The organism is Magnetospirillum molischianum DSM 120 (assembly GCF_000294655.1).
GTDB classification, from domain to species: domain Bacteria; phylum Pseudomonadota; class Alphaproteobacteria; order Rhodospirillales; family Magnetospirillaceae; genus Phaeospirillum; species Phaeospirillum molischianum.
In genome coordinates, this window is record NZ_CAHP01000012.1 from 1 (window position 1) to 55,236 (window position 55,236).

A 55,236-nucleotide genomic window follows, 5' to 3' on the forward strand; every position below is an offset into this window, starting at 1 on the left:
TTCGAGCTGTAAACGGGAGAGTTCGATGACGCCCGAAGTGTTCGCCGATGGTGTCGGTCGGGTTGATTTCTCGGGAGGAATCGTCCGCATCGAACTGGTGTCGCTCGAACCGACCGAAGAAGGGCAGGGCCGTCTGGAGGTCCGTCAGCGGGTGGTAATGCCAGTCGATGGGTTCCTGAAATCGCTGATGACGATGGGAGATCTGGTCAATAAACTGGTCGAGGCTGGCGTGTTGCATCGCAACGACTCGGTTCAGGACTGATCCGCCTCTTCAATCTTTCGCTCTCCGTGATTGACTTCGGTCGTTGAGGCCGCCACCCTGGCCGGATGCTTCTTGTTCATGGCACCACGGTGGAGATTTCTGGCCACGGCGTGCTGATCCGGGGCGTTCCCGGCAGCGGCAAGTCCGATCTGGCGCTTCGTCTGATCGATAGCGGCGCTTTTCTGATCGCCGACGATCAGACGTGGTTGGCGGTCGGTGACGATGGTCGGGTGATCGCCCGCTCTCCTGAAACGATCGCCGGGCTGATCGAAGCGCGGGGCGTGGGGATTCTGCGCCTGCCACATCATCCGTCGGTGCCCCTGTCCCTGGTGGTCGATCTGGTCACCGACGCAGGTGCGATCGAGCGCCTGCCCGAGCCGTCTTCTGCGGTTTTGATGGGGGTTGCGATTCCTCGAATCGATCTGGTGCCGTTCCAGGCTTCGGCGGCAGCGAAGGTTCGCCTTGCGGTGCTTTCGCCAACGCGGGATATAATGGCGATATCATGAGCCATCCTCCTTCGTCCGATCAGCCGGCGGCGGCTCTCGCCCCGGCCCCGACCGTGCCGCCCAGTTGCGGCAATGGGCGCGTGGCGATCGTCACCGGCCTGTCCGGCGCGGGCAAGACCCTGGCGCTGAAGGGGCTGGAGGATCTGGGGTGGGAAGCGGTCGATAATCTGCCGCTGTCGCTGGTCGCCAATCTGGTCCGCTCGGGTAGCGGGTCGTCGCGTCCGCTGGCGGTGGGAATCGATATCCGTACCCGCGACTTCGGAGTCGAGCCGGTACTGAATGCGGTAGACCGGCTGATGTCCGAGAACGGGCGCAAGGTCGAGCTGCTGTTCCTCGATTGCGACGACGATGTTCTGTGTCGTCGCTATACCGAGTCGCGGCGTCGCCATCCTCTTGCCATCGATCGGCCGCTGCTGGATGGAATTCGCCACGAGCGCGCTCTGCTGCTGCCGTTGCGCGCCCGCGCCGATCTGGTGGTCGATACGACCGGACTTGCTCCGGCGGCGCTGAAGCGGGTGTTGGCGGGTCATTTCGGTCTGGAAACCGATCGGGGGCTGGTGGTGTTCGTCACCTCTTTCGCCTATCGTAACGGTTTGCCGCGTGAGGCCGATCTGGTGTTTGACGCCCGGTTCCTGACCAATCCCCATTACCGATCCGATCTGCGACCTTTGACTGGGCGCGATCCGGCGGTGGCCGGGTATGTCGCTGCTGATCCGGCTTTCGGGCCGTTCATCGATTCGTTGACGGGGTTGCTTGCCCCTCTGTTGCCGCGTTTTGCCGCCGAGGGGAAGAGCTATTTGACCATTGCCATCGGCTGTACCGGTGGCCGCCACCGCTCGGTCGCGGTGGCCGAGCGAATTGCGGAATGGTTGCGTAATCGGGGCGAGCGGGTCGACCTGCGCCACCGCGAACTCGACGAGGGAGCCGGGGGATGAGACAACGGGGGATACGGATTATATCGGACTCGCGTCCGGGGGGCCTTTCCGGCTTGATTCCCGGCGTAACAGGGGGGTGGAGATGATCGGACTGGTTCTCGTCACCCACGGGCGTCTGGCCGACGAACTTGTCGCCGCGCTGGAGCACGTGGTCGGACCGCAACCCAATGTTGGAACCGTTTGTATCGGCCCTGACGACGATATGGAGCAGCGGCGCAATAACATCCTGGAACGCGTCGCCTGTTGCGACGACGGTGCCGGGGTGGTTCTGCTGACCGACATGTTTGGCGGCACGCCGTCGAATCTGGCGATCTCGATCATGGACAAGGCTCGGGTCGAAGTGATCGCCGGAGTCAATCTACCCATGTTGATCAAGCTGGCCAGCGTCCGTCATTCCGAGCCTTTGGCCGATGCGGTTGCCAGCGCCCAGGAAGCCGGGCGGAAATATATCAATGTGGCTTCGAAGCTTCTTACCCAGGATCGTCGATGAGTACCGATAATGTTCATCGCAGCGCGCTGATCGCGAATCGTCGCGGCCTGCATGCCCGCGCTGCTGCCAAGTTCGTTAAACTTGCCGCCACGTTCAACGCCCAGGTCACTGTCGGCCATCGCGGTACCGAAGTGTCGGGGATCTCGATCATGGGCCTGATGATGCTGGCGGCGGCGCCGGGATGCAGCATCGATATCTCGGCCCAGGGGGCAGATGCCCAGGCGGCGCTTGACGCGTTAACAGATCTTGTCGATCGCAAGTTCGACGAAGACTGACCCAAATAATATCGTCGCCGGATCAACGGCGGCGGACATTCAATAGGTGAGGTGGGGATGACGATCCGGGCCGCAGAGGACGAGATCGTACTGGAAGGTTTGGCGATCGCCCGGGGAGTCGCCATCGGCGTCGTCTTTCCGCATGATGCCGGGACCATCAAGGTACCAGAACGGCGTATCGAAACCGATCAGGTCGAGGCCGAATGTGCGCGGTTTGCCGAGGCGGTGGCGAGCGCAGGCCGTCAGGTCGAACAATTACAGGAAAAAGCGGTCGATCTTGGCGGGGCGGCCGCCGAGGAGATGGGCTATCTCCTCGACGCTTATCGCCAAATGCTGAAGGGGTCACGGCTGACCCGTGGTGTTCAGCACCGGATCGCGGAAAAGCTGTTGAATGCCGAAGCCGCGGTCCAGCAGGAAATTTCCGAGATCGTTCGCGGTTTCGAGGCGATGGAAGACGCCTATCTTGCCGCCCGCGTCGCCGATATCAAAGACATCGGTCGTCGGTTGCTTCGCAGTCTGACGCATACGCCTTATCGTCCGTTCACCGATCTGCCTCGTAATGCGGTGATCCTGGCCGATGAAATGACGCCTGCCGATACCGCCCTGCTCGATCCGCGCCGGGTTGCCGGGCTGGCGACGGTTGTCGGCGGTGCCGAGAGCCACACCGCGATCATGGCCCGCTCGCTGGGGCTGCCCACCGTGCTGGGCGTCAGCGGGCTGTTGAGGGGATTGCACGGCGGCGAGCCGATCATCGTTGACGGCACCGGCGGCTTGGTGGTGATCAATCCGTCGCCCGAAACGATGGGGCGCTACCGTAAAAAGCGCGCCGACTGTCTTCGTGCCCGTCGTGCCTTGGCCCGCCTGCGCGATGTCCCGGCGGAAACCCGCGATGGAACCCGCATCCTGCTCCAGGCCAATATGGAGCTACCCGCCGAAGTTGCGGCGGTGCTGGAATCCGGTGCCGAGGGTATCGGCCTGCTGCGCAGCGAGTTCATGTACATGAACCGCGACGACGTTCCTTCCGAGGATGAACAATATCACCTCTTGCGCGAACTGATCGAGCGGCTGGGCGGACGGCGGTTGACTGTGCGTACCTTCGATGCCGGAGGCGACAAACTGGCTCCGGCGCTGGGCTGTTCGATCGGCCCCAATCCGGCATTGGGCCTGCGGGCGATCCGGTTGGGACTGGCTCGGCCTGAATTGCTGGAGACTCAGCTTTCGGCGATTTTGCGCGCCTCGGCGCATGGTCCGGTTCGCATCCTGATTCCGATGGTCGCAACGGTCGAGGAATTGCGGATGGCCCGGAAGATGATGGAATCCGCCTTGGCGCGCCTGACTGCGGCGGGAATCCCCGTTTCCGATCCGCCTCCGCCGTTGGGGGCGATGATCGAGATCCCTGGTGCTGCTTTGGCTGCCGACGCTTTGGCCGTCGAGGCGGACTTCTTTGCCATCGGCACCAACGATCTAACGCAATATACCCTGGCGATCGATCGGTCGGACGAGGCGGTGGCGCATCTGTTCAACCCGCTGCATCCGGCGGTGCTGCGCCTGATCCAGTTTTCCGCCGATGCCGCAGCAAAGGCTGGAATACCCTTGTGCGTCTGTGGCGAGATGGCGGGTGATCCGCGTTATACCGCGTTGTTGCTTGGGTTGGGGATTCGCGACCTGTCGATGAGCACCAACAACCTGCCGATGGTGAAACAACGTATCCACACCATCGATCAGTCCGCCGCCGAAATCTGTGCCCGTGCCGTGATGGCGGAATCTGACTCGGCCCGTATCGCGATGCTGGTCGATACCTGCGATGCCGACGGACGGTGTGAAATCTAATCCAATCTTAGGGAATAGAACGCGGGGGCTCCCCCTGATCGGGCGCGGCCGTCCGCGCGCAAGCCAAACGAACGGAGAGAGTGCCGGCGATTGAGGCTTTGATAGAGTTGGGGCGGCGGCCAGCGCAGAGGGGGAGTGGGGGGCGCCGACCGCCGCTTTTGCCCGGAGCCGCCTGCTATGGGGCGGGAGGGATCTAGCGGCCTCCGAGAACGTATGAACATCTTCGCCCGAGATTGTGGCGATTTGATGGGCAATCGGGGCGACGTATACGGATAGCGTCTTCCGTCTACGGCCTGTTTCAGGGTAGTTTTTATGCCAACAAACCCCCACTTAGGGGTAGTGTCCAGCGGCAGTTCGCCGGGGGGCGGCGGTTCCATCCGCCCGTCACGGGCTGCATGAAAGACGAGATGACGAGAGGATTTGGTCGTGCTTGAAGCCTATCGCCAGCATGTCGCCGAGCGCGCCGCGCTCGGGATTCCCCCCCTTCCGCTGTCGGCAACGCAGACAGAGCAATTGGTCGCCTTGTTGCGCGATCCTCCCCGAAACGAGGCGCACGCCCTGGCCGAAATGATCGCCGAGCGGGTTCCTGCCGGGGTCGATGACGCGGCTCGGGTCAAAGCCGCGTTTCTGGAGAGTGTCGCCCGAGGCACCGAAACCAATTCGGTGATCAGCCGCGCCCGCGCCACCGAATTGCTCGGCACCATGCTGGGCGGGTTCAATGTGAAGCCGCTGATCGATCTGCTGGCCGATCCCGAAGTCGGCACCATCGCCGCCGAGGGGCTGAAGAACACCTTGTTGGTGTTCGACTTCTTCCACGATGTCCGCCTTGCGGCCGAAGGCGGTAACGCCAATGCCCGCGCCGTTCTGGAGTCCTGGGCCGCAGGGGAATGGTTCACCTCGCGCCCCGAAGTGCCGCACAGCCTGACCGTCACCGTGTTCAAGGTCTCGGGCGAGACCAACACCGACGATCTGTCGCCCGCGCCCGATGCCTGGAGCCGCCCCGATATCCCGTTGCACGCCTTGGCGATGCTGAAGAACGCCCGTCCCGGTATCGAGCCGGACGAGCCGGGGCAGCGCGGCCCGTTGCGCCAGTTGGAGGCGCTGACCGCTAAGGGTAACCTTGTTGCTTATGTCGGCGATGTCGTCGGTACTGGCTCCTCGCGCAAGTCGGCGACCAATTCAGTGCTGTGGTTCACCGGAACCGACATTCCTTATGTTCCCAACAAGCGCTTTGGCGGCGTCTGTCTGGGCAGCAAGATCGCCCCGATCTTCTATAATACGATGGAAGATGCGGGCGCTCTGCCGATCGAGTTGGACGTCTCGGCGATGGAGATGGGCGACGTGATCGAGCTGCGCCCCTATGAGGGCAAGGCGCTGAAGGACGGCAAGGTCATTGCCGAATTCAAGGTCAAGTCCGAGGTGATCTTCGACGAGGTGCGCGCCGGTGGCCGTATTCCGCTGATCATCGGACGCGGCCTGACCACGAAGGCGCGCGAGGCGATGGGCCTGCCCGCCAGCACCCTGTTCCGCTTGCCTGCCGTGCCGAAGGATAACGGCAAGGGCTATTCCCTGGCCCAGAAGATCGTCGGCCGCGCCTGTGGCCTGCCGGAAGGGCAGGGCATGCGCCCCGGCACCTATTGCGAGCCGCGGATGACCACGGTGGGGTCGCAGGACACCACCGGCCCGATGACGCGGGACGAACTGAAGGATCTCGCCTGCCTCGGCTTTTCCGCCGATCTGGTGATGCAGTCGTTCTGCCACACCGCCGCCTATCCGAAGCCGGTCGATGTGAAGACTCACCACGAGTTGCCCGGCTTCATCTCGACCCGTGGCGGTCTGTCGCTTCGTCCCGGCGATGGGGTGATCCATTCCTGGCTGAACCGTCTGCTGCTGCCCGACACCGTGGGCACTGGCGGCGATTCGCACACCCGTTTCCCGATCGGTCTGTCCTTCCCGGCAGGCTCGGGTCTGGTCGCCTTTGCCGCCGCCACCGGGGTGATGCCGCTCGATATGCCGGAAAGCGTGCTGGTCCGCTTCAAGGGCACGTTGCAGCCCGGCGTGACGTTGCGCGATCTGGTCAACGCGATCCCGCTCTACGCGATCCGCAATGGTCTGCTGACCGTCGAGAAGAAGGGGAAGAAGAACGTCTTCTCCGGTCGTATCCTCGAAATCGAGGGTCTGCCCGACCTGAAGATCGAGCAGGCGTTCGAACTGACCGATGCGTCGGCCGAACGGTCCGCCGCTGGCTGCACGGTTCATCTCGGCCCGGCGCCGATCATCGAATACATGCGCTCGAACATCACCCTGATGAAGTGGATGATCGCCGGGGGCTATGAGGACCGCCGCGCCCTCGAACGCCGCATCAAGGCGATGGAAGCGTGGATCGCCGATCCCAAGCTGTTGGCCCCCGATCCCAATGCCGATTATGCCGAAGTGATCGAGATCGATCTGGCCGAGATCACCGAGCCGGTTGTCGCCTGTCCCAACGATCCCGACGACGTGAAGCTGCTGTCCGAGGTCGCGGGCGACACGATCGACGAAGTGTTTATCGGCTCGTGCATGACCAATATCGGCCATTTCCGTGCCGCCGGTCGGGTGCTGGAAGGCAAGTCGGATATCCCGACCCGGCTGTGGATCGCGCCGCCGACCAAGATGGACGCCTTGATCCTGACCGAGGAAGGCTATTACGGCATCCTCGGCCGGGCCGGTGCCCGGATGGAACTGCCCGGTTGTTCGCTGTGCATGGGGAATCAGGCCCAGATCCGCAAGGGTTCGACCGCGATGTCAACGTCAACCCGCAACTTCCCCAACCGATTGGGGATCGATACCAGGGTGTATCTCGGATCGGCGGAACTGGCAGCTGTTTGTGCTTTGCTCGGGCGGATTCCGACCGTCGCCGAGTACATGGAGCAGGTCGCGGTGGTCAACGCCAAGGCTGGAGAGATCTATCGCTACATGAACTTCGACCAGATCCCGGCTTTCCGCGACGTCGCCGATACGGTGACGCTGTAGCATGACCGGCAACGAGTCCAATGTGGTTGCTCGTCGTGGCCTGATGTTGGTCCTGTCCTCGCCGTCCGGCGCGGGCAAGACCACCATCGCGCGGGCTTTACTGGAGCGCGAGGCTGGCATTTCGATGTCGGTCTCGGCCACCACCCGCTCGCCCCGGCAGGGCGAGACCGATGGCAAGGATTACCACTTCGTCGATGTGGAGCGCTTCCACCGCATGGTGGAGGCGGGCGAGTTCCTTGAACACGCCCGTGTGTTCAACAATTTCTACGGCACTCCCCGCGCTCCGGTCGAGGCGACCCTGGCCCAGGGCAACGATGTGCTGTTTGATATCGACTGGCAGGGTACCCAGCAATTAGGGCAGAACCCCAACGCTCAGAACGATCTGGTGTCGGTGTTTATCCTGCCGCCGTCGTTGGAGGAATTGTACCGCCGTCTCAGCGGTCGCGGTCTCGATAGTCCAGAGATCGTTGCCGGTCGCATGGCCCGTGCCGGTGACGAAATGAGCCATTGGCCCGAGTACGATTATATCGTCGTCAATGACGACCTGGACCGCTCGATCGATGCGGTTCGCTCGATCCTTGCCGCCGCCCGCCTGAAGCGCGAGCGTCAGGCTGATCTGGCCGGATTCGTCAATCGTCTGCGCGGTCTCGACCGCGATTCCGGGGGCTGAGTTCTTATTGACGGGGCGCTTGGTGCCCCGTCCTCCCTTACACAGACGCCCCGTTTTCAACGCAGGCACCATGACGCTGTGGTTCCTCGCCTCCGGCCTTGCATATTCGACTGTGCTAATGTACGGAGGTCGATGCTATCGTCTTTGGCACGCTCTGGAAGGCTTTCATCGTGACATCATCCCGCCTTGGTCACTTTCCCGTTTCATTTTTTTCCACGGTAATGGGGATGTCGGGACTCACCATCGCCCTTCACAAACTGGAAGGGACGCTGGGGTTAACGGGGGGAGTTAGCCAAGGGGTGTTCGCGGTTTCTTTGGCGCTGTTTGCCGGTCTGGCTGGGCTATACCTGCTCAAGCTGATCCGTTATCCCGGTGCGGTGGCAGAGGAATGGCGTAACCCGGTTCGGATCAGCTTCTTTCCCAGCATTTCGGTTGGGCTGATCCTGCTGGGCACGGCTGCACAGCCGGTCGATGTCGATTTGGCCCGCATTTTGTGGAGCATGGGAGCGGGGGGCCATCTGCTGTTGACCTTGGCGGTGATGTCGTCGTGGATCAACCAGACTCATTACGAGATCGTCCATTCAAACCCGGCTTGGTTTATTCCCGTCGTCGGTAATATCGTGGTGCCTATCGCCGGGGTTAAATTTGCCCCCGCCGATCTATCGTGGTTTTTCTTCGCCATCGGCCTGCTGTTCTGGCTGGTGCTGCTGACGATCGTTTTTTACCGTCTGATCTTTCATACTCCCTTGCCGGGTAAGCTGGTGCCGACCTTGTTCATTCTGCTGGCTCCGCCGTCGGCTGGCTTTATCGCATGGGTGGCGATCGTGGGCGAAATCGATGCTTTTGCCCGATTGCTGTACGCCGTCGCGGTATTCTTGTTCCTGCTGCTGATGGTGCAGGTTCCTCGCTTTTCGGGCCTAAGCTTTACGCTATCCTGGTGGGCCTATTCCTTCCCATTGGCGGCGTTTTCGATTGCGACGATGGTGATCGGTGAAAAGACCCGGACACCGCTCTACGCCTGGGCTGGGATCGGGCTGGGCGGGCTGTTGTCGCTGGTGATCGCCGGGTTGTTTGGCCGTACCGTCCTGGCGGTGATCCGGGATGAGATCTGTCGCCCCGAGGCGTGAGGCCGCGTTGATCTTCCTGCATCGGCCGGAGTACAGTGCCGCGCCGACCGATCAGGAGCTTCGACCGCGTGCAACAGTACCTTGACCTTCTTCGCCGCATCCGTACCGAAGGGACGCAGAAAAGCGACCGCACCGGAACCGGAACCCTGTCTGTGTTCGGGCATCAGATGCGGTTCGATCTGGCCAACGGCTTTCCGCTGCTGACGACGAAGAAACTTCATACCCGGTCGATCTTTCACGAATTGCTGTGGTTTCTGAAGGGCGATACCAATATCGCTTATCTGAAGGCCAACGACGTTTCGATCTGGGACGAGTGGGCCGATGAAAATGGCGATCTAGGGCCGGTCTATGGCAAGCAATGGCGGTCGTGGCCGGGTCGCGATGGCGTGGCCATCGATCAAATCGCCCAATTGATCGATCAGATCAAACGCACGCCCGATTCGCGCCGCTTGATCGTCTCGGCCTGGAATGTCGCTGACATTGCCGAGATGGCGCTGCCCCCCTGTCACTGTCTGTTCCAGTTCAATGTCGCGGCGGGGCGGCTGTCCTGTCAACTTTACCAGCGTTCAGCCGACGTCTTCCTGGGGGTGCCGTTCAACATCGCCTCTTATGCGCTTCTGACTCACATGGTGGCCCAGGTCACCGGATTGCAGCCGGGCGAGTTCATCCACACACTGGGCGATGCCCATCTGTACCAGAACCATCTGGAGCAGGCCGATCTTCAGCTGACCCGTGAGCCGCGTGTGTTGCCGCGCTTGCGTCTGAATCCGGCAGTGGACGATCTGTTTGGCTTCACGATCGACGATATCGAGATCGAGTCCTACGATCCGCATCCGCACATCAAAGCGGCGGTGGCGATATGAGTGTCGCGCCCTCGCTCATCGTTGCCGTCGCCGCCAACGGCATTATCGGTCGCGACAATCGGTTGCCCTGGCATATCCCCGAGGATTTGCGCTGGTTCAAGCATACCACCTTGGGCAAGCCGGTGATTATGGGACGCCGCACCTGGGATTCCCTTGGCCGTCCCCTGCCGGGGCGGGTCAATATCGTGCTGACTCGTCAGGCAGGGTGGAGCGCCGAAGGCGCGGTGGTGGCGGACTCGCTTGACCATGCCCTTGCCCTGGCCGAGACGCTTGCCCCCGCTGCCGAAGCGATGGTGATCGGCGGGGCCGCGATCTTTACCGAGGCACTCCCCCGTGTCGGGCGGCTCTATCTGACCGAGATCGCCCGCGACTATGAGGGCGACACCGTTTTTCCCGCCTTTGACCGCTCTGCCTGGATCGAAACCGCCCGCGAGGCGCATGACGGCGATCCCGCCTACGCCTTTGTCGTGCTGGAGCGAAGGGTCGAGCCTTAGACCGCGACCCGGCGGATTTCCCCCAGCGGCACGAAGCCGGGATGGGCGTCGCGGAACACCTTGAATGTCTTCGGCCCCCTGCCTTCGGCGAAATCGTCGTGGGCCTGGATCAGGGCGGCGCGACAGACGGCGGTGGTTTCGTCGTCGTTCAATCCCTCAATATCGGTGGTGCGGATCAGATCGCGGAATCGTTTCAGGATGTGAAGGCGGCTGACGAGGATGACTTGCGGGTCATAAGGCACCCCCAACGTGTCGAAGAACTGTTCTGCGTTGGACAGCTTGGCCAGGGTTTCGAGAATCATCGGTTTCAGGCTCCTTCAGATCGGGGCGACCGGCGCGCTCACCGCGTCGTGGTGGAAGCGCTTCAGGTCGTCAAGGGTGGGGATGGTTTTGGTCCGGTCGGCATGGCTGCGCACTTGCGCGAGCACGCGCCGCGCACCGGGCGTGTCGATCTCAAGCCCGGCTTCGTGGCAGGCGTGCAGCACCGAGGTCAGGCCGGAATGCTTGCCGAGAACCAGACGATGGTCACGGCCGAGTTCGTGCGGGTCGAGCGCCTGATAGGTTCGACGGTCGCGCAGCAGGCCGTTGACATGGATGCCGGATTCATGGGTGAAGACGGCATCGCCGACGATGCTTTTGTTGACGGGAACGGGCCGTCCCGACGCTTCGGCGACTAGTTTCGATACCGAGCCCAATGCAAGCTTGTCGATGCCGGTGGTCAGGCCATAGAGATGGTCGAGCGCCACCACGACTTCTTCCAACGGCGCGTTTCCGGCGCGTTCGCCCAGGCCGTTGACGGTGGTGCTGACATGGGTGGCGCCGCCCCGGACAGCCGCCAGGGAGTTGGCGGTGGCCAGTCCCAGATCGTCGTGGGCGTGAATCTCCAGTTCGATTTCAGTGGCGGCGCGCATGGCGGCGAAGCGTTCATAAACCCCGAACGGGTCCATGATTCCCATCGTGTCGGCGAAGCGGAAGCGCCGCGCTCCGGCGGCCTCACAGGTCTGAACCACCTGAAGGAGGAAGCCGGGATCGGCGCGTGACGAGTCCTCGCCACCGATCAGAACCTCGAAGCCCATCGCGCAGGCCCGGCGCACCGAGCGGTCGATATGCTCCAAGGCCCAGGCGCGGTCGTGCCCCAGTTTGGCCGACAGTTGCAGATCGGAAACAGGTATCGACAGATTGACGATGCTCAGGCCGCAATTTGCCGCAGCGGCCAGATCGTCCTCGCGCATCCGGCACCAGGCGATCAGGCGGGCCTTGAGACCCAGCGCGGCGACGGCGCGAATCCCGGCCTGCTCGTCTTCGCCCATGACCGGAATACCGACCTCGATTTCGGGAACGCCAGCAGCATCAAGGGCGCGGGCGATTGCCAGCTTTTCGGACTGGCGGAAGGCGACGCCAGCGGTTTGCTCGCCGTCGCGCAGTGTGGTGTCGTTGATGACGATGGGGGCGCGCGTCAACATGGCCTCGCCCTCAGCCGCAGGTGCCGGAAGAGCAGGAACAACCGGGCGGAGGCGGCGGCACCGCGTTCGGATTGTCGAAGACGAAGCCTGATCCCATCGTGGAATCCGCGACGTAATCCATTGTCGCGCCGATCAGCCACAGCGCAGAGCCGGGATCGACGAACACTTTTACGTCATCGATGTCGATGATTTCGTCATCCTCGGCGGCCTGTTCTTCCAGACCCATGCTGTAGGTCAGTCCCGAACACCCTTTCCGCACCAGGATGCGCAGTCCGGTATATTCGCCCTGGCAAACCTCGCGGATCACCTCGACGGCTTTGTCGGTCAGGCTCAACATGACGGTTTCCTCCTCAGGCTGGGAAAGCCCCATGTCTGAAGAGGAATGCAAAGGAAATGCCAAGGCTGGAAAAGGCGGAAAACTGCCGATTTGTCGGTCGTAACGCTGGCTGGGATGCGACGTGTTGCAACGTCCCTGTCGCGTTTACGACAGGGGATTGGCGTCAGCCGCCGGACGTCCGTCTTCGGCACCGAAACAGATGTCGTAATCAGCGCAGATGTCGCAATTGGGCGATTTACAGATGATGATTCCTTCGCGCTGGCACAGTTCGCGATAAAGGAATTTTTTCCACTTCATGTCGCGATTGTTGAGGTTGGCCAAAGCGGGGAAGTGACGCCGCATCAGTGCCGACAGATCGGTGCGTCCGGTCAGACCGAGATCCTGCCAGAGATGGTTGGTACCCAGCGAGCGGCGGGCCAGGATATGAGCCAGCCATTCCTCCTCGACCAGTGCGCCACGGCGGTTGTCCAGAATCAGGGCGCGCAGATCGGGCTCTTCCGGCGATAGAGGCAGGTCGTCATGAGTTTCGACCGACAGACCCGCCAACAGGCCCGGTGCATCGGGGAAATGGCGGCCGATCAGTGCCGCCAGCGATTCCGACGACAGCCCCAGCCCCCGCGACAGCGAGGCGACTCCTTCGCTGAGTACGGTGCCGATCGTGCAGGCGAACAGGTGGCGGTCGAACGGATCGCCGCCCCCCGGCCCATCCATCAACCGGGCATACAGGGTGTCGGCCATCCGTTTTCTCCCACCAAAAAGGCCGCCCGTGGCGAGGAGCCGGGAATGACACTATTCCAGGCTCCTTGTCACGGCTAAGGCTCTGTCGTCAGGCAGGAACCGGCTCGTGCATCTGAGCCTTGGTGCCACAGACCTGCTCACACGAGCCACAGCCGATGCACTTGCCCGCGTGCTCCAGCGTCATCACCTTGCGGACGACATCGCCGTCATCATCGTCGAACGGATCGCACATGTCGCCGTCTTCGTTGACGCCCATCAACTTCATCACGGCGTGGGAGCAGACTTTGAAGCACCGGCCGCAGCCGATACACAGGTCGGTGCTGATCTCGGTCAAATATTTGGGAATCCAGGGCGAGCCGTCGCGGCTGGAAAACTGGCGGAACGACATTGGAACCTCTCCTTTGTTTTCGGTTTTCAGGGTGGGGGACGTCAGGTCGCGCTGGCGACGTCAGGGAAGCGTTTGATTACCGCTACCGCGTCATCGATGATCTTGGCGGCTTTGGCGGACATCGCTTCGACCGATTCGAAACCGAAGCGGTGCAGGTCGCGCAGATAGGAATTGACCACCACCAGCCGCCCGGCGGTCAGCAGCATCCGCCCCCAGCCTTCGTGATGAATCTTCATGATCGGAGCGGCGCTGTGGCCGCTGCGCTGTTCGATCGCCAGCCCGATCGCGGCGTAATATAACTCGACACGCCACAGGATGTCGGGGTCGGGATCGCCGATCAGCGGAATCTCGCGGCGCTGTTCCCTGGTGACGATGAAGGGGGCGAGGATCGCTTCGTCCGGCATCGTCTCCCACGCGCCGCTGCCGTCATGGGCGCGGATCAGCATCAGCAGGGATTTCAGGAACGGATCGTCGTAAACGGACTCGGCCATGGGTCACTCTCTTCCCTGTGGTTCGACTCGATTGCCTTTCGCCGGGTGTCGTCTTCGCAACGGCGGTTTAGTCCTCGTCGTCAACGAAACGCTCTGCCCCTGCCTCGGGGTCTTTCAGCAACTTGCGCAGCCATGGCGGCGGGTTGCCTTTCAGCATGGTGCGGACCCGCTCGATTACCTGGGGGATCGGTTCGTCGTCGGGCAGCTTGATCGGATGGACATTGGCGCGGACGACGCGGGCCGCCGCCGGGCCGCCGATGGCGCGGCAGAACAGTAGTGCCGAGCCGTTCAACGCCGAGATCTTGGCCCCCAGGCGGTCCTCGCCGTCCTCGGGGTGCGCGCCGTCCTCGGAACTGAACAGATCGAACTGTACCGCCTCGACGAAGCTGTGCTCGTCGGGGCCGACATCGTAGAACAGGAACGTTCTGGCGCTGGCGAAGTGGGCGTCCACTCGCTGGCGGTCCTGGGTGGCGATGGCGATTCTCATGTGACCTCCTTTAGTTCGTCTCGGCCCGTCACCGGACAGGGAGCCGGCCGGGTCAACCAGCCGCAACCGCCGTGTGGCCATGGATGTGCTCCGCCGAGATAGGGCCGTGGTTGGGGCACTCCATCAGGATGTTCCCCAACCGGGTGATAAGATCGCGGGTGCCGCGATAGCCCGCACTGACCTCGTGGGCGGGGCCCAGCCGGTCGAAGACAGGAAAACCGGCGCGGAACAGTGGGGTTGATAGCCGCGATGCCGCTTGACGGCCGTTGGAATTGGCGATGATCAGGTCGCAGCCGCCCGCTTCGAGGATCTGGTCCTCCAAATCCTCGAAATCGCCGATGATGATCCGCTCGGCCTGAAGCTCGCTCAATTGCGGCACCGCCTGGGTGGTGACGGCGGCGGCGATAGAGGCACCCATGTCGGAGACCAGCTTGCCCATGCTCCACAGCAACGCGGGTTCGGCGGCGATCGCGATTGAGCGGCCGCCGAAGTAAAAATGTCCGTCCAGCATCGCATCGACCAGTTGCGAGCGGGCGCGACGTTGCCGGGCCGGCACCGGCACTTCGGCCACTGTTGACAGGCTGACCATCAACCGATCGACCGCTTCCAGTCCGGTAACGCGGTCAAGCAGCACGAACGGCACCCCGGTCTTCTCCTGAAGTGTCCGGGCCGACACCCGCATGTGCTCGCCGATAGCAATGGTCAGCTTCGAACGCCCCATCTCCCGCACTTTGGCGGCCGGAGTTCCCCCCAGCGTGGTCGGGACGTAAGATTCGGCGACATGACCGTCCAGCGAGTCCGAAAGATCGGGCAGCACCACGACGTCGAGGCCGAAATCGGCGATGATGTCCTTCAGCGCCTCGATGTCGCCGGGAGTCATGTGGCAGCCGGGCAGCAGATTGATCTGGTGCAGTTTGGCCAATCCTCCGGTCGGAACGGCCAGCGCGCGGATGATTGCGGCAACCGCCTTGCCCCAACCTGTTTCCAGCGACCCGGCGAAGTCTGGGGCGCTGACCTCGACGACGGCGATGTCGTTCAGTTCCTTGTTGCGGGCGCGGATTTGCTTCAATTCGCCCGACATGTCTTCGCCCCGTGTCTCGGTCAGCGCGGTCGAGATCAGGCCGATGATCTCGGGCTTGGCGCGGCTGGCGATGTTGAGCAGACCTTCCTCGACCTGATCCATTCCGCCCAGGATGGTGCTGATCTCGTTCATCGCGGTGGTTTGGAGCGGAATCGCCTCGCGGAAGTGGCGGACCATCATCACCAGGGCGAAGGCGGTGCACCCCTGGCTGCCATGGAACATCGGCAGGCATCCCTTCATCCCCATGAAGGCGAGGGCCGCGCCCAACGGTGCGCTGACCTTCAGCGGACAGGTGGACAGGGGCTTGTTGTGATCGACGATCAGAGCCATCGTGGCCGCCTCCTATTGCTGGTCCCAGGGCGCGGGCGCCCGGACCTGTTTCCAGATGGGGTTGTTGATCGACAGGTCGATCTGGCGCACCAGAGCGACCATGCCGTCATAGGCGGCGTAGCCGTGATGACGTTCCTGGTTGATGTCGATCCAGGGGGTTCGCGCCTTCAGCGCGATGAATTGGGACCGTCCGCCCGACAGCATCATGTCGGCGCGGCCCTCGGCGAACATTTTGTACATCTCGCGGGGTGGGATCGCATCGGCCAGCTTTTCCTCATCGCCGCCGAGGCGGGCCAGAGCCTTTTCACGGTCCGAGGCGGTGGCCTTGCGCACGGAGGAGCCGACCACCTCCATTCCCACTTCCTGAAGCGCCTGGATTACCGACCAGCTTTTGACGCCGCCGGTATAGAGCAGCACCCGCTTGCCTTTAAGGCGGGCTTTGAACGGCTCGATCCGCGCCCAGGCCAGAGCTTCCTGTTCGGCGATCAGAGCCTCGGTTCGCTCGGTCAGGGTGGGATCGACACCGCGCTCGACCAGCAGGCCGGCGATGGCGCGCAGGGCGTCCGAGGTGTCGGAGATGCCATAGAACGATCCCTCGAAATAAGGGATGCCGTATTTTTCCTTCATCTTACGCGCCAGGGTTACCAGCGCCTGACTACAGAGCACCATGTTGACACGGGCAGTGTGACAGGCGGCGACATCGGCGAAGCGGGCATCGCCGGTGATCGAGGCGCGCAGCCGGATACCCAGCCGCGCCAGCAGCGGGCGGAACTGGTCCAACTCGCCACAGACGTTGTATTCGCCCAGGATATTGATATCGGTGGGGCCGACATCGTTCGGTTCGACCGTGCCGATGACGTGCTCGAACAAAGCCTCGCCCGCCAGCCGGTTGCCCAGGTTCTTCGAGCCGACGAAGCCCGGCGCGTTGACGGGGATCACCGGAACGCCCAGTCGTTCCGTCGCGGCCTTGCACACCGCCTCGACATCGTCGCCGATCAGAGCGCCGACGCAAGTCTGATAGACGAACACCGCAGGAGGAGAATGGCGGGCAATCGCCTTGCGGATCGCCTTGTAAAGCTTCTTCTCGCCACCGTGGATGATGTCGAGATTGTTCATGTCCGTCGTGAAACCCAGCCGGTACAGCGTCGGGCCGCTGCTCCAGGCATTGCGGCTATCCCACGAATTTCCCTCGCAGGCGATTGGGCCGTGGACCAGATGAACGACGTCGGTGATCGGCTGTAACGCGATCTTGGCCCCGTCGAAGGCGCAGCCACCGGCGGCGGCTCCCGGCACCAGTTTCTTGCCGCATCCCTTTTTGCGCTCGCCCGCCGACTTCGCCGTGTTGACGGCGCAACCCGGCTCGGTCATCAGCTCCTGGATCTTTCGCTTGAGCATCTGGGCAGGCCTCCCGTTGCGGTACGGGATCTACCGATGCAAGCCCCGCGCCAAGTGCGGAATTTGCGGAAATGCTGGGGATTTTGTGTTGTCGGCGCAACAATGTCGCGTCTGCGACAGGCAATTGTCGGAAAATGAGGCACGCAAAAGACGGAGATTACTGTCGCCGAGATGCCTTTTGCGAGGAGGGGAAATAGCGATCGACGGCGCGGGCAATCGCCTTGGCCAGTCGGGTGCGATACGCCGGTTGGCGCAGTTGCTTTTCCTCGTAATCGTTCGACAGATAGCCGGTTTCGACCAGGACCGAGGGCAGATCGGGGGCCTTCAGCACGGCAAAGCCGGCGAAGCGGTGGGTGTTGTCGAGCAGGTCGAATTCCTGCCCGACCTCATCGACCATTTCCGAAGCGAACCCAGCCGAGCGGTTCATCGTTTCGCGCTGGGCGAGATCGATCAGGATACCGGCCACGTCGGCCGTTTCGTGGCTGAGATCAACTCCGGCGATCAGGTCGGCCTTGTTTTCCTTTTCCGCCAGAGACTGCGCTTCGTTATCCGAGGCATTTTGCGACAGGGTATAGATCGACAGGCCGCGGATCGACGGGTTTTGTACCGCATCGGCATGCAGGGAAATGAACAAATCCGCGCCGTATTGCCGCGCGATCGCCACGCGGTCACGCAGACGGATGAAAACGTCGCGATCGCGGGTCAGGTGAACGCGATAGCGTCCGCTTTTCTCCAACGCGGTCTTCAATTCGCGCGCCATTGCCAGCGTGATGTGCTTTTCGTAGATGCCGGAAACGCCGATGGCACCGGGATCGACGCCGCCATGACCGGGATCGATCACAATGATCGGCAGCCCGCTATTGCGAGGGCGGGAAACGGCATCCTCGCCGGTGGAGGGCGTCATCGCAGCGGACTGAATTTCGGGACGTTGTGCTTCGGCCTTGGCGGGTTCGGCCCGAATCGGTTCCGGCGGCGGTGTCGGCCGCTCTGGCGGCGGTGGCATCGGTACCGACAGGACATTGCCGCCCCGAGCCGGTCGTTCGGCCGGTGCCGCGGCGGGTGTCGCGGGGGCCGGTGGGGGCGGGGGAATCGCGGCGATTACCTTGCGTTCCTCTACCGGCGGAGGTGCTGGAGGCGCGGGTGGGGCTGGGGCGACCGCTTCGGGCGGCGCGGCGTTGGGGCTGGTCAGCACGATTCGGCCCGGACTGCGCTGTACCACTGGCGCGGCGGTCTCGATTGGCGCGGGCGGCGGTTCGGCGGTCGTAGGTCTGGGTGGCGGCGGCGCTGGGCGCGGCGGCGCGGCGGCGATGACGGATTTGGCGGCGGCGGGCGCTGCGACCGGTGGCTTCTGTGCCGGTGGCTTCTGCGATGGGGCGGTGGTGCTTTCGTCGAGATCGACCACCAGTCGCCAGCCCAGACCGTCGCGTGGCGCGATCAGAAAACTGTTCTTCAGTGTCGCGGGCCTGCGCAGGTCAAGGACGATGCGGCTGTCACCGGCATGGACGCTGTTGACCACGCCGACCGCATGGCTGAGGACCGGCGGCCCCTGCCAGTCCAGGCCCGGCACCTCGATCACAACTCGGTGAGGATCGGTCAGGGTGACAACCTTGAACTGCACCCGCTCGGACAGGTCGGAGACGAACCGGGTCACGCTCTCGCTCTGTTGGCCCAGCCGTGCCCCGGAAGCCGTGGCGGCCAAGGCGGCGTGCGACCAAACAAATGCGTCAAGCGGCGGCAGAAACGCCGCCGCCAGAGCCAGCATCGGCAGTGTGGCAATATGTCGTCGAACCATGCCGACCCGTCAATGGCCGCTAAAACAGGGAAACCGCGTTCAGCTATACCGCAGACATCGACTCAAGCTCAATTCAAAAGTCTTTGATTTGGAAGGCACTTCGCCTTAGCGGGGATGCAAGGCCGAGCGTGGACCAATAAGATCGTTGTCGAAAGCGGCCACTACCGCTATTTTGAAGCGTCATCAGCACGCAATGTCCGTTCGTCCGCTCGCGGGCGGTATGGCGTAGCGCCTTTTCGCGGCAGACGCGACCCCGGCGAGACGCTCTTCATTCGGCCTGCGTTGCCGTTTTCGAATTCGAAGCCGGGCGTGACGCCCGAGATCAGGTTGCCGCCGACCATGTCGCTCATCCCACATCCCCAGATCGTGGACACTGTCGCAGGCCTTGCCGGCAATACGACCGATCGCGCGCCCATGCGGCGCCCCGGCTTCGCCGGATCAGACAGCAGCTTGCTCGCACGCCATGCGTCGCGAGCGGCGCCACGGAGTTATGGATTTAATGGTCAAACGTATGTTGATCGATGCCACGCATCCGGAGGAGACCCGGGTCGTCGTGGTGAATGGGACGCGTCTCGACGAGCTTGATGTCGAAACCTCCACCAAACGACAACTGAAGGGGAATATCTACCTCGCCAAGGTCGTTCGTGTCGAACCGTCGCTTCAGGCGGCTTTTGTCGAATATGGCGGCAATCGCCATGGTTTCCTGGCTTTCAGCGAAATCCACCCGGATTATTTCCAGATCCCGGTTGCCGACCGACAGGCTCTGATCGCGGCCCAGCGCGCCGAGGTGATGCGCGAATCTGCCGCCGATCGTGACGAGGCCCCCCTGGGCGACACTCCCGAGGCTGCCGAGGGCGCCGAGGGGAGCGAAGCGTCCGAGAGTGCGGCAATCGAATCCGGTGATGGGGCGGTGACCGATGGTGCCGTGACCGACGCCGCCGAATCCGAACGCCAGCACGCCGTCGAGACCGTCGGCGGCGACGACGACGCCGAGTCCGAGCGCCGTCGTGCCAAGCTGCTGCGCAATTACAAGATCCAGGAAGTTATCAAGCGCCGCCAGATCATGCTGGTGCAGGTGGTGAAAGAAGAGCGCGGCAATAAAGGCGCTGCTCTGACGACCTATCTGTCGCTGGCCGGACGCTATTGCGTCCTGATGCCCAATACCGCGCGTGGCGGCGGGGTCTCGCGTAAGATCGTCAGCGCCACTGACCGGCGTCGGCTGAAGGCGATCGCCAACGAGATCGATGTTCCCGATGGCATGGCGGTGATTATTCGTACCGCCGGGTCCGAGCGGTCTAAGACCGAAATCCGCCGCGATTACGAATATCTAATCCGCATGTGGGAAAGCGTTCGGGAATTGACCCTAAGCTCGACCGCGCCAGCCCTGGTCTATGAAGAAGCCAGCCTGATCAAGCGTTCGATCCGCGATCTTTACTCCCGCGATATCGACGAAGTCCTGGTTGACGGCGATGAAGGTTATCGCCTCGCCAAGGATTACATGCGGATGCTGACTCCCAGCCATGCCAAGAAGGTCCAGCCCTATAAGGACCCGATCATGCCGCTGTTCCACCGTTATCAGGTGGAAACTCAGCTCGACGCGATGCACAGCCCTGTGGTCCAGCTGAAGTCGGGCGGCTATATCGTCATTTCGCAGACCGAAGCTCTGGTCGCGATCGACGTCAATTCCGGCCGCGCTACCCGCGAGCGCCATATCGAGGAAACCGCGGTGAAGACCAATCTGGAGGCCGCCGACGAGGTGGCGCGCCAGTTGCGTCTGCGCGATCTCGCCGGTTTGATTGTCATCGACTTCATCGACATGGAAGAAGGCCGCAACAATCATGCGGTCGAGCGCCGGGTCAAGGAAGCGCTGAAGAATGACCGCGCCCGTATCCAGGTCGGCAAGATCAGCGCCTTCGGCCTGCTCGAACTGTCGCGCCAGCGCCTGCGTCCGTCCTTACAGGAAACCACCTTTACGCCCTGCCGCCATTGCGGTGGTACGGGTCTGGTGCGCTCGGTCGAATCCGCTGCTGTCCATGTGCTGCGCGCCATTGAGGAAGAGGGCATTCGTCGCCGCTCGTCCGAGGTGACGATGTATGTGCCGACCCCGATCGCCCTGTATATCCTTAACCAGAAACGTGACGCGCTGGCCTTGATCGAAGCGCGGTACGAGTTCTCGGTGTTGCTGTCCGGCGACGATACGCTGATCCCGCCCGCCTTCCGGATGGATCGAGTCAAAGCCGAATTCCGTCCGGACGAACCGGCGCGCTCTGTTGTTTCAATGGACGACAACATGGCCGCCCGCATCTCGGCTGAGGAAGCCGAAGAGGTCGTCGAAGCCGATATCGATGACGTCGAAGAGGACGAGGAAGAGGACGAGATCGAGATCGAGAAGGATGCCGTCGCCGGTTCGGGCGGTGAGGCCCGTACCGAGGACGGCGATACCGATGCCAATGGCGCCAAGCGCCGTCGTCGCCGTCGTCGCAATAAGCGCAAGCCTGGTGATGCGCCGCAGGATGGAGCCGCTGAGGCCGCTCCCACCGTGACCGCCGTTGCTGTTGCCGATGACGAACTCGGCGAGGATGACGCTGAGGGTGAGGCCGAAGCCGAAGGCGACGAGGCCGAGGGAGACGAGGAATCCAACCGTCTCGATGCGGGCGACGGCGACCAGCCGCGTAAGCGTCGTCGTGGCCGTCGTGGTGGCCGTCGTCGGCGTCGGCGCGAGGACATGGGGCCGGAGGGCGTCGAGGGTGAGGCGAGCGAGGATTCGGCCGCCGCTGCCGAAGACGCCGCTCCCCGTCTTGCCGCCGAGGTTGCGCCTCCTGTTGCCGTGATCGAGATTCCGGTCGAGATCGTGACCTCCGCGGCTCCGATTGCCGTCGAGAGCGTTGTCGAGCCTGTGGTGGAATCTGCTGCCGAGCCGGTTTTGTCTGAGCCGGTCGCTGTCGCTCCGGCCGATCCTGCTCCCGTCGTCGAAGAACCGGCGGCTGAGGTGGAAAAGCCCAAGCGTCGCCGTGCGCCGCGTAAGAAAGCGGCGACCGAAGCCGAAGCGGGGGCTGCTCCCGTTGCCGAGGGTGAGGTTCCGGCGGCTGAGGCGGAAAAGCCCAAGCGTCGCCGTGCTCCGCGTAAAAAGGCGGTGGCCGAGGCCGAAGTGGCGTCCGCCCCGCTCTTCGAGCTGGCCCCCGTTGCGGACGTCGTTGTCGCTCCGGCTCCTGCGCCTGAAGCGGCTCCGGTTCCGGCTCCTGTGGTCGAGGTGACTCCGGCTCCGGTTCCTGCGCCCCAGGCGGCTCCCGCTCCTGTGGTCGAGGAGGTTGCCGCACCGCTGCCGGTTAATCCGCCCCGTCGCGGTTGGTGGAACCGTCTGGTTCCCTGATCTGAGATCGCGTCCCCTCCGTTGCCGAGATGGCAGCGGAGGGGACCGCTTTATTACCGAACCGCGCCCTAACTGCCGTTCGTCACGGTGACGTGATCGACCACCCATTTGACACCTTCGATGTCGCGGATCAGGTCGGCGGCATTTTCGGCTTCGGCGCGGCTGGGGGCGGACCCCAGCAGATAGGCGACACCATGCACCATCCGCAGGGTGAAACTGCCGGTCAGGTTTGGGTGGGTCGAGAGTTGAGCCAGGATGTCCGCTTCGCGCTTGGTATCGGGTGCAAAGCTGTTCAGGGCTGCTTTTTCGGCCAATTGCAATTCGTCGTGGACTTCGACGATTCCCGGAACGGCGCGGGCCGTTTGTTCGGCGCGGTGGCGTTGTTCGGGACGAATCACGGCCCCGGTCAGAAGAGCGGTGCCGTTCCAGACTAATACCGACACGCCTTGAAACGAGTCTCGGTCAGTTTCGGCCAGCTTCGTTCGTACCATGCTTGCCATGGTTTCGTCGCCAGGGCGCACCACGATTCCCAGACCGGACGCCGGGGTCGAGACCCCTGGCCCGGCAGCATCTCCGAATGGTGCGCACCCGACCGGAAGGATCAGGGCCAGAGCCAGAACAATCTCAACCGGACCGCGTTGCCACATCGTCCCCACTATTCCCTTCGTCCAGAGCAGCCTCGGTCTCGGCATCAAGGCGACGGCCGTGGCGATAACGCCGATACAGCCAGACCCCCAATACCCCCGAAGCAATAAACAATATCACGCTGCTGCCGATGCGGAAGACCGGATCGACCTGGATGCCGCTGCCCAACAGGACAAAGACCAGGGTCTGAGGCAGATAGCCCAATGCCGACCCCAGGAAGAACGGCACCGCTCGCACGCCCGAAACGCCGCCGGCAAGGTTGGCCAGCAGGTTGCTGCCAACTGGCAGCAGTCGCAGCAGGAGCGACATTGAGAAGGTATTGCCGGCGAGAAAGGCATCGAGCCGGGCGATTCGTTCGGGAAAGCGGGTAACGACGAGCGAGCGGCCGAGGAAGCGGGCGTAATAGAATGCACCGATACAGCCCAGCACCGAGGCTAGGCTGGACCACAGAACCCCCTCGGCAAAGCCGAAGGCGTAGCCTCCCAGGAAGCAGACAGCCTGACGCGGGAGGCCGATTCCGGCAAACAACGCCCCAACCACGACGAACAGGGCGTCGCCGCTGAGACCTTTGCCGCGAATTTGTGAATCAATCCAACTGGTATCGAGAGCGTCGCGAAAACCGAATCCCTCGATCAGGAATCCTACTGCGACCAAAGTGGCGATCAGCACCAGTCCACGCAGAAGAACCCGGAGACGAAATCCGGGCGGAAGTGGAGAAATCACTCGGGCTTCTCGACCACCGGAACCTGCGAGCGACGGATCAACCACATCACCCCGAGCAGGTCGACGATCCCGACCCACAGCCGGTCCCATACCCCGTATTTGGAGACACCACGCTCACGCGGGCGGTGGTTAACCCGCACCGTCTCGATCGTGCCGCCGGTTCGCATCACCAGCGCCGCCATGAAACGGTGCATGTGATCGAAGAAGGGGAGTTCGATAAACAACTCGCGCGGCAGCAGTTTGATACCGCTACCGGAATCCGGCACGCCATCGCCGAGCAGGGCGGCGCGGACCTTGTTGGCGACGGTCGAGGACAAGCGGCGTACCGGATCGTCGCGGCGGTCGGCCCGCCATCCGGTAATCATTAACCGGGGCCGAATCTGTTCGGGAGCGGCCCGCCAGCGGTCAAGCATCGCGGGCAGATCAGCCGGATCGTTTTGGCCGTCGCCGTCCAGGGTCGCGATCAGCGGGGCTTGGGCGGCACGAACGCCGGTGGCTACCGCCCGGCTTTGTCCGCAGGCGGTTTTGTGCCGCAGCACCACCAGCCGGGAGTAAAGCGCGCGGGCCTGGGTCAGGACTTCGGGGGTGGCGTCGGTCGATCCGTCATCGACATAGATGACCTCGAACGCAATTCGGGTCTTGAGGGCAACGTGGATTTCCCGCAACAAGGGCAGGATGTTGTCGGCCTCGTTGCGGACCGGCACCACAACAGAGAGTTCTGGTGCCAGCACGTTCGTCACGACAGCCCCACCTTGCCCATTTCAAGGAACTTTTCACGCCGCCGCGCCCGCAGAACGCCGCCTTCGATGCCGGACAGATCGCCCAGCGCCTTTTCAAGAGCGTTGCCCAGGGTTTGGACGATCATCGGCACGTCGCGATGCGCGCCGCCCAGCGGCTCCGGCACCTCGGCATCGATCACGCCAAGCTTCAGAAGATCCTGAGCGGTCAGGCGCAATTGCTCGGCGGCGTCCTTGGCGTTTTCGCCCGATCGCCACAGGATCGAGGCACAGCCTTCCGGGCTGATGACCGAATAGACCGAATGCTCCAGCATCAGCACGGTGTTGGCGGTCGCCAGTGCGATCGCGCCGCCCGATCCGCCTTCACCGATGATGGTCGAGACGAACGGCACCCGCAGATTAAGACCGGCATCGATTGATCGGGCGATCGCTTCGGCCTGACCGCGTGCTTCGGCATCGACGCCCGGATAGGCACCGGCGGTATCGACCAACGTGACCACCGGAATCTGGAAGTGGTCGGCCAGTTCCATCAGGCGACGGGCCTTGCGGTATCCCTCGGGCTTCGCCATGCCGAAATTGTGGCGGATACGTCCGTCGGTATCGTGGCCTTTTTCATGGCCGATCACGACGACCGAGCGACCGCGGAAGCGTCCTAACCCGCCGACAATAGCCTGATCCTCGGCGAACAATCTGTCGCCAGCCAGAGGCGTGAAGTCCTCGATCAGGGCTTGAATGTAGGCAAGGGCGTGCGGACGCTGTGGGTGGCGAGCCACCTGCGTCTTCTGCCAGGGCGTGAGCTTGGCGTAGGTCGTCCGCAGCAGCTTATCGACCTTTGCCTGGAGCTTGCTTACCTCCTCGGCGATGTTGACTTCACCGCTGTCGGAGAGGTGTCGCAGCTCCTCAATTTTGCCCTCGAGCTCGGCGACGGGCTTTTCGAATTCGAGAATATGCATGAAACGATGTCATACAAGCACCCGCGCTCGGGAGCAAGTGGCGTTGTTGCGAACAGAATTATTCGGCAGTGCACCATGAAGCGACGCTCTCCCGACGTCCTTGGGTCTTGGCGCGCGCCGCCTTCCATGGCAACGACGGAAGATCAGATTGGACCAAGCTTTAATCGGCGGAGTTCGATCTTGGGGCAGCGGTCCATCACCACGGTCAGCCCTGCCTTCTCCGCCCGGATCGCCGCGTTGTCGTCACGCACGCCAAGCTGCATCCACAGCACTCGGGCGCCGATGGCGATGGCCTGATCCGCGATTGCCCCCGCCGCCTCGGAGCGGCGAAAGACATCAACCATGTCAACCTCCCCTGGAATCGAGACGAGATCGGGATAGACCGGGATGGGGCCGAGCGCGCCTGTGGGCAAAGCGGGATTGACGGCGACGATGCGATAGCCCTGGCATTCGAGGAATGCCATCACCTCGTGACTGGGGCGGTTGGGATCGGCCGAGGCCCCCACCACCGCGATGGTGCGGACCGAACGCAGAATCGACCGGAGGGTTTCGTCGGAATAGATCAGTGGGGGCGGTTCGCTCATCGTCAATTATCGTCTGTCGGAAGGGTAAAGGTGAAGGTACTTCCTTCGCCCGGAATCGACTCGATCCAGATCTGACCGCCATGATGTTCGACGATCTTGCGGCAGACGGCCAGCCCAATGCCGGTTCCCTCGAATTGCTCACGGGTGTGAAGACGTTGGAAAATACGGAAGATTCTGTCGAAATATTCCGGTTCGATCCCGATGCCATTATCGGCGATCGAGACTTTCCACATCTCGTTTTCAATCTGTCCCGTTACGTGGATCTGCGGCGAGCGGTCGGGGTTGCGGTATTTTAGCGCGTTACCGATCAGGTTCTGGAACAAGCGGGTCAATTGGACGGGATCGCCGCTGATCTGAGCCTCGGCCAGGATGGGATCGATTTCGATCTCCGCGCCGCTTTCCTCGATCCCGACCGCCAGATTGCGGATCGCTTGGTCGGCCGCGTTTTTGATCTGCATGCGCTCCTGCGGCGCTCCCGCGCGCCCAATTCGTGAGAAATCGAGCAGATCGAGAATCAATCTGTCCATCCGCTGCGCCCCTTCCTTGGCGAAGGCGATGAACTGCCCCCCCTCCGCATCGAGATTGGGGGTATAGCGCCGCTCCAGCAGGCCAAGGAATCCCGACACCATTCGAAGCGGTTCGCGCAGATCATGACTGGCGACATAGGCGAATTGTTCCAGATCGGCGTTGGAGCGGGCCAGATCGCGAGTCCGCTCCTCCAACGCCTGCATAATCGCTTTCTCGTCCGTGATGTCCTCGACGATGGTGTAGATCGAATCGGGGCCGCCATCGGCCTTGATCCGCACGCCACGCAATCGTACCGCCACTGTTTGCCCATCGGGCCGATGCATCACCGTTTCAAACGGGCCATAGGTTCCGGTTGAGTCCAGATGTTCACGCCGTCTTCCTTCCTCGCCGGGGCCGGGCTGTGGCACGATTCCAGGCAGAATCGTTCCGATCAGTTCGGTCCGGCTCATTCCGCTCGTGTTGAGCAGGGCGACGTTGACGTCAAGAATATTGCCGTCGGGATCGGTTCGGCATTTGCCCAGCGGCGACAGGTCGAACATCGCTTGCAAAATCGCTTCGAACCTGCGGATTTCGGTCAGATCGGTACTGGTCCCCGACATCCGCAGCGCCCGGCCCGAGAAATCGCGGAGGATATAGCCGCGCATCAGGGTCGGCAGATAATGGCCCTTGGCGTGGCGCAGCCGGATCTCGATCTGCACGGTGGTTTGATCCGAGGTGAGAGACCGTGCCAGATCGGCTTCGACGCGGGGCAGGTCGTCCGGGTGGGTTCTGCTCCGCCATAAGCTGGGAGGTCCTCTCGTGCCCTGGGGGGCGTGGCCCAGCATTTCCCACCAGCGCGGCGAGACGTATATCTCGTCCAGCAACAGGTTCCAGTCCCACCAGCCGTCATTGGCCCCCCGCAGCACCATGTCCAGCCGCTCGGCATGGGAACGGATCTCGGTGTGGGCCGCTTCCAGCGAGGTGATCGCCGCCTCGCGTTCCGCCCAATTCCGCCGCACCGCCAGGGTCAGCAACAGCGACAAGACCGCGAATGCCGTAGAAACCAGCCCGATCCGCGTTCCTTCGGCCCTCCAGGGTTTCAGGTATGTCTCGTCGGCGACTCCGACGCTGAAGAACAGAGGCTGTCCCGGTACCTTGCGGATAAAAGAGGTACGAGATAGCCCGTCCAGCCGCGATATGGCGCGCAGTGGCGCGGCTTCGGTTTCTGCTTCGATCAGGGCGCGGATCTCGTCCGAGACGGCGGAACTGATCGCCGCCCCCTCCATCGCCGCGACCGCTGGATGACGGGCGATGAATTCCATTTGTCGGTTCACGAGCGAGATGTGCATGCCAGGATCGGGGTGGATGGCGGCAAACATCTCGGATAGATAGGCGGCAGGCAGTACCGCCATCGCAACGCCCCCAAATCCACCGTCAGGCAGGTTGATCCGGTGGCCGATCAGCAATAGGCGTTGCTGATTGCTCTCGTCGCTCACCGGGCGCGAGACCACCAATCCGGCTTTCGGTTCGTCGCGCAAGCGGGCGAAGAATGCCATTTTATTAACCGACAGGCTCAGGGAGCCATTCGTGCCGAACGAGGACAGGACGACCCTTCCCTCGGCATCGAGAAGGTTGATTTCCGTCAGTCCCGGAATTCGTGCTCTGTGGCGGTCGAGAAACGCGATCAATGTCGCTGGGTCGCCTGTCGTGGCCAATTCCCCGCCCCGGATCGCTTCATCGGCGATCGTCTGGAGTTCGAGGTCGATGCGCTGTAAGTAGTGGCTGAACTTATCGACGAGAATTCCGGATACCATCCGTGTCGATGCCTGTACCGTCTGGCGGCGGCCCCTGAGGTCGAGATCGATCGTCACGACCGCTAGCCCGACGACAATCAAATTTACCAGGATCACGGCAGCGATCAGCCAGCGGGGACGTCGCAGGTGAAGAGACATCGCAGGCGGGAGCAAGTTTGGATCGCCCCTATTCAACCGAGAATAACCGATTAGAGCGAGAATATTCCTACCCTGATGTGCATGCAAGGGTGGCTTTCAGCGCCTTTGGCACGGCGGTGCGGCGCAATTTTGTCTTCCAGGCCGTCGTCGGTTCGCGGTATTGATTCGGGCTTGCAGTATGACCGGAGGACGACGTGGGATCGGGTCGAACGATACTGGACGAGGCAAACGGGTTGGTCTGGCTGAAGCCCAGCGGATCACCGGTTTCCTGTGTGGAAAAGATAAAAGTCCTCAACGAGAATTATGCCGAGCTTAAGGCGCTGGCGCATGACGCGCTTGAAGATGCTCTGCTCATGGGATGCAGCACCGATCAATTCCGCCAAATTCTTCACGATATGGTTGACGGCTTGACGAGTTCGATCACGGAAATCCCGGAGTAGGAAGCGGTCTGGTCTTACCCCTTGCCGCTGTTTTCAAGCAGTGCGGCGCGGGCGTCTGCCAGTTCGTGCCCCATCGATCGCATCGTCGCAAGCATCGACAGGATCAGGGTTGATAGTCCTTCGGGGGCTTGGTCCATCATCGCCCGGATCGCCTGCTTCGGCAGGATCAGACAGACAACATCGTCGTCGGCCACGGCTCCCGCCATGCGCGGGGACTCGTCCATCATCGACAACTCGCCGAACACTTGGAACGGGCGAACCATGCCGATGGTGACCCGTCGTCCGGCGACGGTCTTGAATATCCGCACGGTACCCTGGTGAAGAAGATAGGCTTCGTTGCCGGCTTCACCCTCGCGGAAGATTATCGTTCCCCGTGGAAAGCTCCGCCGTTCAGCTCCGCCGCTATTTCCCGTCATAATTCACCACCATCTCCGGCCCAGTCGTTGTCTGTATCGACCATAACACGGCCTCGGATTGGCCGAACCTGCGATTCGGCCTTGACGGCTGGCCCTGACCACCGTAAAAACGCGGCTTCCTCCGGCACAGCCTGATCGATTACGGTCGGGCGTGGGCCGGCGCCCGTATTCTAGCGAGGATTTTCGACATGGCACGTCGCTGCGCCATCACCGGCAAGGGCGTTCTGACCGGCAACAACGTCAGCCACGCCAACAACAAGTCCCGGCGGCGGTTCCTGCCCAATCTCCAGGAAGTGTCGCTCTTGTCCGACGCCCTGAACCAGACTGTTCGTCTGCGTCTGTGCACCAACGGTCTGAAGACCGTCGAGCATAACGGCGGTATCGACTCCTATCTGCTGTCGGTGACCGATTCCAAGTTGCCCGAGGCCGCGCGTCGCCTGAAGCGTCGCATTCAGCGCGCCCTGGCCAGCAAGCCGGTTGCCGCCTAACCGGATTTCGTATCCGCGAAGGTTTTAAAGAGGGCCCGCTTAGGCGGGCCCTTTTTTCGCGTGTCTGAACGCAGAGAAGAACCGGCCTCTGGCTACCACCAGAGGCCGGTTCTGTTTGAATGGACGGAATCGCTTAGGCTCGCAATTCCATCTGAATCGGCCCTTTTTCGCGGCCGTGGATGAATTGATCGACAAAGGGATTGCCCGAGGTCTCGATACCCTGAGCCGGGCCGACCCAGATCAATTGCCCCTTATAGAGCATGGCGATACGGTCGGCGATCTTGCGGGCGCTGGCCATGTCGTGGGTAATCGACAGCGCGGTCGCTCCCATGTCCTTGACGCATTTGACGATCAGGCTGTTGATGACATCGGCCATGATCGGGTCCAGCCCGGTGGTTGGTTCGTCGAAAAAGATAATTTCGGGGCTGGTGGCGATAGCGCGGGCGAGGGCGACGCGCTTCTGCATGCCGCCCGACAGTTCTGACGGGAACAGCGTGCCCGATGCTGCCGACAGCCCGACCTGGGCCAGTTTTTCAAAGGCGATATCGCGGGCCTTGGCGCGGGCCATCCGCTGGCCCTGAATCAGGCCGAACGCAACATTTTCCCACACCTTAAGTGAGTCGAACAGAGCGCCGCCCTGGAACAGCATTCCGAACTTGCGCATCACCTGTTCACGCTCGCGGGCGGGAATGCCGACGACTTCCTCGCCGTCGATCCGAATCGAGCCGCGCTCGGGCCGCAGCAGCCCAAGGATGCATTTCAGCATCACCGACTTTCCGGTGCCGGACCCGCCGATCACCACCACGGATTCACCTCGGGCGATCGACAAATCGATGCCGTCCAGTACGACCTTGGGGCCGAACGATTTGTGGACGTCTTTCAGAACGATCTTGGGCGGAACAGCGGTCACTGGTAACGCCTCACTTGCCAAAGAACAGGGCGGTGATCAGGTAATTGAACACCAAGATCATGATGGCCGCCGACACGACGGCGTTGGTGGTGGCGGTGCCGACGCCCTGGGCTCCACCTCTGGAGTAATAGCCGTTGTAACAGCCGAGCAGGGTTATCATGAACCCGAACACGGCCGCCTTGGTCAGGCCGGATATCACGTCGAGCGGTTCAAGATATTCCCAGGTGCGCGAGATATAGGTGGCCGAGTTGAACCCCAACTTATAGACGCCGACGATGTAGCCGCCGAAGACACCGATAATGTCGGCGATCAGCACCAGCAGCGGCATCATCAGGGTGCCGGCCAGCAAGCGCGGAGCCACTAGATATTTGAATGGATCGGTCGAAAGGGTGGTCAGGGCGTCGATCTGCTCGGTCACCCGCATCGTGCCGATTTCGGCCGCCATCGAGGCGCCGATTCGTCCCGCCACCATCAGCCCGGCCAAAACCGGAGCCAGCTCGCGGGTTACCGACAGCACCACCACCGTTGCCACCGCGCCTTCGGCCGAGAAGCGGGCGAAGCCGGAATAGCTTTGCAGCGCCAGCACCATGCCGGTGAAAATCGCGGTCAACCCCACCACGGGGAGCGAGTAATACCCGATCTCCACCATCTGGCGCAGCAGCAGGCGCGGATAAAAGGGTGGCCGGACCGTATGCGACACCGCAAGGGCGGTGAACGCGGAAACCCGGCCGATCTGGGACAGAAACGCGATGAAGACACGGCCGATGGCGGCAAGCACGTTGGTCACGTCTGCGCCTCCTCGGCACCGGTTAACCAGCGGCGATGATGGCGTCGTCCCAATGCGGTAAGAATTTCGTAGCCGATGGTGCCAGCATCGGCGGCGGCGTCATCGACGGTGAAGTCGGGATCGATCAGGTCGATCAGCGCGCCAGGGTGCGCCTGTGAGGGCGGCACGGCACTGACGTCGAAGCAGGCTAAATCCATCGACACCCGTCCGACCAGCGGCACTTTCACCCCTCCGATCATGCCATGACCGCGATTGCCCAGCGAGCGGAACCAGCCATCAGCATATCCAACCGCCACGGTTGCGATCCGTCCCGGTCCAGTGACGCGATAGGTGGCACCATAGCCAACGCTCCGGGGGCTGTCAACGTCACGAACCTGAAGGATTTTTCCTTGTAGACGAACGACTTGGGCCATCGGATTGGGGCGGTCGGGGGTTGGGTTGATGCCATAGAGCGCGGCACCCGGCCGGACGAGATCGAAATGATAGTTCCGTCCCAGGAAGCACCCGCTTGACGCCGAGAGGCTGAGTGGCATCGCGGGCAGTCGGGCTGCCAGCCGAGTGAACAGCATATGCTGTTCCTCATTCATCGGGTTGTTGCGTTCGTCGGCGCAGGCCAGATGCGACAGCGCCAGAATCGGGCGGACACCAGCGAGAACGCTGGGGCGGGCGGCCAGCCGGTCCAGTTCGGCTTCGTCCAATCCCAGCCGGTTCATCCCGGTGTCGATATGGATCGCCGCTGCCGGAGCGCCGCTACCTGCTTTGGCAAAATTCGCCCAAGCGGTGATTTGCCCCAGGCTGTTCAGCACCGGCACCAGACTGTGAGCGGCGAACTCGGCCTCGGTGCCGGGGAATGGCCCGTTCAGCACCAGAATCACCGCGGCGGGAACAACCGAACGCAGGGCGATACCCTCGTCCAACGTGGCGACGACAAAGGTTTTGCAGCCTGCGGCGGCGAGTGCCGGGGCGATATGCTCGGCCCCCAGGCCATAGGAATCGGCCTTGACCACGGCGGCAGCCTCGGCCGGTGTCACGCCCTGGGAAATCAACCGCCAATTGGCGACGATCGCCGCGACGTCGATGGTCAACAGACTTCCGGCGTGGGAAGGATCGGTCATGGCTTCCCTCTCAAAAACCCGGCTCTTCGTAATGGCCGGCGGTGGCGAGATTACCGAACTTGGTGAATTCGCCGCGGAACGACAGTCTCACCGTACCCACGGGGCCGTGACGTTGCTTGGCGACGATCACTTCGGCGGTGTTCCACACCTCCTCGCATCGCTGCTGCCAGCGGGCGTGGCGATCGTTGAACTTGTCTTCCGCCTCGTCGGGGCGACGGCCGGGCTCGGCACGTTCAAGGTAATATTGTTCTCGGAAAACGAACATGACAACGTCGGCGTCCTGCTCGATCGAGCCGGATTCTCGCAAATCGGACAATTGCGGTCGCTTGTCTTCACGCGATTCGACGGCGCGGGACAACTGCGACAGGGCGATCACCGGCACCGACAATTCTTTGGCCAGAGCTTTCAGACCGCGGGTGATCTCGGATACTTCCTGTACCCGGCTATCGGAAGTCGCGCTCGATCCGCGCAGCAATTGCAGGTAATCGATCACGATCAGCCCCAGCCCATGCTGGCGCTTCAATCGTCGAGCGCGGGTCCGCACCGCCGAGATCGACAGTGCCGGGGTGTCGTCGATGAACAGCGGCAGCTTGTGCAGGTTCTGGGCGGCGATCACCAGACGTTCGAATTCGTCATTGGTAAGCTCGCCTTGCCGGATCTTGTGGCTGGCGATTTCGGCTTGTTCCGCCAGAATACGGGTGGCGAGCTGTTCGGCCGACATTTCCAGCGAGAAGAAGGCGGTGACGGCACCATCGACCCCCTTCTTGCGGCCCAACGCGTCGATTTCCTCGCGATAGGCATAGGCTGCGTTGAAAGCAATGTTGGTGGCCAAGGCGGTCTTACCCATCGACGGGCGTCCGGCCAGGATCAAAAGGTCGGATTCGTGCAGTCCGCCCAATTTCGAATCGATATCGACCAGCCCGGTCGGAACCCCCGACAATTTCCCCTGGCGCTTGTGGGCGGCCTCGGCGGCGGCGACGGCACCGATCAGGATGGTGTTGAAAGATTCGAATCCGCCTTCTGTCTGGCCGGTAGTGGCAAGGTCGTATAGCTTGGCTTCGGCGGCACCGATCTGATCGTTGGCGGAACTGTCCAGATCGGCGGCGAACGCGCCGTTGACCATATCCTCGCCCAGTCCGATCAACTCGCGGCGTAGATGCAGGTCGAACACCAGCTTGCCGTAATCCTCGGCATTGATAACCGAGACGACCGCATTGGCCAATTGCGCCAGATACGAGATGCCGCCAATTTCGGCCAGCCCCCCGTCGTTTTCGAAATAGGTCTTAAGTGTAACCGGGTTGGCCATTTGGCCGCGCTCGATCAACTTACCGCAGGTACCGAAAATTCGCCCGTGCACCGGGTCGGCGAAATGCTCGGGGCGCAGAAACTCCGACACACGCTCATAGGCGCGGTTCGACAGCAGAATTGCGCCCAACAGAGCCTGCTCCGCCTCGAAATTGTGCGGCGGAACCCGTATTGCCGCCGATTCGGCCGGGACGGGAGGCGGTTTAGGGAGTTGGGAGGACATGGTCAGCCGACTCTAGCCCGGATTTTCCGGCCTGTCACCCCACTGGACGGGGCGGGGGGCTTTTGCCTATAGTCCCACCGCAAAGTAAGATGGATCGAGGACGAGGATGGCGACCTTCGGCACGCTGATGTTCACCTGGGTCAAAGGCAAGCTGGTTGGGATGGACCCCGATGGTAACCGCTATTATACCGAGCGGTCGCAATCGCGTCCCCGTCAGCGCCGTTGGGTGATCTATAAAGGAAAATCCGAGGCGTCGCGCGTGCCGGCGGAATGGCACGCCTGGTTGCATCATACCTCCCCAGCTCCGCTGAATGCGGTCGGGCGTAAGCCGTGGCAGAAATCGCACCAGCCCAACCTCACTGGTTCGGCTCAGGCCTATCTGCCGCCGGGGCACGATCTGGCCGGTGGTCGGCGTGACCGCGCGACGGGCGATTACGAACCCTGGGTGCCCGATTCCTCTAAATGAGGGTAAGGGGGGCGGGGTGTTGGGGATTTTGTAGAAGGGAGGGGGGATGGTCAGCCGCTCTGATCGCGATGCCGTCATCGGCGGCGGTGTCCTGATTATCGGGGCGCTGTCGATGATGCTGGTCTTTTTCGTGGGCGATCAAGCCAGGAAGGACGAGAACAGCTTTTCTGTCACCGCCCGGTTCAATCGCGCTGACGGGATCGTCGTGGGCAGCCCGGTTCGGCTGTCCGGGGCTCCCATCGGCTTTGTCGCGGCCCAGGCTTTGGACGACAAGTACCGGGCACTGCTGACTCTCAACTTGCGGGGCGGTGTTCACCTTCCTGCCGACAGCACCGCGCTGATCCATACCGATGGATTGTTGGGCGCGAAATATATCGAGTTGCGGCCCGGCGGCGACGATGCGTTGCTGAAGCCCGGCCAGGAAATCGAATATACCCAGGACGCGGTGGTGATCGAGGATCTGCTCGATATGATCATTCAGCAGGCGCGGGCCAAGCGCGGCTATCTCGACAAACCGCTGCCGACGACGAGCAACTGAAACGGGTGACCCATGGGACGGACTGTTATCGAAACCATCATGGGAGCGGTGGTGCTTGCCGTGGCGGGGGTCTTTATGGCCTTTGCCTGGTCGCACGCCAGTTTCAGCAAGGTCGAGGGGTATGAGGTCAGTGCGACCTTCACCAGCGTCGGCGGTCTCGACGCCGGGGCCGACGTCAAGATCAACGGGATCAAGGTCGGTACCGTTCTGAACCAGACGCTTGATCCGCAGACGTTCGACGCGGTGGTGAAGATGTCGATCGCCCACGGTATCCGCTTGCCCGACGATACCGTCGCCAGCATTTCCAGCGAGGGATTGCTGGGTGGAAAGTTTGTGAAGCTGACTCCCGGCCAATCGTCGGTGACGATCGCCACGGGGGGCCGGTTGGGACCGACCCGCAGCTTCAAATCAATCGAGGAAATGGTTGGTCAGCTGATCTTCCTTGCGACGTCTGAGAACCAGCCGCCTGCCGCTGCTTCAGTACCGGCGGCACCCGCTCAACCTCCTGCCGAGGTTCCCGCTCCGCCGCCGCCGCCGGCTCCGGCTTCAGCGCCTTAACGACGGGGCTTCCGTCTCCTCTCTCCCCGAAGGAAAGAGGAGACATCTCGCGGAGGCCGGTTCGGGACCGTTTCCATGAAGCGGTTGCTTAAAGCAGCGATGAACCCGGCATTGCCAGGGCAGGAATGACCATGCCAAAATTGCCCTGCCGGTTCCTTTTTTCCTCCTCCGTTTGGGTGGGGGAACTGGTGGCGGTGGCCTGCTCCTGAGCGGCCAGGACGGTCGAAGCGGCCTTGGCGACCTTGGTATCCTGTGTCGCGCTATTTTTATCGTTTGATGCGGCCTGCTTCGACGAACTGCCGCTGTCATTGGCGGCCAGGGCCGAGGCAAGGCGCTTCTCAACCTCTTCTTTGATCCGTGCCTCGAGAATCTGCTGGATCGTGGCGGTCATCTTGCCGAGGTCCTCTTCGGTAAGTCCCATCTCCGACATGATTTTTTTGCGAAGCTCTTCTTTTAGCTTCTCCATTTGGGTGTCGCGAACCCAGGCGGTGAAGCCTTTTGCGCGGATTTGGGCCATCTCGTCGTCGGCGGCCTGCTCTCTTGCCGCGGCGCGTTTGGCCGCTTCCACTGCGGCACTAAACTTACCGTCGGACACCGTCAGGCTCGGCATGGGCGCGCCTGACGTCATTAGGGCTGTGCTTGCCCCTTGCGTTGTCTGCGATGTTGAATCGATCATTGTCTTGCCCCCAAGGGAATGCCCAATGTCGCGAAAATTGCAAAACACGGGCCAAAACAGAGGGAACGCCAGCGTATGAACCGATCCGTCTTCGCCCTGATCGCTTTGGCTCTGGCCGTCGCCGTTCCGGCGATGGCGGCCGAGATCGTGCCGCAGTCGCGGGAGCAGATTCGTTTAAGCTTTGCTCCGGTGGCGCGGCAGGTTGCTCCGGCGGTTGTCAATATCTACACCCGCAGAGTTGTCCGCGCTTCGGCCTCGCCGATATTTTCCGATCCGTTCTTCCGTCGCTTCTTCGGCGATGTCCACGGCCTGCCCCAGGATCGGGTACAGCGTTCGCTGGGGTCCGGCGTGCTGATCGGTGCCGATGGGACGGTGGTGACCAACCATCACGTCATTAAGGACGCCGACGAGGTGACGGTGGTTCTGTCCGACCGCCGCGAGTTCGAAGCTCGCATCGTTGGGAGCGACGAACACACCGATCTTGCCGTGCTGAAAATCTCCGCGAAGGGGGAAACCTTCCCCACCTTGCCGCTGGGCGATTCCGATCAGCTTGAAGTCGGCGATCTGGTGCTGGCAATCGGCAATCCGTTCGGAGTGGGGCAGACCGTGACGCAGGGCATCGTGTCGGCCCTGGCCCGCACCAATGTCGGCGTTTCGGATTTCCGCTCTTTCATCCAGACCGATGCCTCGATCAATCCGGGCAATTCCGGCGGGGCTTTGGTTGATATGAACGGCCGTCTGATCGGTATCAATTCGGCGATTTATTCTCGCGATGGCGGCTCGAATGGGATCGGCTTTGCCATTCCCACCGCTTTGGTCCGTACCGTTGTCGCCGGTCTGTCCAAGGGCGGCAAAGTGGTACGGCCCTGGTTGGGGGCGGCGACGCAAGCTGTCACCGCCGATCTGGCCCAGGCGTTGGGCTTGCCCCGTCCGGTCGGAGTCTTGGTTAGCAGCGTCAGCAGGGATTCCCCCGCCGCCCGCGCCGGTCTGCGTGATGGCGATGTCATTACCGGAGTCAATGGCCGCGAGGTTGATGATCCCGAGGGGCTGCGCTTCCGTCTTGCCACGCTTGATCTGGGCGGCGAGGCTCGGTTGTCGGTGTTGCGGAGCGGGGGAGAGCGGAGCTTTGCCGTCCGGCTGGTCGCTCCGCCCGAAGATCCGCCGCGCGACCGCAGTGAAATTTCTGGACGCAACCCATTCTCGGGTGCGGTTCTGGTCAATATCAATCCGGCCCTGGCTGACGAGATCGGTCTCGAATCGACCTTGACCGGGGTGATGGTGTTGGAGATCCGCCCCGGTTCGGTGGCGCATCGTTTGGGACTTCAGCCCGGCGACCGCATATTGCGGATCAACGACCGTCCGGTCGTCAGTGTTGCCGACGCTCGCCGCCTCCTGTCTGGAGAACTTGCACGCTGGACTCTTACCATCAACCGCAACGGCCAGACCCTGACTCAGGTGATCGAAGGATGATGAGGCTCGCCGCCCGGCGACTGAGGGGCAGCATGCAATGACCTCATCTCCCTCTCTGTTCGACAGCGGCAATGACCGCCCCCTGGCCGAGCGATTGCGCCCTTCCGCGCTGGATCAGGTGGTGGGGCAGGAGCATCTGCTGGCGACCGACGCGCCGCTGGGGCGAATGTTGGCGGCTGGGCGGATGGCCTCGGTGATTTTGTGGGGGCCGCCCGGCTGTGGCAAGACCACCATCGCTCGATTGCTAGCCGAACGGGTCGGGCTGGAGTTCGAACCTCTGTCTGCGGTGTTTTCCGGGGTCGCCGACCTGCGCAAGGTGTTCGAGGCGGCGCGAAAGCGGCGCGAGGCCGGGCGCGGCACCTTGCTGTTCGTCGATGAAATCCATCGCTTCAATCGAGCACAGCAAGACGGGTTCCTTCCCTATGTCGAAGATGGAACGGTGGTTCTGGTTGGTGCCACCACCGAAAATCCGTCATTCGAACTGAACGGGGCGTTGTTGTCGCGGATGCAGGTGTTGGTCTTGCACCGGCTGGACGAAGCGGCGTTGGAAGGGTTGCTGGTTCGGGCCGAAACTGTGTTGGGTTACGGGCTGCCACTCGATCCTGACGCTCGTGCCGCGCTGAAGGCGACCGCCGACGGGGATGGCCGTTTCCTGCTTAATCTTGTCGAAGACCTAGCGGTTTTGCCTCCCGAACCACACCTTGATCCCGCCGCGCTGGCCCGGACGATCAGCCGTCGCGCTCCCGCCTACGACAAGGATCGCGAAGGGCACTACAATCTGATCAGCGCGTTGCACAAAAGTTTGCGTGGATCGGACACGGACGCGGCGCTGTACTGGATGGCGCGGATGCTGGCGGGGGGCGAAGATCCTCTGTTCCTTGCGCGCCGCTTGACCCGGTTCGCGGTCGAGGATATCGGGCTGGCCGATCCCCAGGCGGTCGTTCAGGCACTGGCGGCCTGGGATGTTTACGAACGGTTGGGTAGTCCCGAGGGCGAACTGGCGCTGGCTCAATTGGTGATCTATCTCGGCACCGCGCCGAAATCGAATGCCGCCTACATGGCCTATAAGAGTGCGGTGAAGGCAGCGGGTGAGACCGGATCGCTGATGCCGCCGCCTCATATCCTCAATGCCCCGACCCGGTTGATGAAGGATCTCGGCTATGGGCGCGGCTACCAATACGACCACGACACCGCCGAGGGCTTTTCCGGCCAGAATTACTTCCCCGAGGGGATGGCGCGGCAGCGGTTCTATCGTCCGGTAGAGCGCGGTTTTGAGCGCGAGATCGTCAAGCGACTGGCCTATTGGGACCGGTTGCGCCAGCGTAACGGAGGGGGCGGGGAATGAAGGTCACGCTGAATGCGGATCTGGGCGAGGGCTTTGGCCCCTGGATGATGGGGGACGACGAGGCATTACTACCATTCATTGGCTCGGCCAGCTTGGCCTGCGGCTTCCACGCCGGTGATCCGGGGACGATGCTGCGGGTGACGAAACTGGCGCTTGCTGCCGGGGTCAGCGTCGGTGCGCATCCTGGCTTCGACGATCTGCGCGGTTTCGGTCGGCGGCGAATCGAGATCGATCCCGCCGAAATCCCGGCGATGCTGGCATATCAGGTCGGCGCGTTGAGTGCAGTTTGCGCCTTGGCCCGTCACCGCGTCACCCACGTCAAGCCACATGGGGCGCTGTATACGATGGCCTGTACCGATCCCGCCCTGGCCGGGGCGTTGGCGGGAACAATCGCCGGGCTTAATCGCGCTTTGATCCTGATCGCGCCCGCCGGTTCGGCACTGGCGGCGGCGGCGGGCCGATATGGAGTGCGGTTGGCGGCTGAGGCGTTTTGCGACCGGACGTATGAATCCGATGGCAGCCTGACTTCACGCAGTGTCGCGGGGGCGGTGATTCACGACCCGGCCGAGGCCGCCGCCCGCGCGGTGGCGATGGTGCGGGATCAGGCGGTGATTTCGCGCCAGGGCCGCATCCTGCCGACTCGGATCGACACCCTGTGTCTTCACGGCGATTCGCCTGCCGCGCCAGATATCGCCCGTGCTGTCGCTGCTGCGCTGGATACTGCCGGGATCAGCCGGGTCTCGCTGCCAGAGTTGTATATGGGGTAGAGTTGACTCAGGCCAATCGGCGGCACAAACGGTGCAAGGCGAGGCCGACTCCGCACAAAAGGGAGGAAGGCGATGTCAAATCCGTTGCGGTATCTTCCGGCTTTGATTGCGACGATCGGGCTGGTTGGTTGCCTGTTGCCGTTCGGTGATACGTCCGGTCACGAATACGGTAATTTGCTGTCGGTGCCCGATGCCTATGCACAGGCCAGCAAATTCACCGGCATGATGAGCTTTGGCGATTCGACGGGAGATTCCGCGTTACCTGTCTGGATCGCGCGGCTGGTCTATCTTGTCCCGCTGGCCGCGCTGGCGGTGATTGTTCAGACCCTGCGCGGGGGGCCGGGGCGGGGACTCCAGGCGCTGGCAGCAGCGACCTGGATTGCGGTGCCGGTCTTCGTTCCCTATCTCGCCTCGCGGGCGATGATCGAATCGATCCCGGTTCTGCGTGAGATGTCGAAAGTGTTCGGTGGCGGGGCCGAATTTTCCGTCGCTCTGGGGACTGGCGGATGGGTTCTGGTTATCGCCGCGATCCTGATGACGCTGTCGGCTCTCAATCTACTGCGACAAGCGGGCGACCGTTAGAGAGACCCGTCTCAACAATCGAACGCCGCCGGAACATCGGTTCCGGCGGCGTCTTCCTGTCTGCCAACCCTCGACTTGACCCGTTGGATCGCCTCAGAACGGGAAGACGATATCGAAGATTTCCTGGCCCCAGCGCGGCTGGGTGATGTCGCTGACCATGCCGCGTCCGCCGTAATAGACTCTGGCCTCGGCAATTTTTTCCGAGGAGATGCTGTTCGACGAACTGATGTCCTCGGGGCGGATGATCCCCTGGATCGACAATTCGCGCATTTCGTAATTGACCCGGAATTCCTGCCGTCCCGAAATCACGAGATTTCCGTTAGGCAACACTTGGGTGATCACCGCCGCCATGGTGACGTTGATCGTTTCGGAACGTGTGGTCGCGCCGTTGTTGAGGGCGACCGACGTGGCCCCCAGATTGGCAAGGCTGGCAAGATTGGCTCCGCTGGGCAGCACGCTGGCCAGACTGTTCTCGAAGCCAGCCAGATTAGCCAACTGCGCGTTTTCCTTGCTGGAGCGATTGTTGTTGAGCTGGCTGGTGAGCGAGGCGTTATCGGCGATCGAGACCGCGATGGTGAGGATGTCACCGACATCCTTGGCCCGCTGATCCTTGAAGAAGGCGCGCGCTCCGGGACGCCACAGCGAATTCGCGTTCTGGGGCGGAGCAACCGGCTGAGGCATTGGCATGCTGATCGGCTGATAGCCCTGCTTCTGGGTCGGATTCTCGATCCGTGAGATTTCGGGGCCAGACCCGACTTCGGACATGCGGCTTAGTGTATTACAGGCCGACATTCCGCCCAGCGTCGCCAAGCTGAGGCCGACGCGGAACAGGCGCGATAGGGAGTCGTGGCGGCTCATGATCGATTACCTCCGCAAGGACCTGCCGGATTAGTAGGCCTGGGCACGTTGGCCAGCCGGGATCACCGACACTTGCCCCGGTCCTTCGACCCGAGCGTCCACGACTTGCTTGCTTTGAGCATTGGTCACCCGGATCACATCGCCGACGCTGCCGTCCTCGGTGGCGCGGCCCTGAGCGCTCAGTACCATGAACGGGGTCCGGACGATAATCGTGACAGCACTGTTCTTGGCAACGGAAATGGGCTTTTGGATTTCGGCGGTACGGATCGGGGCGCCAGCACGCAAGGGATAGCGTGGCTCCTGTCCGACCACTTGGCGCAGGGTGGTCACGACGTCGCGACGAACCACTTCCTCGCGCACCTCGACCCACTCGATATCGTTTTCCGCGATTACTTCGCCACGTGCCATCGGATGGGCCAGGACCGGGATGCGGGCCGAAGCGAACACAGAGCCGTTGACCTTGAAGCGGGTGGCGTTGGCGGCACCGGCCGGAACCTCGACCACCGCCGAGAAACGGTTCATTCGCGGATCGTAATTGAGATCGCGGATGCCGATCGTCTGATCGGTGTTGACCGGAACCAGAATCCGCAGCGAGCCACGGTTGGACAGTTCGATATTGGCCCCGGCGGGGGCACCTTCGAGGCTTAACGCCTCGCGCAATTCGGTCTCGACGGCGCGGATGTCGATGGTCCGTCCGGCGCGTTCGATGGTGGTGCGGTCGAACGGAGTGGCGGGACGCCAATCGAGATTGTAGGCGTTGGCGACGGCGGCCAGCCAGCGGGCTTCGAGGGTGATGTGCTTGCCCGGCTCGGGAGCCTTGGCCAGCGGCACCTCGGCCTTCTCTCCTGCGTTCTCCCACAGGTCGCCAAGACGGATGACGTCGGCTTCCAGCGTCACCGCAGGGCGGAGCTGCGGCGGCAAAGCCGCTACGGTTCCGGTCCCGGTTCCGGCGGCGACCGCCCCCCCGCAGGCCATGGTGGCGAGCAGAGCCAGGGCGGCAATGAGGCGCAGGGGGCGAAGGCTGGTCATGACGTGCCTCGCTATTTCATCTGGTTGATGGTGCTCAGCATCTCGTCGGATGCCTGGATCACCTTGGAGTTCATTTCATAGGCACGCTGGGCGCCGATCAGGTTGGTGACCTCGGAGACGACATTGACGTTCGAGGTTTCGAGAAAGCCCTGAAGAACCGTGCCGAAGCCGGGCTTGCCCGGCGTCTGGACGATCGGCTGACCCGAGGCGGGGGTTTCCATGAACAGGTTGTCGCCGCGCGCTTCCAGACCGGCGTCGTTCGCGAAATTGGCCAGGGTCAGCTGTCCCTTGACCGAGCTGGCGATCTGCCCATCCTGCTTGACGATGACCTGACCAGTCGAATCGATGGTGACGTTGACCGCGTCCGAGGGGACGGTGATCTGTGGCTGGACGGTATAGCCCTCGTGGGTCACGATGACGCCATCGGGTGACAGCTGGAACGAGCCGTCGCGGGTATAGGCGGTTTCTCCCGACGGCAGCTTTATCTGAAAATAGCCCTTGCCCTGGACGGCGAGGTCGAAGCTGTTGTCGGTGTTCTGGACGCTGCCATGCTCGGTGATGCGGTAGACGGCGGTGGTCTTGACGCCCAGGCCGAGCTGTACGCCGGTCGGCACGATCGTGCCGGTATCCGAGGATTGCGACCCGACCCGACGCAGGTTCTGGTACAGCAGATCAGTGAACTCCGGCCGCCGACGGGTATAGGCGGTCGTGTTCATGTTGGCGATGTTGTTCGAGATGACCTCGACGTTGGTCTGCTGGGCCAGCATTCCGGTAGCGGCGATGTTCAGAGAGCGCATGGTGGAAACCCTTCCCCTCGGTTCGTTCCGGTCAGGCCGACTTTGCGTTTGACAGCGTCGAGATTGCCTTCAACTGACGCTCGTGTTCTTCATCCAACATCTTCTGCACACCCTGATAGTCGCGCAGGATTTGGGTCATTTTGGTCATTTCGATCACCGGCTGGACGTTGGATTCTTCCATCATCCCCTGGACAATGGAAGGACGTTCCACCGTTTCGGCGGTTTGGGTGGTTTCGTAAAGCGAGTCGCCCGCATTGCGCATTTCCTGGTCGTTGGCGAACTTAACGACCTTCAACTTGGTCACGCGCCCGTTCTCGGTGGTGACAGTGCCGTCGCCGGCAACTTCGATCTGCGTTTCGTTGGGCGCGAAGATAATCGGCTGGTCGCGCTCGTCCATCACCGCGAAGCCCTGCGAATTAACCAGCATCCCGGTCTGGTCGAGGCGGAAATGGCCGTTACGGGCATAGCGCATCCCGGCCTCGGTCTCGATTTCGAAATAGCCGTCGCCGTGGATGGCGAAATCAAGCGGATTGTCGGTCCGGGTCAGCGGTCCTTCGCGGGTATCGCGCAGCACCGAGACGTCCTGAACGAATGACAGTTTTCCGCCCAATGCCCGTTCGGTCGAGCGGGTCGGCACCAGATATTCGCGGAACATCATCTCCTCGCCCTTGAAGGCAGGGGTATTGGCATTTGCCATGTTGTTCGCCACGACATCGAGCTGACGCCACAGGGCGGCTTGACGGGACAGGGCAATGTAGGAGGTGTTCTGCATGGTCTGAATACCTGCTGGCGGAACGCTACGCAGACCTCTATGCAGAACCCGTGCCAGATGGTGGGGGAGGGGAAATGGCGGAAAACGACGCATAATCATCATGATCGGGGCAGCGCTTGCCGGGCAGTTATTGCCGGGTTCCCTCGCGATTGCTATCGTGACCCCGCCTGAGCTTTGCGCAGGGTCCGCAACCTTATCTTAACCGCCGTGGGGCTAACCTTCCGCCACAAACGCGCGAAGGCCGTTTCCTGTAGTCCCGCACTGTCGACGTCGGAAGAGAGCGATGACCGAAGACCTGGAAGAAGATTTCGACGATAACGACGGTGCCGAAAGCGGTGCGGAGCCATCCCAGAGCAAGGGCGGGCTAAAGAAAATCCTGCTGATCGTCCTGCCCATCCTGCTGCTGGTCGGCGGGGGTGCCGGGCTGTATTTCTCGGGAATTCTTGACAAGCTGCTGGGCGGGCACAAGGAAGAGGCCTCGACCGAGTCCTCGGCACCGTCGCCGGTTGCCAAGGCGGTGCAGGCCGCCGCCTTCATGGATCTGCCCGAGATGCTGGTCAACCTCCAGACCTCTGGGCGCAAACAGGCGTTCTTGAAGCTGCGTGTCGCGTTGGAGCTTGAATCCGTCGCCGACCAGCCCAGGGTTGAGCAGATGATGCCGCGTATCGTCGATTATTTTCAGGTCTATCTGCGTGAATTGCGGATCGAGGATCTTCAGGGCGCGTCGGGGATGAACCTGCTGCGTGAAGAATTGCTGACCCGAGTCAATGCCGCGGTAAAGCCGGTTAAGGTCAGCGATGTTCTTTTTAAGGAAATGCTGGTCCAGTGATCGGCAGCCGGTTTTCCGGCGCAAATCGGGTCCACGAGCGGTCGGCGGGATATTCCTCACATGACAAATCAGGATGAAGGCGGTCAGAGCCGCAGCGCCGAAGAAGAAGAAGCCCTTATGAAGGAATGGGCGGCCATGGCCGAAGACGGCGGTGGCGAGACTCCGCCAGCGGCCGAGGGCGGTGGCGGCGGCGATGCTGTGGCCGACGAGTGGGAGGCGATGCTGAGTGCTGGCGGCGGCGGTGAGGGCGAGGGCGATGCCACCGCAGCCGTTCCCCGCGAGGCCACCCGCGTGCTGAACCAGGATGAAATCGACTCGCTGCTGGGCTTCGACGAAGACGGCGGCGGTGCCGGAGACAAGTCGGGTATCCAGGCGATTCTAAACAGCGCACTGGTCTCCTACGAACGTCTGCCGATGCTCGAAGTCGTTTTCGACCGGCTGGTGCGCATGATGTCGACCTCGATGCGCAACTTCACCTCGGACAATGTTGAGGTTTCGCTCGACAATATCCTGTCGTTGCGATTCGGCGATTATCTGAACTCGATCCCCCTGCCGGCGATGCTGGCGGTGTTCAAGGCCGAGGAATGGGACAATTTCGGTCTGTTGACCGTCGATTCCTCGTTGATCTACTCGATCGTCGATGTGCTGCTGGGGGGGCGGCGCGGGACTGCCGCGATGCGAATCGAAGGTCGTCCCTACACCACCATCGAACGCAATCTGGTCGAGCGGATGGTTCATGTCGTGCTGTCCGATTTGTCGGCGGCGTTCGATCCGCTGTCGCCGGTGACGTTCCGATTTGACCGGCTGGAGACCAATCCGCGCTTCGCCACCATTTCACGCCCCAGTAATGCCGCGATCGTCGCCAAGCTGCGAATCGACATGGAAGATCGCGGCGGACGTCTGGAATTGCTGCTGCCCTACGCCACCCTCGAACCTGTGCGCGAACTGCTGTTGCAGATGTTCATGGGCGAAAAGTTCGGCCGAGATTCGATCTGGGAAACTCACTTGGCCGAAGAATTATGGATGACCGAGGTCGAGCTTGAGGCGGTGTTGGACCAGCAAGTCATGAATTTGCGCGATGTCCTGGCTTGGAAGCCCGGTTCGAAGCACATGCTGAACGCCACCCCGGACTCTCAAGTCGAAATGCGCTGTGGTCAGGTTGGCATGTTCCGGGGACGGATGGGACGCAAAGGGCAGCATATCGCCATCCGGGTTGATGAAACCAGCCGGCGTGACAAGGGGTAAAGGTACGTGGACTGGAAAGTACTTCTCGATATTGTTGTTTCGGTGCTGATGGTTGCCACCATCGCCTATGCCACCCGGCTGAATTCCCGCTTGGCGGCCCTGAGGAAAAACCGTGACGATCTGGCCCGAACCATCGTCGGTTTCAACGAAGCCACCTTGCGCGCAGAATCCTCAATCCCCAAGTTGCGCAAAGCGGCTGATGAAGCGGGCCAGTCCCTTCAGGAGCGGGTGGAGAAGGCGCAATCCTTGCGTGATGACCTCGCCTTTATGATCGAACGGGCCGACACGATGGCCAATCGGCTGGAAAATGCCGTCCGTTCGGCTCGTGTCGAAGGTCCAGCGCGGAGTGGAGCCGAGACTGCGGCGGCTTCCCGTGCACCAGCCTCGGGTCCGGCTCCATCTCCGGGTCCGGCTCCATCCCTCGCTTCGGGACGCCCGTCCCCGAGTCGGTCGGCGCAGCAGGCGGCGGTAGCTTCGGCTTCCGCTGCTGCTGAGTACGGGCTTGATGACGAACGGTCGGAAGCCGAGCGCGAGTTGTTGCGCGCGCTTCAGGCAATGAGGTGAAAACGGTACCATGGCACTGAAAGGCAAATCGAAGGCGACGTCGCAAGGAACCGCACCCAATACCGATGGCGGCGGTGGGCGGGCTCCGATTGTACGAGTCTTGCCCGTACTGATTTTCTTCGGCGTGCTGATGTTGTCGGTGCGGGTCACCGATTTGTTCATGGGCCTGAGCGGGTTGGGGCTGGGGGCGGTGTCGGTGGCCGAGTTGCAGGCACAACAGCCTCCTAAGCCTGCTGCTACGCCCGCCACCGCCCCGGCGGCACCCGCGGCACCTGCGGCACCGGCTACAGCCCCAGCCGCCGCACCTCCCGCTGCGGGCGATGCCGCCGGCGAAGGCCGGACGCAGACCGAGATGGATGTGTTGGAGAAGCTGCGCGAACGCCGGACCGTGCTCGATTCCCGCGAGCGTGACGTCGAGCGGCGCGAGGAGATGCTGCGCGCCGCCGAAAGTCAGATCGATCGCAAGGTCGCCGAAATGAAGACCCTCCAGAGCACGATCGAGGGACTCTTGCGGCAATATAATGACCAGGAAGACAACAAGATGCGGTCTCTGGTCAAAATATATGAGAATATGAAACCCAAGGAAGCCGCCAAGATCTTCGAACAGCTCGATATGAGTATCCTGCTCGAAGTTGTCGAACGTATGAAGGAGCAGAAGGTCGCTCCGATCATGGCTGAGATGGACCCGATGAAGGCAAAAGGCGTAACAGCCGAACTGGCTCAGCGTCGCCAGATGCCGGCACCGAAGGGCGCTTCTGGGGGGTAAGTGAACGGGATGTGCGTAAAAATGGCTTGCGCAGGTGTATGGGCCTATCTTAACTAAGTGTATTCGTTAGTGTGCCGGTTGCTCGGTTTCTGGCGAGTGTGTCTCGAAGGAGCGGATGGATGGCTGTCGATAAGAATATGAACGTCCTCATTGTGGACGATTACAAGACGATGTTGCGGATCATTCGGAACCTGCTCAAGCAGCTTGGTTTCAACAACGTCGATGAAGCCACCGATGGCGCAATGGCACTCCAGATGCTCCGAGTCGGGACTTATGGTCTGGTTATTTCCGACTGGAACATGGAGCCGATGACTGGGTTGCAGCTCTTGCGAGAAGTTCGCGCAGATCCCAAGCTGAAGCCCGTTCCCTTTATCATGGTCACCGCCGAATCCAAGTCGGAAAACGTTATTGCCGCCAAGGAAGCCGGTGTCTCTAACTACATCGTCAAGCCGTTCAACGCCGAAACGCTGAAGAACAAGATGACCAGCGTTCTGGGTGACTTCTGACGGTAGAGGGAGGTCGCGTCATGTCAAGCAAGGGCGTTGACCGCGACCTTGAGTTGCGTCTTGAGGAGATCCGCCGTGAGCACGGCGACACCGTTCACGTTGATCAGATCGGCGAGGTGGTTCGCTCTCTCCTCGACTCCATCGCAGGCGATATCAGTGCCGGGGATCTCCGCCTCTATCGTGAGGTCGAGTCTCTGGCGCAGTACATCCACGCCGCGCGAGAGGAAATCGCCGCCCTGCGTCCCGGCGACATTAAGCACCGCTTCATCGCGTCCGCCACCGACGAACTTGACGCCATCGTCGGGGCGACCGAGGCAGCTACCAACGAGATCATGGATGCCGCCGAGAGTTTGGAAACGGTGACCTCCTCTCTTGAGCCTGGACCCGCCGAGGCGCTGGCTGATATCACGACCCGCATCTACGAGGCCTGCACCTTCCAAGACATTACCGGTCAGAGAATAACCAAGGTGGTCAAGGCTCTGAAGGATATCGAAGACCGGGTCGAGGGGTTGGTTCGGATGTTTGGCGCCGAGTACGAAAAAGACGCCGGAACTAAGGATAAGCCCGAGGCGCCACCGAGCGATCAGGATCTCCTCAACGGCCCTCAGCTTCCCGCCGCCGCCGCTAATCAGGCCGATATCGACGCGCTGCTGGCCAGTTTCGACTAGTCGAACATGGCGGATTCGCCCCGATCGACCTTGCCCCTGCGGTTTTTCCGGATGCGGTGGGGCCTCCTTGCGCTTGCGATTGTCGCGGCGGTGCCTGGTCTTGCCTTGGCTCAGGCTTCATCGCCGTCGCCGCGCGCTGCCGCTCATGACGGCTATGGCCGCATGGTGTTCGATTGGAATAGTACGGTCGGCTTTACCGCCGAGCAGGCCGACGGGCAACTGGTGCTTCGGTTCGACAAGCCGATCGTCGGTGACCCGAAGGCCGTGGTCAAGCCGCTGTCCCGCTATCTGAAAGGGGTTCGCCTTAGCCCCGACCGCACCGTCGCCACCTTTCCACTGACCGGGCCAGTCCAGATCAAGACGTCACGTAGCGGTAACGCGGTTGTGATCGATCTCAGTGAGGACAAAACGCCGCCCGCCGCCACTCCACCCGCCGCCCGACCTGTCGCCGCCACCGCGACGATTGCGCAGGCAGCGGCTCCAACTTCGGCTCCAGCCGTTCCCGCCATCGAACTGATGGTGAGGGGGGGCGAACATACCGGCTTTAACCGTCTGGTGTTCGATTGGCCCAAGCCCGTGGGGTATACGGTCGAGGAGACCGGGGACAAGGTTACGGTTGCCTTCGACCGTCCGGCCAACCTTAACGCCACCTCGCTCCGTGCGTCATTGCCGCCCGATGTTGGCTTTCTTGAGGCTCGTCCGGCCGGAAAGGGCACGGCGGTGGTGTTATCGCTGCCGCAAGGCATGCGTGTCCGTCATTTCACCAGCGGTCCCCGTGTTGCGCTCGATCTCGTCCGCGCCGCCGGTACAGCGCCGCCGCCGCGCGCCAATGGCGCGCCGCCGCCGCCGCTGGCTCCCGCGCCGGGCAGCACCGATCAGCCTCCAGCGCTTAAACCTCTTGCTCCCGCCGCGCCGGCGCCGCTCGCCAGTCTGGATGAGTCGGCGGTGCCGCAATCTTCCGCCCCGGTGGGGAAGATGGTCAGTCTCGGTTTTGCTTTCGACAAGCCGACTGGTGCAGCCGTGTTCCGCCGTGGCGGTTGGCTCTGGGCCGTGTTCGACATCAAGACGGAGATCGACACCAAGCTGTTGAAGCGCACCGGCGGCGATGTGGTCCAGCATGTTGAACAGATACAGGGAGGGAAGGGGACGGCGGTGCGGATGCTGACCTCGCCGGGCTTCAATCCTTCTGTCCGCAAAGAGGGGCAATTGTGGGTGCTCGATATCCACGAGCAGCCGCTTTTGCCCAAAACCGCCGCCGCTGTATCGGCCCAGATGGATTTCCAGGATCGCGGACGGTTGGTGATTGCCGCCGCCGATGGTTCTCCGGCGATGGCGGTGCGCGATCCCGAGGTTGGCGATATCATCCAGGTGGTAACGGTGCCGACGATTGGTCTGGGCGTTCGCGCCGGGCGTGACTATCCTGGCGTCGAGTTGTTGACTTCGGCCCAGGGCGTCGCGGCTGTGGGGCGTGCCGATGGGGTGCGGCTCGATCCGTCGAAGTCCCAGGTCGAGGTGGCAATGCCTGGTGGGCTGTATTTGACCCAGCCACCGCCGCCGCCGCCCGAAGCCTCTGGGGTCGAGACTCCGGTGGCCGATCCTGAAGGGCCACAAGAGACCGGGCCGCTCGACATTTCAAAATGGATGCGGGGCGGCAACGATACCTTTGTTGCCGATCGCCGCAAGCTGTTGCAGCGGATGACGACTCGACATTTCAAAATGGATGCGGGGCGGCAACGATACCTTTGTTGCCGATCGCCGCAAGCTGTTGCAGCGGATGACGACGTTGCGACCCAATGACCGCAATCTCCAGCGGTTGGAAATCGCCCGTCACTACCTTGCCAACGGTTTTGCTCCCGAGGCGTTAGGTGAATTGCGCCTTTTGGCCGCCGCCGACCCGGCGATCGTCGAGACTCCGACCTTCCGCGCAACGCGGGGTGCCGCGAACTTCCTGGCACGTCACGATGCCGAGGCAATTGCCGACCTGTCGCTCCCCGCCTTGAAGGACGATCCTCGCGTGCAGTTGTTTTTGGCGGCGGCAATGGCCCGCTCCCAGCCCGATCCGGCACGCCAAGCTCTGACACTGCGCCTTGCCCCCGAGGAGATCAAGGGCTGGCCGCGCACGCTTCGGATGGAACTGGGCGAGGTTGCCGCCCGCACCGTGGCCGGGGCTGGCGACGGACGCGGTGCCAACCGGATCATCGACGCGATGATGGGGCCGGGATTGCAGCGCCGCGATGTCGGGCGATTGTCCTATTTGGGCGGTCTGGCCTCGGTCGCGGGTAAGCAGTACGAGCAGGCGATCACCCGCTTCCGCGATGCCGAGGCCAGCGATAGCCGTCCTGATCGTGCCTATGCCACGCGCGATCGGATCGAGTTGATGTTGAAGCTGGGCAAGATCACCCCGCTAGAGGCGATTGCCGAACTGGAAAAGATGCGCTTTGCGTGGCGCGGCGAGGATTTTGAATTCCAGTTGATGAAGCGGATCAGCCAGCTTCAGGTTGAGGCCAAGCGCTATGGCGAGGGATTGCGCAGCATGCATACGCTTGCCGCCAATTATCCCGATCATCCCGACATCCCCAAAGTGATGGAGATGATGAGCGAGGCGTTCACCCGCCTGTTTCTTGACGGCGAGGCCGATAAACTGCCGCCGGTTACCGCCATTGGTCTTTATGACGAGTTCCAGGAACTGACGCCGCCGGGGGAAAAGGGCGACGAGATGATCCGTCGTCTGGCCGATCGTCTGGCCTCGGTCGATTTGCTGGAGCGTGCGGGCGATCTGTTGCGCCATCAGGTCGAGTTCCGCCTGTCCGGGCTGGACAAGACGCGGGTGGGAACGCGTCTGGCCTTCCTCAACCTGTCCGACCGCAAGCCCGGTCTGGCCCTGGAGGCGCTCGATTTGAGTGAGGGGCCGGATATTCCGACCGATCTGGCGGCGCAGCGTCGGTATCTCCGGGTGCAGGCTCTTGACGATCTTGGCCGCTCGGCCGAGGCGCTGGCCCTCATCATCAACGACCAGAGTGAGGAAGCCCGCCGCCTCCGTGGCGAGATCAATTGGCGTCTGAAAAAATGGCCCGAGGCGGTCGCCGCGATGGAAAGCACGATCGAGAGACCGTTCGGCAACCGTCCGCTTGATCCGAAAATGGCTCGTCGCGTGCTCGATACCGCCACCGCGATGACGCTCGGACATGACGAACGCGGGTTGGCCCGGTTGCGCCGCACCTTTGGCGATCTGATGGCCAAGACCGATCTACGCGAGGCGTTCGACTTGCTGACCAGCGAGCCGGAACGCGGTATTGCCGATTACCGCCGCATTGGTGACAAGGTTAAGCAGGTCGAGGAATTCCAGACCTTCATGGGCGATTGGAAAAACCGGGTGAAGGCAGAGGGCCTGTCCTCGATGAATTAGGGGGGAACGATGTCCCGATATGCTGGCGTCATCGCCTTGGTGCTGCTGCTGTCTGGCTGTGGTTCCGCCTTGCCTCCGCCCGAGGCGGTTCGGCTCGATCCGGTGCCGGGGGTGTCGCCACCCCTGTCGGCACGGGTGATGATCTTTGCCGGTCAGGGCGATCTTGACCGGAAATTGCGGTTGCAGGTCACCCGACTTCATAGCGAGGATGGCACCGTGAAGGACGGCGCGGCACTGGCTTCTGCCGCCCGAACGATGTTGTCGAAGGCGTTTTCTCGGGTGGAAATCAACGACCCTTCGATCCGGCCCCAGATTGTGGTCCGTCTGTACGGCAAGGGGATGTGGTCGAAGCCGGATACGCAACTGGTGGTCGGCTGTGGCATCGATGTCTTTACCGCCGATGGGTTCCCGCTTGGCAATTTCGGCAATCGGTTCGAGGTCGGGAGCGGTGACTATGAAAGCACCCTGACCGCGAGCTATGCCCAATGCCTGAAACGTCCCGTCGAGCAGTTCCTGGCTTCGTCGGGGTTGGCTCGGCTGGCTGCCACTGGATTCCGCGATCCGCCTCCGGTGGCGGTTGAACGCTGGATGCAAACCCTGGGGCCGATTCCGTCACCGCGCTGATCTTTGCGGTTCTGCTTGCAGCGATAAAGGTTTTGCGAGACCTTAACCGAAGGGTAAGCGGCGGGGGGACGGTTTTGACAAGTTCGACCGATCACAATGTGCTTCTCGCTTGGGATAGCCCCCGGTTCGCCGCAACGACGGCTCGATCCCGTATCCTTGTCGTTGACGATAATGACGTCAGCCGGACCGTCGCCGCAGATTTGCTTGAACGGAGCGGACATAGCGTCGTGACCGCTGTGGACGGGCCATCAGCCATCGCCGTTGCCCGTGACGGCCGTTTTGATCTGATCCTGCTCGACATGCAGATGCCGGGGATGGATGGCATCGAAGCCGCCGAAGTAATTCGCGCGTGTCCCGGCGCGGCGGGGACGGTGCCAATCGTTCTTTTTACCGCCACTCCTGTCGCCTCAGACGAACCACGCTGGCGTCGGGCCGGAATTCAGGGCTGTCTGTCCAAGCCGTTTCGGATTGATCGTCTGGTTGACCTTCTGGCTTCTCCGGTCTCCCCCGCATTGCTGTCCGAAAGTAGTTTGCCGCTAGTGGCTTTGTCCGATCTGGCGCTTGACCTGGGGGCTCTGGGGCACGACCGGATGGCTGGGCTGGCCGATCTGTTCCGTCATTCTTCTGGAGTCGATCTGGAGCGGTTACTGATCCTCACCGGAGAAGGCAAGGTCGGCGAGGCCGGAGCGGTGGCGCACCGGATGGCTGGCGCCGCTGCCAGCCTGCATCTCCATCCGTTATCGACGCTTTGCCGTGAGATCGATGTGGCCGCCCGAAACCAGGATCTCGGCGCCGTGGCTCCCTTGGTTAAGGAGGTGTCCGCCTTGTGGCATCGGTCGCTCGATGCGCTGGTGTTGGCTTTGGACGAAGCGGAGTAGGGGCTCCAGTCTTGTCGCGAGGGCCTTAAAAGTTAAAGCCCCGCGCCAGGGTGTGGAGCGCGGGGCTTTTGACTTTAGTTTTCCGATCTCTGGGCGGGGAGTTCACTCTCGCCGGTCGATCAGGGGTAGTGGCTGTTGAGTCATAGGGATCATGACACCGCCGGGATTACCACAGCATGTCGGATAGATGATATTTTTGTAATGCGTCGAAGGCGCTGCCCTGTAGGCCGGGCAGAGAAATAAATCGCCCACAGGCGTGCCTGGGACGTTTAGCGCCCGCATCGCACAGACGCCCTCCGAATCCCTAAGAAACCGGATTTCCGGCTAGGGTCGAAGTGGCGTCCGTAGCGAAGCTGTAGCGGAGCAAAACTGACACGAATCAGCGACGAACGGTCCCGCCAACCGGCGGCACCGCGCGCTGTCGGGCCGTTTAGAAACCTTCGCGTTCCAAACGCTTGCGTTCCAGCTTACGGGCACGACGCACGGCTTCGGCCTTTTCTCTGGCGCGGCGCTCGGACGGCTTCTCGTAATTGCGACGCAGCTTCATTTCACGGAAAACCCCCTCGCGCTGCATCTTCTTTTTGAGCGCCTTAAGGGCCTGATCGACGTTGTTGTCACGAACGAGTACTTGCACGTTTCGCCACCGCTCCTCTACGCTTGAAAAGCCACCCCATCGCACGGCACAACTGCCGTCCGGGAAGGCGCTTGATATCACAGTGACGGTTGCTTGGGAAGGGGCTAGGGATATGCAAATCGATCCGAGCGCAAAACGCGACGATTTGGTGCTGGCTGCACTGCCTCATATCGCCTTTGACGGTTGGTCTGACGCGGCGCTGTCCGAGGCGGCGCGCGACCTCGATTACCCGCCGCGGGAGGCGTTGCGGTTATTCCCCGGAGGTCCGGCAGAGGCGTTGGCTCATTTCGTCGAACTGGCCGACCGGATGCTGGCCCAGGATTTTGCCGTACAGGGGCCGCGCGGCGGCAAAGTGGACGAACGGGTGTTTGTTGCGGTCAAGATGCGGCTGGACCGTTGGTCGGCGCACCGCGAGGCGATCCGCCGGGGGGTGGCGCTGCTGGCTCTGCCGCAGAACCTGCCTTTGGCGGCGAAGCTGGGGTGGGGCACCTCCGACGCGCTCTGGCGCGCCGTGGGCGATAAAAGTCACGACGTTACCTGGGCGACCAAGCGTGGGTCGCTGGCGGCGCTCTATTCCGCCACGCTGTTTTTCTGGCTGGACGATATGTCGGAGGATTCGATCGATAGTTGGGCGTTCCTGCGCCGCCGCCTGCTCGACATGGGCAAGCTGCCGCGGCTGCGCCATCGGGCCGAAGTGATGCTGCGCAGCAGCTTGTCGTCGTTCCGGCGCAAGACGCCGTGGGCACGCAGTCGGCTACCGCGTCGCGCCGCCGGCTGCTGAGAGCCACGGCTGCGGTGTAGCCACGAAAAAACCCGGCGAGGAATTCCTCGCCGGGTTTGTCGTGGGTGGCTTGGCCGATCAGATCAGTTCTTGCCGGTGCCGGTCTTGCGCGCGTTATCGATCAACTGGCGGAAGGTGGTCTGGTCGAGCGCGCTGGACAGGATGCGGTCGCCAACGATGAAGGTCGGGGTGCCGCCGATATCGAGCGCGCGGCCGAGGTCGAACACCTTCGACAACTGGCGATCAATCTCGGGGTTGGTGATGTCCTTCTTCAGCTGTTCGGCGTTGAAGCCCTGCTCGCTGGCAATACGCAGCACCGCCTTCTCGTCGAGGCGGCCGCGGAACTTCATCAAGGC

61 protein-coding genes (1 of these 61 only partly in view) are annotated in these 55,236 nt (G+C 62.3%); 32 read left to right on the top strand and 29 right to left on the bottom strand.

The features are described 5' to 3' along the window. The 11 genes from PHAMO_RS03490 to PHAMO_RS03540 form a co-directional block, all read left to right on the top strand. The coding region (locus PHAMO_RS03490) for a hypothetical protein (RefSeq protein WP_328285632.1) at window positions 1–262 on the top strand (262 nt) is incomplete at its 5' end. Window positions 263–327: 65 nt separating this feature from the next. After that, a complete protein-coding gene (locus PHAMO_RS03495) occupies window positions 328–768 on the top strand; it encodes an HPr kinase/phosphorylase (protein ID WP_002726517.1) in 441 nt (146 codons plus the stop codon). Then, window positions 765–1,703, top strand: coding sequence for an RNase adapter RapZ (gene rapZ / locus PHAMO_RS03500; protein ID WP_002726519.1), 939 nt, complete (start codon window positions 765–767; stop codon window positions 1,701–1,703). The genes PHAMO_RS03495 and rapZ overlap by 4 nt, the downstream gene beginning before the upstream one ends. A gap of 82 nt (window positions 1,704–1,785) precedes the next feature. After that, a complete protein-coding gene (locus PHAMO_RS03505; protein WP_002726521.1) occupies window positions 1,786–2,193 on the top strand; it encodes a PTS sugar transporter subunit IIA in 408 nt (135 codons plus the stop codon). After that, the gene (locus PHAMO_RS03510; protein WP_002726522.1) at window positions 2,190–2,468 is read left to right on the top strand and encodes an HPr family phosphocarrier protein; all 279 of its coding nucleotides are present in this window, start codon (window positions 2,190–2,192) and stop codon (window positions 2,466–2,468) included. Before PHAMO_RS03505 ends, PHAMO_RS03510 begins: the two co-directional genes overlap by 4 nt. Before the next feature lie 57 nt (window positions 2,469–2,525). Continuing rightward, window positions 2,526–4,298, top strand: coding sequence for a phosphoenolpyruvate--protein phosphotransferase (gene ptsP, locus PHAMO_RS03515; RefSeq protein WP_002726523.1), 1,773 nt, complete (start codon window positions 2,526–2,528; stop codon window positions 4,296–4,298). 426 nt (window positions 4,299–4,724) lie between these two features. Then, window positions 4,725–7,310, top strand: coding sequence for a bifunctional aconitate hydratase 2/2-methylisocitrate dehydratase (gene acnB, locus PHAMO_RS03520; RefSeq protein ID WP_002726524.1), 2,586 nt, complete (start codon window positions 4,725–4,727; stop codon window positions 7,308–7,310). A 1-nt stretch (window position 7,311) separates the two neighbouring features. After that, a complete protein-coding gene (gene gmk / locus PHAMO_RS03525) occupies window positions 7,312–7,980 on the top strand; it encodes a guanylate kinase (protein ID WP_002726525.1) in 669 nt (222 codons plus the stop codon). 170 nt (window positions 7,981–8,150) lie between these two features. Then, a complete protein-coding gene (locus tag PHAMO_RS03530; protein ID WP_268869794.1) occupies window positions 8,151–9,107 on the top strand; it encodes an SLAC1 anion channel family protein in 957 nt (318 codons plus the stop codon). 68 nt (window positions 9,108–9,175) lie between these two features. Then, window positions 9,176–9,970, top strand: a complete 795-nt coding sequence (locus PHAMO_RS03535) for a thymidylate synthase (protein ID WP_040566146.1) — start codon at window positions 9,176–9,178, stop codon at window positions 9,968–9,970. After that, complete coding sequence (locus PHAMO_RS03540; RefSeq protein ID WP_002726528.1) at window positions 9,967–10,464, top strand: dihydrofolate reductase; 498 nt, start codon at window positions 9,967–9,969, stop codon at window positions 10,462–10,464. Before PHAMO_RS03535 ends, PHAMO_RS03540 begins: the two co-directional genes overlap by 4 nt. Here the strand turns inward: PHAMO_RS03540 and nifW are convergent. The 11 genes from nifW to PHAMO_RS03595 form a co-directional block, all read right to left on the bottom strand. After that, window positions 10,461–10,766 carry a nitrogenase-stabilizing/protective protein NifW gene (gene nifW / locus PHAMO_RS03545; protein ID WP_002726529.1) on the bottom strand — a complete coding sequence of 102 codons (306 nt, stop codon included), beginning with the start codon at window positions 10,764–10,766 and terminating at the stop codon, window positions 10,461–10,463. The two genes, PHAMO_RS03540 and nifW, sit on opposite strands and share 4 nt — an antisense overlap. A 15-nt stretch (window positions 10,767–10,781) precedes the next feature. Beyond that, complete coding sequence (nifV, locus tag PHAMO_RS03550; RefSeq protein WP_002726530.1) at window positions 10,782–11,927, bottom strand: homocitrate synthase; 1,146 nt, start codon at window positions 11,925–11,927, stop codon at window positions 10,782–10,784. A gap of 10 nt (window positions 11,928–11,937) precedes the next feature. Next, window positions 11,938–12,264, bottom strand: coding sequence for a HesB/IscA family protein (locus PHAMO_RS03555; RefSeq protein ID WP_002726531.1), 327 nt, complete (start codon window positions 12,262–12,264; stop codon window positions 11,938–11,940). A 144-nt stretch (window positions 12,265–12,408) separates the two neighbouring features. Next, entirely contained in the window at window positions 12,409–13,002 is a 594-nt protein-coding gene (locus tag PHAMO_RS03560; protein ID WP_002726532.1) for a nitrogen fixation protein NifQ, read from the bottom strand. Between the two features lie 88 nt (window positions 13,003–13,090). After that, on the bottom strand, window positions 13,091–13,390 hold the full coding sequence (gene fdxB, locus PHAMO_RS03565) for a ferredoxin III, nif-specific (protein ID WP_002726533.1): 300 nt from the start codon (window positions 13,388–13,390) through the stop codon (window positions 13,091–13,093). A gap of 41 nt (window positions 13,391–13,431) precedes the next feature. Beyond that, window positions 13,432–13,881 carry a NifX-associated nitrogen fixation protein gene (locus PHAMO_RS03570; protein WP_002726534.1) on the bottom strand — a complete coding sequence of 150 codons (450 nt, stop codon included), beginning with the start codon at window positions 13,879–13,881 and terminating at the stop codon, window positions 13,432–13,434. Window positions 13,882–13,948: 67 nt separating this feature from the next. Further along, window positions 13,949–14,368, bottom strand: a complete 420-nt coding sequence (gene nifX, locus PHAMO_RS03575) for a nitrogen fixation protein NifX (RefSeq protein ID WP_002726536.1) — start codon at window positions 14,366–14,368, stop codon at window positions 13,949–13,951. A gap of 52 nt (window positions 14,369–14,420) precedes the next feature. After that, the gene (nifN, locus tag PHAMO_RS03580) at window positions 14,421–15,779 is read right to left on the bottom strand and encodes a nitrogenase iron-molybdenum cofactor biosynthesis protein NifN (protein WP_002726538.1); all 1,359 of its coding nucleotides are present in this window, start codon (window positions 15,777–15,779) and stop codon (window positions 14,421–14,423) included. Window positions 15,780–15,791: 12 nt separating this feature from the next. Continuing rightward, the gene (gene nifE / locus PHAMO_RS03585) at window positions 15,792–17,174 is read right to left on the bottom strand and encodes a nitrogenase iron-molybdenum cofactor biosynthesis protein NifE (protein WP_002726540.1); all 1,383 of its coding nucleotides are present in this window, start codon (window positions 17,172–17,174) and stop codon (window positions 15,792–15,794) included. Between the two features lie 157 nt (window positions 17,175–17,331). Then, window positions 17,332–18,966, bottom strand: a complete 1,635-nt coding sequence (locus tag PHAMO_RS03590; RefSeq protein ID WP_002726542.1) for an N-acetylmuramoyl-L-alanine amidase — start codon at window positions 18,964–18,966, stop codon at window positions 17,332–17,334. A 167-nt stretch (window positions 18,967–19,133) separates the two neighbouring features. Beyond that, entirely contained in the window at window positions 19,134–19,316 is a 183-nt protein-coding gene (locus PHAMO_RS03595) for a hypothetical protein (protein WP_040566148.1), read from the bottom strand. A 149-nt stretch (window positions 19,317–19,465) separates the two neighbouring features. On the opposite strand from PHAMO_RS03595, the gene PHAMO_RS03600 reads away from it, so the two are divergent. Beyond that, a complete protein-coding gene (locus tag PHAMO_RS03600; protein ID WP_002726544.1) occupies window positions 19,466–22,336 on the top strand; it encodes an Rne/Rng family ribonuclease in 2,871 nt (956 codons plus the stop codon). A 68-nt stretch (window positions 22,337–22,404) separates the two neighbouring features. Here the strand turns inward: PHAMO_RS03600 and PHAMO_RS03605 are convergent, their stop codons facing one another. The 6 genes from PHAMO_RS03605 to PHAMO_RS18305 form a co-directional block, all read right to left on the bottom strand. Beyond that, entirely contained in the window at window positions 22,405–22,983 is a 579-nt protein-coding gene (locus PHAMO_RS03605) for a BON domain-containing protein (protein WP_002726546.1), read from the bottom strand. Continuing rightward, a complete protein-coding gene (locus tag PHAMO_RS03610) occupies window positions 22,961–23,704 on the bottom strand; it encodes a TVP38/TMEM64 family protein (protein ID WP_002726548.1) in 744 nt (247 codons plus the stop codon). Before PHAMO_RS03610 ends, PHAMO_RS03605 begins: the two co-directional genes overlap by 23 nt. After that, window positions 23,701–24,444, bottom strand: a complete 744-nt coding sequence (locus PHAMO_RS03615; RefSeq protein WP_002726550.1) for a glycosyltransferase family 2 protein — start codon at window positions 24,442–24,444, stop codon at window positions 23,701–23,703. The genes PHAMO_RS03610 and PHAMO_RS03615 overlap by 4 nt, the downstream gene beginning before the upstream one ends. Continuing rightward, a complete protein-coding gene (locus PHAMO_RS03620; RefSeq protein WP_002726551.1) occupies window positions 24,441–25,394 on the bottom strand; it encodes an acetyl-CoA carboxylase carboxyltransferase subunit alpha in 954 nt (317 codons plus the stop codon). The genes PHAMO_RS03615 and PHAMO_RS03620 overlap by 4 nt, the downstream gene beginning before the upstream one ends. A gap of 143 nt (window positions 25,395–25,537) precedes the next feature. After that, entirely contained in the window at window positions 25,538–25,978 is a 441-nt protein-coding gene (locus tag PHAMO_RS03625) for a CoA-binding protein (RefSeq protein WP_002726552.1), read from the bottom strand. Between the two features lie 2 nt (window positions 25,979–25,980). Then, entirely contained in the window at window positions 25,981–28,437 is a 2,457-nt protein-coding gene (locus PHAMO_RS18305; RefSeq protein WP_002726553.1) for an ATP-binding protein, read from the bottom strand. A 233-nt stretch (window positions 28,438–28,670) separates the two neighbouring features. Between PHAMO_RS18305 and PHAMO_RS03635 the strand changes: the two genes are divergently transcribed. Next, the gene (locus PHAMO_RS03635) at window positions 28,671–28,877 is read left to right on the top strand and encodes a hypothetical protein (RefSeq protein WP_235720784.1); all 207 of its coding nucleotides are present in this window, start codon (window positions 28,671–28,673) and stop codon (window positions 28,875–28,877) included. Between the two features lie 14 nt (window positions 28,878–28,891). On the opposite strand, the gene PHAMO_RS03640 is transcribed toward PHAMO_RS03635, so the two are convergent. After that, a complete protein-coding gene (locus tag PHAMO_RS03640; RefSeq protein WP_002726555.1) occupies window positions 28,892–29,293 on the bottom strand; it encodes a Crp/Fnr family transcriptional regulator in 402 nt (133 codons plus the stop codon). Window positions 29,294–29,481: 188 nt separating this feature from the next. Here PHAMO_RS03640 and rpmB point away from each other — a divergent pair, with 188 nt between their 5' ends. Continuing rightward, window positions 29,482–29,781 carry a 50S ribosomal protein L28 gene (gene rpmB / locus PHAMO_RS03645; protein WP_002726556.1) on the top strand — a complete coding sequence of 100 codons (300 nt, stop codon included), beginning with the start codon at window positions 29,482–29,484 and terminating at the stop codon, window positions 29,779–29,781. A gap of 133 nt (window positions 29,782–29,914) precedes the next feature. On the opposite strand, the gene PHAMO_RS03650 is transcribed toward rpmB, so the two are convergent. Genes PHAMO_RS03650 through PHAMO_RS03665 form a run of 4 tightly spaced genes read right to left on the bottom strand, consistent with a single transcriptional unit; the run spans window position 29,915 to window position 34,121 of the window. Continuing rightward, window positions 29,915–30,691, bottom strand: coding sequence for an ABC transporter ATP-binding protein (locus PHAMO_RS03650; protein ID WP_002726557.1), 777 nt, complete (start codon window positions 30,689–30,691; stop codon window positions 29,915–29,917). 10 nt (window positions 30,692–30,701) lie between these two features. Beyond that, on the bottom strand, window positions 30,702–31,478 hold the full coding sequence (locus PHAMO_RS03655; protein WP_002726558.1) for an MlaE family ABC transporter permease: 777 nt from the start codon (window positions 31,476–31,478) through the stop codon (window positions 30,702–30,704). After that, window positions 31,475–32,593 carry an alanine racemase gene (gene alr / locus PHAMO_RS03660; RefSeq protein ID WP_002726560.1) on the bottom strand — a complete coding sequence of 373 codons (1,119 nt, stop codon included), beginning with the start codon at window positions 32,591–32,593 and terminating at the stop codon, window positions 31,475–31,477. Before alr ends, PHAMO_RS03655 begins: the two co-directional genes overlap by 4 nt. Window positions 32,594–32,603: 10 nt before the next feature. After that, entirely contained in the window at window positions 32,604–34,121 is a 1,518-nt protein-coding gene (locus PHAMO_RS03665) for a replicative DNA helicase (protein WP_002726561.1), read from the bottom strand. Window positions 34,122–34,227: 106 nt separating this feature from the next. On the opposite strand from PHAMO_RS03665, the gene PHAMO_RS03670 reads away from it, so the two are divergent. From PHAMO_RS03670 to mlaD, 3 genes are read left to right on the top strand one after another with little or no spacing between them, the layout of a single operon-like run. Next, window positions 34,228–34,587 (top strand): NADH:ubiquinone oxidoreductase subunit NDUFA12, encoded by a 360-nt coding sequence (locus PHAMO_RS03670; protein ID WP_002726563.1) that lies wholly within the window; start codon window positions 34,228–34,230, stop codon window positions 34,585–34,587. Window positions 34,588–34,633: 46 nt separating this feature from the next. Next, the gene (locus tag PHAMO_RS03675) at window positions 34,634–35,125 is read left to right on the top strand and encodes an MlaD family protein (RefSeq protein ID WP_002726565.1); all 492 of its coding nucleotides are present in this window, start codon (window positions 34,634–34,636) and stop codon (window positions 35,123–35,125) included. 12 nt (window positions 35,126–35,137) lie between these two features. Beyond that, complete coding sequence (gene mlaD, locus PHAMO_RS03680; RefSeq protein WP_002726567.1) at window positions 35,138–35,683, top strand: outer membrane lipid asymmetry maintenance protein MlaD; 546 nt, start codon at window positions 35,138–35,140, stop codon at window positions 35,681–35,683. Window positions 35,684–35,771: 88 nt separating this feature from the next. Here the strand turns inward: mlaD and PHAMO_RS03685 are convergent, their stop codons facing one another. Further along, window positions 35,772–36,293: a hypothetical protein gene (locus tag PHAMO_RS03685; protein ID WP_002726569.1), complete on the bottom strand. Its 522-nt coding sequence runs from the start codon at window positions 36,291–36,293 to the stop codon at window positions 35,772–35,774. Between the two features lie 141 nt (window positions 36,294–36,434). Between PHAMO_RS03685 and PHAMO_RS03690 the strand changes: the two genes are divergently transcribed. The 4 genes from PHAMO_RS03690 to PHAMO_RS03705 all read left to right on the top strand — a co-directional run bounded on the left by PHAMO_RS03690 (window position 36,435) and on the right by PHAMO_RS03705 (window position 40,523). Then, window positions 36,435–37,829 carry a DegQ family serine endoprotease gene (locus tag PHAMO_RS03690; RefSeq protein ID WP_002726571.1) on the top strand — a complete coding sequence of 465 codons (1,395 nt, stop codon included), beginning with the start codon at window positions 36,435–36,437 and terminating at the stop codon, window positions 37,827–37,829. Between the two features lie 37 nt (window positions 37,830–37,866). Then, complete coding sequence (locus PHAMO_RS03695; RefSeq protein ID WP_002726573.1) at window positions 37,867–39,174, top strand: replication-associated recombination protein A; 1,308 nt, start codon at window positions 37,867–37,869, stop codon at window positions 39,172–39,174. Continuing rightward, the gene (locus PHAMO_RS03700; protein ID WP_002726575.1) at window positions 39,171–39,941 is read left to right on the top strand and encodes a LamB/YcsF family protein; all 771 of its coding nucleotides are present in this window, start codon (window positions 39,171–39,173) and stop codon (window positions 39,939–39,941) included. The genes PHAMO_RS03695 and PHAMO_RS03700 overlap by 4 nt, the downstream gene beginning before the upstream one ends. A gap of 72 nt (window positions 39,942–40,013) precedes the next feature. Beyond that, entirely contained in the window at window positions 40,014–40,523 is a 510-nt protein-coding gene (locus PHAMO_RS03705) for a hypothetical protein (RefSeq protein WP_002726576.1), read from the top strand. 93 nt (window positions 40,524–40,616) lie between these two features. Here the strand turns inward: PHAMO_RS03705 and flgH are convergent, their stop codons facing one another. The 4 genes from flgH to flgF are packed head-to-tail and all read right to left on the bottom strand — an operon-like array spanning window position 40,617 to window position 43,979. Next, entirely contained in the window at window positions 40,617–41,381 is a 765-nt protein-coding gene (gene flgH / locus PHAMO_RS03710; RefSeq protein ID WP_002726577.1) for a flagellar basal body L-ring protein FlgH, read from the bottom strand. A gap of 30 nt (window positions 41,382–41,411) precedes the next feature. Beyond that, complete coding sequence (gene flgA, locus PHAMO_RS03715) at window positions 41,412–42,410, bottom strand: flagellar basal body P-ring formation chaperone FlgA (RefSeq protein WP_002726578.1); 999 nt, start codon at window positions 42,408–42,410, stop codon at window positions 41,412–41,414. 11 nt (window positions 42,411–42,421) lie between these two features. Continuing rightward, window positions 42,422–43,207 carry a flagellar basal-body rod protein FlgG gene (flgG, locus tag PHAMO_RS03720; RefSeq protein WP_002726579.1) on the bottom strand — a complete coding sequence of 262 codons (786 nt, stop codon included), beginning with the start codon at window positions 43,205–43,207 and terminating at the stop codon, window positions 42,422–42,424. Between the two features lie 31 nt (window positions 43,208–43,238). Then, the gene (gene flgF / locus PHAMO_RS03725) at window positions 43,239–43,979 is read right to left on the bottom strand and encodes a flagellar basal-body rod protein FlgF (RefSeq protein WP_002726580.1); all 741 of its coding nucleotides are present in this window, start codon (window positions 43,977–43,979) and stop codon (window positions 43,239–43,241) included. A 283-nt stretch (window positions 43,980–44,262) separates the two neighbouring features. Here flgF and PHAMO_RS03730 point away from each other — a divergent pair, with 283 nt between their 5' ends. From PHAMO_RS03730 to PHAMO_RS03775, 10 genes are all read left to right on the top strand, one after another. Then, a complete protein-coding gene (locus PHAMO_RS03730) occupies window positions 44,263–44,808 on the top strand; it encodes a flagellar basal body-associated FliL family protein (protein WP_002726581.1) in 546 nt (181 codons plus the stop codon). 60 nt (window positions 44,809–44,868) lie between these two features. Then, window positions 44,869–46,053, top strand: coding sequence for a flagellar motor switch protein FliM (gene fliM / locus PHAMO_RS03735; RefSeq protein WP_002726583.1), 1,185 nt, complete (start codon window positions 44,869–44,871; stop codon window positions 46,051–46,053). A gap of 6 nt (window positions 46,054–46,059) precedes the next feature. After that, window positions 46,060–46,617 (top strand): DUF6468 domain-containing protein, encoded by a 558-nt coding sequence (locus tag PHAMO_RS03740; RefSeq protein ID WP_002726585.1) that lies wholly within the window; start codon window positions 46,060–46,062, stop codon window positions 46,615–46,617. A gap of 10 nt (window positions 46,618–46,627) precedes the next feature. After that, entirely contained in the window at window positions 46,628–47,383 is a 756-nt protein-coding gene (locus PHAMO_RS03745; RefSeq protein ID WP_002726588.1) for a MotE family protein, read from the top strand. 119 nt (window positions 47,384–47,502) lie between these two features. Continuing rightward, window positions 47,503–47,889, top strand: a complete 387-nt coding sequence (locus PHAMO_RS03750) for a response regulator (RefSeq protein ID WP_002726590.1) — start codon at window positions 47,503–47,505, stop codon at window positions 47,887–47,889. Between the two features lie 20 nt (window positions 47,890–47,909). Next, a complete protein-coding gene (locus tag PHAMO_RS03755; protein WP_002726592.1) occupies window positions 47,910–48,557 on the top strand; it encodes a protein phosphatase CheZ in 648 nt (215 codons plus the stop codon). 51 nt (window positions 48,558–48,608) lie between these two features. Continuing rightward, the gene (locus PHAMO_RS03760; protein WP_155801529.1) at window positions 48,609–50,354 is read left to right on the top strand and encodes a hypothetical protein; all 1,746 of its coding nucleotides are present in this window, start codon (window positions 48,609–48,611) and stop codon (window positions 50,352–50,354) included. Beyond that, window positions 50,278–51,963 carry a tetratricopeptide repeat protein gene (locus tag PHAMO_RS03765; RefSeq protein WP_002726596.1) on the top strand — a complete coding sequence of 562 codons (1,686 nt, stop codon included), beginning with the start codon at window positions 50,278–50,280 and terminating at the stop codon, window positions 51,961–51,963. Before PHAMO_RS03760 ends, PHAMO_RS03765 begins: the two co-directional genes overlap by 77 nt. Before the next feature lie 9 nt (window positions 51,964–51,972). Further along, window positions 51,973–52,587, top strand: a complete 615-nt coding sequence (locus PHAMO_RS03770) for a putative periplasmic lipoprotein (RefSeq protein ID WP_002726597.1) — start codon at window positions 51,973–51,975, stop codon at window positions 52,585–52,587. Between the two features lie 98 nt (window positions 52,588–52,685). Continuing rightward, window positions 52,686–53,465: a response regulator gene (locus PHAMO_RS03775; protein ID WP_155801531.1), complete on the top strand. Its 780-nt coding sequence runs from the start codon at window positions 52,686–52,688 to the stop codon at window positions 53,463–53,465. A 430-nt stretch (window positions 53,466–53,895) separates the two neighbouring features. Here PHAMO_RS03775 and rpsU read toward each other — a convergent pair whose 3' ends face one another. After that, the gene (gene rpsU, locus PHAMO_RS03780; protein ID WP_002726599.1) at window positions 53,896–54,099 is read right to left on the bottom strand and encodes a 30S ribosomal protein S21; all 204 of its coding nucleotides are present in this window, start codon (window positions 54,097–54,099) and stop codon (window positions 53,896–53,898) included. A 112-nt stretch (window positions 54,100–54,211) separates the two neighbouring features. On the opposite strand from rpsU, the gene PHAMO_RS03785 reads away from it, so the two are divergent. Further along, on the top strand, window positions 54,212–54,880 hold the full coding sequence (locus tag PHAMO_RS03785; protein WP_002726600.1) for a COQ9 family protein: 669 nt from the start codon (window positions 54,212–54,214) through the stop codon (window positions 54,878–54,880). Between the two features lie 83 nt (window positions 54,881–54,963). On the opposite strand, the gene PHAMO_RS03790 is transcribed toward PHAMO_RS03785, so the two are convergent. After that, window positions 54,964–55,236, bottom strand: partial view of a DsbA family protein gene (locus tag PHAMO_RS03790; protein ID WP_002726602.1) — the 3' portion only. It continues 498 nt past the right edge of the window; 273 of the gene's 771 nt are visible here — the last part of the coding sequence; its start codon lies beyond the right edge, outside the window; the stop codon is at window positions 54,964–54,966.

Bases quoted from the DNA above. Each gene is read 5' to 3' on its own strand.
- flgA (WP_002726578.1), bottom strand. From the start codon at position 42,410: ATGACCAGCCTTCGCCCCCTGCGCCTCATTGCCGCCCTGGCTCTGCTC.
- PHAMO_RS03750 (WP_002726590.1), top strand. From the start codon at position 47,503: ATGGCTGTCGATAAGAATATGAACGTCCTCATTGTGGACGATTACAAG.
- PHAMO_RS03640 (WP_002726555.1), bottom strand. From the start codon at position 29,293: ATGACGGGAAATAGCGGCGGAGCTGAACGGCGGAGCTTTCCACGGGGA.
- fdxB (WP_002726533.1), bottom strand. From the start codon at position 13,390: ATGTCGTTCCGCCAGTTTTCCAGCCGCGACGGCTCGCCCTGGATTCCC.
- PHAMO_RS03690 (WP_002726571.1), top strand. From the start codon at position 36,435: ATGAACCGATCCGTCTTCGCCCTGATCGCTTTGGCTCTGGCCGTCGCC.
- PHAMO_RS03730 (WP_002726581.1), top strand. From the start codon at position 44,263: ATGACCGAAGACCTGGAAGAAGATTTCGACGATAACGACGGTGCCGAA.
- flgG (WP_002726579.1), bottom strand. From the start codon at position 43,207: ATGCGCTCTCTGAACATCGCCGCTACCGGAATGCTGGCCCAGCAGACC.
- rpmB (WP_002726556.1), top strand. From the start codon at position 29,482: ATGGCACGTCGCTGCGCCATCACCGGCAAGGGCGTTCTGACCGGCAAC.
- flgH (WP_002726577.1), bottom strand. From the start codon at position 41,381: ATGAGCCGCCACGACTCCCTATCGCGCCTGTTCCGCGTCGGCCTCAGC.
- PHAMO_RS03570 (WP_002726534.1), bottom strand. From the start codon at position 13,881: ATGGCCGAGTCCGTTTACGACGATCCGTTCCTGAAATCCCTGCTGATG.
- PHAMO_RS03510 (WP_002726522.1), top strand. From the start codon at position 2,190: ATGAGTACCGATAATGTTCATCGCAGCGCGCTGATCGCGAATCGTCGC.
- PHAMO_RS03600 (WP_002726544.1), top strand. From the start codon at position 19,466: ATGGTCAAACGTATGTTGATCGATGCCACGCATCCGGAGGAGACCCGG.
- PHAMO_RS03560 (WP_002726532.1), bottom strand. From the start codon at position 13,002: ATGGCCGACACCCTGTATGCCCGGTTGATGGATGGGCCGGGGGGCGGC.
- PHAMO_RS03620 (WP_002726551.1), bottom strand. From the start codon at position 25,394: ATGCATATTCTCGAATTCGAAAAGCCCGTCGCCGAGCTCGAGGGCAAA.
- nifV (WP_002726530.1), bottom strand. From the start codon at position 11,927: ATGTTGACGCGCGCCCCCATCGTCATCAACGACACCACACTGCGCGAC.
- PHAMO_RS03595 (WP_040566148.1), bottom strand. From the start codon at position 19,316: ATGAGCGACATGGTCGGCGGCAACCTGATCTCGGGCGTCACGCCCGGC.
- PHAMO_RS03705 (WP_002726576.1), top strand. From the start codon at position 40,014: ATGTCAAATCCGTTGCGGTATCTTCCGGCTTTGATTGCGACGATCGGG.
- nifX (WP_002726536.1), bottom strand. From the start codon at position 14,368: ATGAGAATCGCCATCGCCACCCAGGACCGCCAGCGAGTGGACGCCCAC.
- PHAMO_RS03745 (WP_002726588.1), top strand. From the start codon at position 46,628: ATGGCACTGAAAGGCAAATCGAAGGCGACGTCGCAAGGAACCGCACCC.
- fliM (WP_002726583.1), top strand. From the start codon at position 44,869: ATGACAAATCAGGATGAAGGCGGTCAGAGCCGCAGCGCCGAAGAAGAA.
- PHAMO_RS03760 (WP_155801529.1), top strand. From the start codon at position 48,609: ATGCGGTGGGGCCTCCTTGCGCTTGCGATTGTCGCGGCGGTGCCTGGT.
- PHAMO_RS03625 (WP_002726552.1), bottom strand. From the start codon at position 25,978: ATGAGCGAACCGCCCCCACTGATCTATTCCGACGAAACCCTCCGGTCG.
- rapZ (WP_002726519.1), top strand. From the start codon at position 765: ATGAGCCATCCTCCTTCGTCCGATCAGCCGGCGGCGGCTCTCGCCCCG.
- PHAMO_RS03590 (WP_002726542.1), bottom strand. From the start codon at position 18,966: ATGGTTCGACGACATATTGCCACACTGCCGATGCTGGCTCTGGCGGCG.
- PHAMO_RS03540 (WP_002726528.1), top strand. From the start codon at position 9,967: ATGAGTGTCGCGCCCTCGCTCATCGTTGCCGTCGCCGCCAACGGCATT.
- PHAMO_RS03685 (WP_002726569.1), bottom strand. From the start codon at position 36,293: ATGCCGAGCCTGACGGTGTCCGACGGTAAGTTTAGTGCCGCAGTGGAA.
- PHAMO_RS03675 (WP_002726565.1), top strand. From the start codon at position 34,634: ATGGTCAGCCGCTCTGATCGCGATGCCGTCATCGGCGGCGGTGTCCTG.
- PHAMO_RS03770 (WP_002726597.1), top strand. From the start codon at position 51,973: ATGTCCCGATATGCTGGCGTCATCGCCTTGGTGCTGCTGCTGTCTGGC.
- alr (WP_002726560.1), bottom strand. From the start codon at position 32,593: ATGACCGATCCTTCCCACGCCGGAAGTCTGTTGACCATCGACGTCGCG.
- PHAMO_RS03765 (WP_002726596.1), top strand. From the start codon at position 50,278: ATGCGGGGCGGCAACGATACCTTTGTTGCCGATCGCCGCAAGCTGTTG.
- nifE (WP_002726540.1), bottom strand. From the start codon at position 17,174: ATGCTCAAGCGAAAGATCCAGGAGCTGATGACCGAGCCGGGTTGCGCC.
- PHAMO_RS03495 (WP_002726517.1), top strand. From the start codon at position 328: ATGCTTCTTGTTCATGGCACCACGGTGGAGATTTCTGGCCACGGCGTG.
- PHAMO_RS03700 (WP_002726575.1), top strand. From the start codon at position 39,171: ATGAAGGTCACGCTGAATGCGGATCTGGGCGAGGGCTTTGGCCCCTGG.
- PHAMO_RS03505 (WP_002726521.1), top strand. From the start codon at position 1,786: ATGATCGGACTGGTTCTCGTCACCCACGGGCGTCTGGCCGACGAACTT.
- nifN (WP_002726538.1), bottom strand. From the start codon at position 15,779: ATGGCTCTGATCGTCGATCACAACAAGCCCCTGTCCACCTGTCCGCTG.
- PHAMO_RS03670 (WP_002726563.1), top strand. From the start codon at position 34,228: ATGGCGACCTTCGGCACGCTGATGTTCACCTGGGTCAAAGGCAAGCTG.
- PHAMO_RS03755 (WP_002726592.1), top strand. From the start codon at position 47,910: ATGTCAAGCAAGGGCGTTGACCGCGACCTTGAGTTGCGTCTTGAGGAG.
- gmk (WP_002726525.1), top strand. From the start codon at position 7,312: ATGACCGGCAACGAGTCCAATGTGGTTGCTCGTCGTGGCCTGATGTTG.
- PHAMO_RS03785 (WP_002726600.1), top strand. From the start codon at position 54,212: ATGCAAATCGATCCGAGCGCAAAACGCGACGATTTGGTGCTGGCTGCA.
- ptsP (WP_002726523.1), top strand. From the start codon at position 2,526: ATGACGATCCGGGCCGCAGAGGACGAGATCGTACTGGAAGGTTTGGCG.
- PHAMO_RS03555 (WP_002726531.1), bottom strand. From the start codon at position 12,264: ATGTTGAGCCTGACCGACAAAGCCGTCGAGGTGATCCGCGAGGTTTGC.
- flgF (WP_002726580.1), bottom strand. From the start codon at position 43,979: ATGCAGAACACCTCCTACATTGCCCTGTCCCGTCAAGCCGCCCTGTGG.
- PHAMO_RS18305 (WP_002726553.1), bottom strand. From the start codon at position 28,437: ATGTCTCTTCACCTGCGACGTCCCCGCTGGCTGATCGCTGCCGTGATC.
- nifW (WP_002726529.1), bottom strand. From the start codon at position 10,766: ATGATTCTCGAAACCCTGGCCAAGCTGTCCAACGCAGAACAGTTCTTC.
- PHAMO_RS03665 (WP_002726561.1), bottom strand. From the start codon at position 34,121: ATGTCCTCCCAACTCCCTAAACCGCCTCCCGTCCCGGCCGAATCGGCG.
- PHAMO_RS03605 (WP_002726546.1), bottom strand. From the start codon at position 22,983: ATGTGGCAACGCGGTCCGGTTGAGATTGTTCTGGCTCTGGCCCTGATC.
- PHAMO_RS03695 (WP_002726573.1), top strand. From the start codon at position 37,867: ATGACCTCATCTCCCTCTCTGTTCGACAGCGGCAATGACCGCCCCCTG.
- mlaD (WP_002726567.1), top strand. From the start codon at position 35,138: ATGGGACGGACTGTTATCGAAACCATCATGGGAGCGGTGGTGCTTGCC.